61 protein-coding genes and 1 tRNA gene (2 of these 62 cut by a window edge) are annotated in these 54,614 nt (G+C 67.4%); 31 read left to right on the top strand and 31 right to left on the bottom strand.

All coding sequences use genetic code 11. The features are described 5' to 3' along the window. From secF to BLV97_RS12450, 9 genes are all read left to right on the top strand, one after another. Positions 1-360 carry the 3' portion of a protein translocase subunit SecF gene (gene secF / locus BLV97_RS12490; RefSeq protein WP_035846484.1) on the top strand. The gene continues 615 nt to the left of window position 1, outside the view, so the window shows 360 of its 975 coding nt (coding positions 616-975); its start codon lies beyond the left edge, outside the window; it ends in the stop codon at positions 358-360. Beyond that, positions 357-1,112, top strand: a complete 756-nt coding sequence (locus tag BLV97_RS12485; protein ID WP_143037528.1) for a TSUP family transporter — start codon at positions 357-359, stop codon at positions 1,110-1,112. Before secF ends, BLV97_RS12485 begins: the two co-directional genes overlap by 4 nt. 3 nt (positions 1,113-1,115) lie before the next feature. After that, the gene (locus BLV97_RS12480; RefSeq protein WP_035846482.1) at positions 1,116-1,484 is read left to right on the top strand and encodes an Mth938-like domain-containing protein; all 369 of its coding nucleotides are present in this window, start codon (positions 1,116-1,118) and stop codon (positions 1,482-1,484) included. 59 nt (positions 1,485-1,543) lie between these two features. Beyond that, complete coding sequence (ccmA, locus tag BLV97_RS12475; protein WP_035846480.1) at positions 1,544-2,176, top strand: heme ABC exporter ATP-binding protein CcmA; 633 nt, start codon at positions 1,544-1,546, stop codon at positions 2,174-2,176. After that, a complete protein-coding gene (gene ccmB / locus BLV97_RS12470) occupies positions 2,173-2,829 on the top strand; it encodes a heme exporter protein CcmB (protein ID WP_035846478.1) in 657 nt (218 codons plus the stop codon). The genes ccmA and ccmB overlap by 4 nt, the downstream gene beginning before the upstream one ends. A 71-nt stretch (positions 2,830-2,900) precedes the next feature. Then, positions 2,901-3,632 (top strand): heme ABC transporter permease, encoded by a 732-nt coding sequence (locus tag BLV97_RS12465; RefSeq protein WP_035846476.1) that lies wholly within the window; start codon positions 2,901-2,903, stop codon positions 3,630-3,632. Next, positions 3,629-3,787 (top strand): heme exporter protein CcmD, encoded by a 159-nt coding sequence (ccmD, locus tag BLV97_RS12460; RefSeq protein ID WP_373296462.1) that lies wholly within the window; start codon positions 3,629-3,631, stop codon positions 3,785-3,787. The genes BLV97_RS12465 and ccmD overlap by 4 nt, the downstream gene beginning before the upstream one ends. Beyond that, on the top strand, positions 3,780-4,358 hold the full coding sequence (locus tag BLV97_RS12455) for a DsbE family thiol:disulfide interchange protein (RefSeq protein ID WP_035846472.1): 579 nt from the start codon (positions 3,780-3,782) through the stop codon (positions 4,356-4,358). The genes ccmD and BLV97_RS12455 overlap by 8 nt, the downstream gene beginning before the upstream one ends. Before the next feature lie 213 nt (positions 4,359-4,571). Continuing rightward, positions 4,572-5,810: an MFS transporter gene (locus BLV97_RS12450; RefSeq protein WP_035846470.1), complete on the top strand. Its 1,239-nt coding sequence runs from the start codon at positions 4,572-4,574 to the stop codon at positions 5,808-5,810. Between the two features lie 13 nt (positions 5,811-5,823). Here BLV97_RS12450 and BLV97_RS12445 read toward each other — a convergent pair whose 3' ends face one another. Beyond that, on the bottom strand, positions 5,824-7,056 hold the full coding sequence (locus tag BLV97_RS12445) for a glycerate kinase type-2 family protein (protein ID WP_035846521.1): 1,233 nt from the start codon (positions 7,054-7,056) through the stop codon (positions 5,824-5,826). Positions 7,057-7,179: 123 nt separating this feature from the next. Here BLV97_RS12445 and BLV97_RS12440 point away from each other — a divergent pair. Further along, positions 7,180-7,254 (top strand) — tRNA-Gly (locus BLV97_RS12440). A 196-nt stretch (positions 7,255-7,450) separates the two neighbouring features. On the opposite strand, the gene acpP is transcribed toward BLV97_RS12440, so the two are convergent. The 4 genes from acpP to acs all read right to left on the bottom strand — a co-directional run bounded on the left by acpP (position 7,451) and on the right by acs (position 10,938). Then, a complete protein-coding gene (acpP, locus tag BLV97_RS12435) occupies positions 7,451-7,714 on the bottom strand; it encodes an acyl carrier protein (protein WP_035846468.1) in 264 nt (87 codons plus the stop codon). A gap of 55 nt (positions 7,715-7,769) precedes the next feature. Continuing rightward, on the bottom strand, positions 7,770-8,048 hold the full coding sequence (locus BLV97_RS20760) for a hypothetical protein (protein WP_143037527.1): 279 nt from the start codon (positions 8,046-8,048) through the stop codon (positions 7,770-7,772). Positions 8,049-8,275: 227 nt separating this feature from the next. Beyond that, positions 8,276-8,962, bottom strand: a complete 687-nt coding sequence (locus BLV97_RS12430; RefSeq protein WP_035846467.1) for an adenylate kinase — start codon at positions 8,960-8,962, stop codon at positions 8,276-8,278. A gap of 17 nt (positions 8,963-8,979) precedes the next feature. Continuing rightward, a complete protein-coding gene (gene acs, locus BLV97_RS12425; RefSeq protein ID WP_051646309.1) occupies positions 8,980-10,938 on the bottom strand; it encodes an acetate--CoA ligase in 1,959 nt (652 codons plus the stop codon). 447 nt (positions 10,939-11,385) lie between these two features. Between acs and BLV97_RS12420 the strand changes: the two genes are divergently transcribed. Beyond that, entirely contained in the window at positions 11,386-11,889 is a 504-nt protein-coding gene (locus BLV97_RS12420) for a HugZ family pyridoxamine 5'-phosphate oxidase (protein WP_035846466.1), read from the top strand. 78 nt (positions 11,890-11,967) lie between these two features. Here BLV97_RS12420 and BLV97_RS12415 read toward each other — a convergent pair whose 3' ends face one another. The 7 genes from BLV97_RS12415 to BLV97_RS12385 all read right to left on the bottom strand — a co-directional run bounded on the left by BLV97_RS12415 (position 11,968) and on the right by BLV97_RS12385 (position 17,711). Then, positions 11,968-14,262 (bottom strand): glycosyl hydrolase family 28-related protein, encoded by a 2,295-nt coding sequence (locus tag BLV97_RS12415; protein WP_035846463.1) that lies wholly within the window; start codon positions 14,260-14,262, stop codon positions 11,968-11,970. A gap of 131 nt (positions 14,263-14,393) precedes the next feature. Further along, positions 14,394-14,807, bottom strand: coding sequence for a thioesterase family protein (locus BLV97_RS20755; protein WP_143037526.1), 414 nt, complete (start codon positions 14,805-14,807; stop codon positions 14,394-14,396). A 293-nt stretch (positions 14,808-15,100) separates the two neighbouring features. Continuing rightward, on the bottom strand, positions 15,101-15,676 hold the full coding sequence (locus BLV97_RS12405) for a F0F1 ATP synthase subunit B (protein ID WP_035846458.1): 576 nt from the start codon (positions 15,674-15,676) through the stop codon (positions 15,101-15,103). Positions 15,677-15,680: 4 nt separating this feature from the next. Further along, a complete protein-coding gene (locus BLV97_RS12400; protein ID WP_035846457.1) occupies positions 15,681-16,235 on the bottom strand; it encodes a F0F1 ATP synthase subunit B' in 555 nt (184 codons plus the stop codon). Positions 16,236-16,348: 113 nt separating this feature from the next. Further along, positions 16,349-16,585: a F0F1 ATP synthase subunit C gene (locus BLV97_RS12395; RefSeq protein ID WP_035846455.1), complete on the bottom strand. Its 237-nt coding sequence runs from the start codon at positions 16,583-16,585 to the stop codon at positions 16,349-16,351. Positions 16,586-16,629: 44 nt separating this feature from the next. Beyond that, complete coding sequence (locus BLV97_RS12390) at positions 16,630-17,379, bottom strand: F0F1 ATP synthase subunit A (RefSeq protein WP_035846454.1); 750 nt, start codon at positions 17,377-17,379, stop codon at positions 16,630-16,632. 2 nt (positions 17,380-17,381) lie between these two features. After that, the gene (locus BLV97_RS12385; RefSeq protein WP_035846453.1) at positions 17,382-17,711 is read right to left on the bottom strand and encodes an AtpZ/AtpI family protein; all 330 of its coding nucleotides are present in this window, start codon (positions 17,709-17,711) and stop codon (positions 17,382-17,384) included. Positions 17,712-17,940: 229 nt separating this feature from the next. On the opposite strand from BLV97_RS12385, the gene BLV97_RS12380 reads away from it, so the two are divergent. Next, positions 17,941-18,297, top strand: a complete 357-nt coding sequence (locus BLV97_RS12380; protein WP_035846452.1) for an ArsR/SmtB family transcription factor — start codon at positions 17,941-17,943, stop codon at positions 18,295-18,297. Here the strand turns inward: BLV97_RS12380 and BLV97_RS12375 are convergent. After that, positions 18,294-18,944 (bottom strand): ribonuclease T2 family protein, encoded by a 651-nt coding sequence (locus BLV97_RS12375; RefSeq protein WP_035846447.1) that lies wholly within the window; start codon positions 18,942-18,944, stop codon positions 18,294-18,296. The two genes, BLV97_RS12380 and BLV97_RS12375, sit on opposite strands and share 4 nt — an antisense overlap. 124 nt (positions 18,945-19,068) lie before the next feature. Here BLV97_RS12375 and BLV97_RS12370 point away from each other — a divergent pair, with 124 nt between their 5' ends. Then, the gene (locus tag BLV97_RS12370) at positions 19,069-19,836 is read left to right on the top strand and encodes a DUF1013 domain-containing protein (RefSeq protein WP_092164083.1); all 768 of its coding nucleotides are present in this window, start codon (positions 19,069-19,071) and stop codon (positions 19,834-19,836) included. 270 nt (positions 19,837-20,106) lie between these two features. Here BLV97_RS12370 and queE read toward each other — a convergent pair whose 3' ends face one another. The 6 genes from queE to dgcN form a co-directional block, all read right to left on the bottom strand. Further along, the gene (gene queE, locus BLV97_RS12365) at positions 20,107-20,826 is read right to left on the bottom strand and encodes a 7-carboxy-7-deazaguanine synthase QueE (protein WP_035846422.1); all 720 of its coding nucleotides are present in this window, start codon (positions 20,824-20,826) and stop codon (positions 20,107-20,109) included. Then, complete coding sequence (locus tag BLV97_RS21415; RefSeq protein WP_035846420.1) at positions 20,823-21,176, bottom strand: 6-pyruvoyl trahydropterin synthase family protein; 354 nt, start codon at positions 21,174-21,176, stop codon at positions 20,823-20,825. The genes queE and BLV97_RS21415 overlap by 4 nt, the downstream gene beginning before the upstream one ends. Further along, the gene (gene queC, locus BLV97_RS12355; protein ID WP_035846418.1) at positions 21,177-21,878 is read right to left on the bottom strand and encodes a 7-cyano-7-deazaguanine synthase QueC; all 702 of its coding nucleotides are present in this window, start codon (positions 21,876-21,878) and stop codon (positions 21,177-21,179) included. Positions 21,879-22,051: 173 nt separating this feature from the next. After that, on the bottom strand, positions 22,052-22,912 hold the full coding sequence (locus BLV97_RS12350) for a D-amino-acid transaminase (protein WP_035846415.1): 861 nt from the start codon (positions 22,910-22,912) through the stop codon (positions 22,052-22,054). A 29-nt stretch (positions 22,913-22,941) separates the two neighbouring features. Then, positions 22,942-23,904: an N-acetyl-D-Glu racemase DgcA gene (dgcA, locus tag BLV97_RS12345; protein ID WP_035846414.1), complete on the bottom strand. Its 963-nt coding sequence runs from the start codon at positions 23,902-23,904 to the stop codon at positions 22,942-22,944. Between the two features lie 74 nt (positions 23,905-23,978). Continuing rightward, complete coding sequence (gene dgcN, locus BLV97_RS12340) at positions 23,979-24,980, bottom strand: N-acetyltransferase DgcN (RefSeq protein ID WP_035846445.1); 1,002 nt, start codon at positions 24,978-24,980, stop codon at positions 23,979-23,981. A gap of 52 nt (positions 24,981-25,032) precedes the next feature. Here dgcN and BLV97_RS20750 point away from each other — a divergent pair, with 52 nt between their 5' ends. The 3 genes from BLV97_RS20750 (at position 25,033) to BLV97_RS12330 (ending at position 27,486) form a co-directional block, all read left to right on the top strand. Further along, positions 25,033-25,272, top strand: coding sequence for a hypothetical protein (locus BLV97_RS20750; protein ID WP_143037525.1), 240 nt, complete (start codon positions 25,033-25,035; stop codon positions 25,270-25,272). Beyond that, positions 25,269-26,228 carry an L-malyl-CoA/beta-methylmalyl-CoA lyase gene (locus BLV97_RS12335; RefSeq protein ID WP_035846409.1) on the top strand — a complete coding sequence of 320 codons (960 nt, stop codon included), beginning with the start codon at positions 25,269-25,271 and terminating at the stop codon, positions 26,226-26,228. Before BLV97_RS20750 ends, BLV97_RS12335 begins: the two co-directional genes overlap by 4 nt. Before the next feature lie 298 nt (positions 26,229-26,526). Next, complete coding sequence (locus BLV97_RS12330) at positions 26,527-27,486, top strand: acetyl-CoA carboxylase carboxyltransferase subunit alpha (RefSeq protein ID WP_035846401.1); 960 nt, start codon at positions 26,527-26,529, stop codon at positions 27,484-27,486. A 109-nt stretch (positions 27,487-27,595) separates the two neighbouring features. Here the strand turns inward: BLV97_RS12330 and ald are convergent, their stop codons facing one another. Next, positions 27,596-28,726: an alanine dehydrogenase gene (gene ald, locus BLV97_RS12325; protein ID WP_035846393.1), complete on the bottom strand. Its 1,131-nt coding sequence runs from the start codon at positions 28,724-28,726 to the stop codon at positions 27,596-27,598. Positions 28,727-28,867: 141 nt separating this feature from the next. On the opposite strand from ald, the gene BLV97_RS12320 reads away from it, so the two are divergent. Continuing rightward, positions 28,868-29,326 (top strand): Lrp/AsnC family transcriptional regulator, encoded by a 459-nt coding sequence (locus BLV97_RS12320; RefSeq protein ID WP_035846391.1) that lies wholly within the window; start codon positions 28,868-28,870, stop codon positions 29,324-29,326. A gap of 3 nt (positions 29,327-29,329) precedes the next feature. On the opposite strand, the gene BLV97_RS12315 is transcribed toward BLV97_RS12320, so the two are convergent. The 3 genes from BLV97_RS12315 to rpsU form a co-directional block, all read right to left on the bottom strand. Continuing rightward, on the bottom strand, positions 29,330-29,716 hold the full coding sequence (locus BLV97_RS12315) for a hypothetical protein (RefSeq protein WP_035846388.1): 387 nt from the start codon (positions 29,714-29,716) through the stop codon (positions 29,330-29,332). A gap of 3 nt (positions 29,717-29,719) precedes the next feature. Next, complete coding sequence (locus BLV97_RS12310) at positions 29,720-31,105, bottom strand: chloride channel protein (RefSeq protein WP_244521018.1); 1,386 nt, start codon at positions 31,103-31,105, stop codon at positions 29,720-29,722. A 292-nt stretch (positions 31,106-31,397) separates the two neighbouring features. Next, positions 31,398-31,604, bottom strand: coding sequence for a 30S ribosomal protein S21 (gene rpsU, locus BLV97_RS12305; RefSeq protein ID WP_081825198.1), 207 nt, complete (start codon positions 31,602-31,604; stop codon positions 31,398-31,400). 151 nt (positions 31,605-31,755) lie between these two features. Between rpsU and BLV97_RS12300 the strand changes: the two genes are divergently transcribed. The 3 genes from BLV97_RS12300 (at position 31,756) to BLV97_RS12290 (ending at position 33,967) form a co-directional block, all read left to right on the top strand. After that, complete coding sequence (locus BLV97_RS12300) at positions 31,756-32,454, top strand: COQ9 family protein (protein WP_035846440.1); 699 nt, start codon at positions 31,756-31,758, stop codon at positions 32,452-32,454. A 7-nt stretch (positions 32,455-32,461) separates the two neighbouring features. Then, entirely contained in the window at positions 32,462-33,451 is a 990-nt protein-coding gene (locus BLV97_RS12295; RefSeq protein WP_092164082.1) for an NAD(P)H-quinone oxidoreductase, read from the top strand. Positions 33,452-33,517: 66 nt separating this feature from the next. Continuing rightward, positions 33,518-33,967 (top strand): SpoIIAA family protein, encoded by a 450-nt coding sequence (locus BLV97_RS12290; RefSeq protein ID WP_051646307.1) that lies wholly within the window; start codon positions 33,518-33,520, stop codon positions 33,965-33,967. Positions 33,968-34,054: 87 nt separating this feature from the next. On the opposite strand, the gene BLV97_RS12285 is transcribed toward BLV97_RS12290, so the two are convergent. The 4 genes from BLV97_RS12285 to BLV97_RS12270 form a co-directional block, all read right to left on the bottom strand. Next, on the bottom strand, positions 34,055-34,840 hold the full coding sequence (locus BLV97_RS12285) for a DODA-type extradiol aromatic ring-opening family dioxygenase (RefSeq protein WP_176992652.1): 786 nt from the start codon (positions 34,838-34,840) through the stop codon (positions 34,055-34,057). 160 nt (positions 34,841-35,000) lie between these two features. Continuing rightward, a complete protein-coding gene (gene trhA / locus BLV97_RS12280) occupies positions 35,001-35,654 on the bottom strand; it encodes a PAQR family membrane homeostasis protein TrhA (RefSeq protein ID WP_035846382.1) in 654 nt (217 codons plus the stop codon). 97 nt (positions 35,655-35,751) lie between these two features. Further along, on the bottom strand, positions 35,752-36,084 hold the full coding sequence (locus BLV97_RS12275) for a DUF1244 domain-containing protein (RefSeq protein ID WP_373296460.1): 333 nt from the start codon (positions 36,082-36,084) through the stop codon (positions 35,752-35,754). A 29-nt stretch (positions 36,085-36,113) separates the two neighbouring features. After that, positions 36,114-36,854 carry an N-formylglutamate amidohydrolase gene (locus BLV97_RS12270; RefSeq protein ID WP_035846381.1) on the bottom strand — a complete coding sequence of 247 codons (741 nt, stop codon included), beginning with the start codon at positions 36,852-36,854 and terminating at the stop codon, positions 36,114-36,116. Between the two features lie 273 nt (positions 36,855-37,127). Between BLV97_RS12270 and pyk the strand changes: the two genes are divergently transcribed. From pyk to rplT, 4 genes are all read left to right on the top strand, one after another. Then, on the top strand, positions 37,128-38,573 hold the full coding sequence (gene pyk / locus BLV97_RS12265) for a pyruvate kinase (RefSeq protein ID WP_035846380.1): 1,446 nt from the start codon (positions 37,128-37,130) through the stop codon (positions 38,571-38,573). 31 nt (positions 38,574-38,604) lie between these two features. Continuing rightward, entirely contained in the window at positions 38,605-38,838 is a 234-nt protein-coding gene (locus BLV97_RS12260) for a hypothetical protein (protein ID WP_035846379.1), read from the top strand. 177 nt (positions 38,839-39,015) lie between these two features. Beyond that, positions 39,016-39,216: a 50S ribosomal protein L35 gene (gene rpmI, locus BLV97_RS12255; protein WP_035846378.1), complete on the top strand. Its 201-nt coding sequence runs from the start codon at positions 39,016-39,018 to the stop codon at positions 39,214-39,216. 15 nt (positions 39,217-39,231) lie between these two features. Beyond that, entirely contained in the window at positions 39,232-39,597 is a 366-nt protein-coding gene (gene rplT, locus BLV97_RS12250) for a 50S ribosomal protein L20 (RefSeq protein ID WP_035846376.1), read from the top strand. A gap of 78 nt (positions 39,598-39,675) precedes the next feature. Here the strand turns inward: rplT and BLV97_RS12245 are convergent, their stop codons facing one another. Beyond that, complete coding sequence (locus BLV97_RS12245; protein WP_176992650.1) at positions 39,676-41,073, bottom strand: cytochrome P450; 1,398 nt, start codon at positions 41,071-41,073, stop codon at positions 39,676-39,678. Between the two features lie 177 nt (positions 41,074-41,250). On the opposite strand from BLV97_RS12245, the gene pheS reads away from it, so the two are divergent. After that, complete coding sequence (pheS, locus tag BLV97_RS12240) at positions 41,251-42,330, top strand: phenylalanine--tRNA ligase subunit alpha (RefSeq protein ID WP_035846361.1); 1,080 nt, start codon at positions 41,251-41,253, stop codon at positions 42,328-42,330. Continuing rightward, positions 42,327-42,680, top strand: a complete 354-nt coding sequence (locus tag BLV97_RS12235) for a DUF2513 domain-containing protein (RefSeq protein ID WP_035846358.1) — start codon at positions 42,327-42,329, stop codon at positions 42,678-42,680. Before pheS ends, BLV97_RS12235 begins: the two co-directional genes overlap by 4 nt. A gap of 6 nt (positions 42,681-42,686) precedes the next feature. On the opposite strand, the gene BLV97_RS12230 is transcribed toward BLV97_RS12235, so the two are convergent. After that, the gene (locus tag BLV97_RS12230) at positions 42,687-44,366 is read right to left on the bottom strand and encodes a glycosyltransferase family 39 protein (protein ID WP_051646304.1); all 1,680 of its coding nucleotides are present in this window, start codon (positions 44,364-44,366) and stop codon (positions 42,687-42,689) included. A gap of 173 nt (positions 44,367-44,539) precedes the next feature. Then, entirely contained in the window at positions 44,540-44,725 is a 186-nt protein-coding gene (locus tag BLV97_RS12225) for a hypothetical protein (protein ID WP_035846356.1), read from the bottom strand. 252 nt (positions 44,726-44,977) lie between these two features. Here BLV97_RS12225 and BLV97_RS12220 point away from each other — a divergent pair, with 252 nt between their 5' ends. The 5 genes from BLV97_RS12220 to BLV97_RS12200 all read left to right on the top strand — a co-directional run bounded on the left by BLV97_RS12220 (position 44,978) and on the right by BLV97_RS12200 (position 52,122). Beyond that, complete coding sequence (locus BLV97_RS12220) at positions 44,978-46,825, top strand: ABC-F family ATP-binding cassette domain-containing protein (protein WP_035846354.1); 1,848 nt, start codon at positions 44,978-44,980, stop codon at positions 46,823-46,825. A 1-nt stretch (position 46,826) separates the two neighbouring features. Continuing rightward, the gene (locus tag BLV97_RS12215; protein ID WP_035846351.1) at positions 46,827-47,474 is read left to right on the top strand and encodes a MarC family protein; all 648 of its coding nucleotides are present in this window, start codon (positions 46,827-46,829) and stop codon (positions 47,472-47,474) included. A gap of 79 nt (positions 47,475-47,553) precedes the next feature. Next, entirely contained in the window at positions 47,554-48,135 is a 582-nt protein-coding gene (locus BLV97_RS12210; protein WP_035846349.1) for a retropepsin-like aspartic protease family protein, read from the top strand. Positions 48,136-48,411: 276 nt separating this feature from the next. Next, the gene (gene mtnA / locus BLV97_RS12205) at positions 48,412-49,524 is read left to right on the top strand and encodes an S-methyl-5-thioribose-1-phosphate isomerase (protein WP_035846348.1); all 1,113 of its coding nucleotides are present in this window, start codon (positions 48,412-48,414) and stop codon (positions 49,522-49,524) included. Between the two features lie 444 nt (positions 49,525-49,968). Beyond that, positions 49,969-52,122 (top strand): DEAD/DEAH box helicase, encoded by a 2,154-nt coding sequence (locus tag BLV97_RS12200; protein ID WP_051646303.1) that lies wholly within the window; start codon positions 49,969-49,971, stop codon positions 52,120-52,122. Positions 52,123-52,393: 271 nt separating this feature from the next. Here the strand turns inward: BLV97_RS12200 and BLV97_RS12195 are convergent, their stop codons facing one another. Continuing rightward, on the bottom strand, positions 52,394-54,614 hold the 3' portion of the coding sequence (locus BLV97_RS12195; protein WP_051646302.1) for a S8 family peptidase. The gene runs 11 nt beyond the window's last position; the window shows 2,221 of its 2,232 coding nt (coding positions 12-2,232); its start codon lies off the right edge, out of view; the stop codon is at positions 52,394-52,396.

Raw genomic sequence — 54,614 nt, 5'->3', positions numbered from 1 at the left:
CTGACGATCGTAGGCTATTCGATCAACGACACCGTGGTCGTCTTTGACCGGGCCCGCGAGAACCTGATCAAATACAAGAAGATGCCGCTGCGCGACCTGTTGAACCTTTCGGCCAACGAGACGCTCAGCCGGACCGTGATGACCTCGGGGACCACGTTGATCGCGCTGATCGCGCTGCTGGTGCTGGGTGGCGACGTGATCCGCAACTTCGTCTTCGCCATGACCTGGGGCATCGTCGTGGGCACCTATTCCTCGATCTATGTCGCCAAGAACATCGTGCTGATGGTCGGGGTGAAGCGCGACTGGTCCAAGCCCACCGACAAGGGCGCGGGCACCCAGTTCTCCAAGGGCAAGGTGTGAACCTTCCACTGGTCCCGGACCTCGGCGGTCCGGGGCTGGCGCTAATGGTCGCCGCCGCGGCGATCGCCGGCCTTGTTCGCGGCTTCGCGGGCTTCGGCTCGGCCCTGGTGTTCATGCCCTTCGCCGGCATGGTGTTGTCGCCCTTCGCCGCGATCGCCGCTCTGGCCGCCATGGATCTGGTCGGCAGCCTGCCCAACCTGCCGCGCGGCTGGCGCGAGGGCCACCCGCGCGAGATCAGCTTTCTCGCCCTGGGTTTCGCGCTTTTGCTGCCCGTGGGGCTGGCGCTGCTGACCGCGGTGCCGACCGAGGTGTTCCGCATCGGCATTTCCGTGACCGCGCTGACCGCGCTGGCGCTGCTGCTCGCGGGCTGGCGCCATGTCTGGCACCCGCGCGCCGGTGGGCTGGTAGGCGTGGGCGCGCTGTCGGGCTTTCTTTGCGGGGCCACCGGCATCGCCGGGGTGCCGGTGATCCTGGTGCTGATGACCGGGCCGCGCGGGGCCGCGCATGTGCGGGCCACGCTGATCCTCTATCTGGCGCTGGTCGACGCGGGCGTGCTGGCGGCGCTGGCGATCATGGGGCGGCTCGATCTCGGCGGCTTAGTGCTGGGGGCGCTGCTGCTGGTCCCCTTCACCCTGGCCACCGTCGCCGGCGCCGCTATGTTCAGACCCGAGCGCGAGCGGATCTATCGCCGGCTCGCCAATCTGATCATCCTGGGCTCGGCGCTGGCCGGGCTGCCGATCTGGGGGGGCTGAACGATGCGGCTGAACGAGGTGGATTACGGCGCGGGCAGGCCGGTGGACGGCTACGGGCCCGCCTTCTTCCGGATCGGCGGCGCGGTGATCGAGGGCGCGGCATTGGTCACGCCCGAAGGCGCGGGACCTTGGGGCGGGCTGGACGATGCCGCCGCGCTGCTGGCGCTGGCGGGGCGGATCGACGTGATCTTCATCGGCATGGGCGCCGAAATCGCCCCCCTGCCCCACGGCCTGCGCGACCGGCTGGAAGCCCAGGGCCTGGGGGTCGAGATCATGTCCTCTCCCGCCGCCTGCCGCAGCTACAATGTCACCCTGTCCGAAGGCCGCCGCGTCGCCGCCGCCCTGCTGCCGGTGGGGCAGGCATCCTTCTAGTTCGCGTGCGGCGCGGCGCGGGCCTTCCCCGGCGCCCGGCAATCGGCTAGGGCTGTCGCATGGAACTTCGCGTGACCGATCTTGCCTGTGCCCGTGGCGGACTTCCGGTGCTGGAAGGCGTCTCCTTCGCGCTGGCCGCCGGGCGGGCGCTGATCCTGCGGGGGCCGAACGGGGTGGGCAAGACCACCTTGCTGCGTACCCTGGCCGGGTTGCAACCGGCGCTGGAGGGCAGCGTGTCGCATCCGCCCGAAACGATCGCCTATGCCGCCCATGCCGATGGGCTGAAAGCGACGCTGAGCGTGGCCGAGAACCTGGCCTTCTGGGCGCGCATCTTCGGCACCGGCGACATCGCCCCGGCGCTGGACCGGATGCATCTGCGCGATCTGGCCGACCGCCCGGCGCAGAACCTTTCGGCGGGGCAGAAGCGGCGCCTGGGGCTGGCGCGGCTGCTGGTCACCGGCCGGCCGATCTGGATGCTGGACGAACCTACCGTGTCCCTTGACACAGCCTCGGTCGCGCTGTTCGGGGCGGTGGTGCGCGAACATCTGGCGGGCGGAGGACTGGCCTTGATGGCCACCCATATCGACCTGGGGCTGGACGAGGCCGAGGTGCTGGAGCTGTCGCGATTTCGCGCCGATCCGCGCCGCGCCGCCGATGTCTTCGACCACGGATTCGACGAGGCTTTCCTGTGATCGGCCTGCTGTTGCGCGACCTCAGGCTTGCGGTGCGCGCCGGCGGCGGCTTCGGCCTGGGCCTTGCCTTCTTTCTGATCGTGGTGGTGCTGGTGCCGCTGGGGGTGGGCCCCAAGGCCGATCTGCTGGCCCTGATCGCGCCCGGCATCCTGTGGGTCGCGGCGCTGCTGGCCTGCCTGCTGTCGCTCGACCGGATCTTCGCGCTGGATCATGAGGACGGCTCGCTCGACCTGCTGGCCACCGCGCCGATACCGCTGGAGGGCGTCGTCACCATCAAGGCCTTGGCGCATTGGCTGACAACCGGCCTGCCGCTGACGCTGGCCTCGCCGCTGTTCGGGCTGCTGCTGCACCTGCCCGGGCCGGCCTATCCCTGGCTGATGGTCAGCCTCGGGCTGGGAACGCCCGCGCTGTCGGTGATCGGTACCTTCGGGGCGGCGCTGACCGTCGGTCTGAAACGCGGCGGGCTGCTGCTGTCGCTGCTGGTGCTGCCGCTCTATGTTCCGACGCTGATCTTCGGCGCCGAAGCGGTTCGGCGCGGGGCCGAGGGGCTGTCCGCGACGACACCGCTGGTCCTGCTGGCCGCGATCACCCTGGGCTCGATCGCCGCGCTGCCCTTCGGCTCGGCGGCGGCACTGCGGATCAACCTGCGCTGACCCTGCGCCGCTGCGCCGCATCCCGTGCAATTGAGTTGAGCGCCACCGCATTCCGCCCTACACAATGAGCCATGACGTCGATCTGGGAATACGCCAACCCCAAGAAGTTCATGCAGACCTCGGGCCGTTTTCTGCCCTGGATCGCGGGACTTGCGGCCCTGTGCATGGTGGGCGGGCTGATCTGGGGCTTCTTCTTCACCCCCAACGACTACAAGCAGGGATCGACGGTCAAGATCCTGTTTATCCATGTCCCCTCGGCGATGATCGCGATCAACGGCTGGGGCATGATGCTGGTCGCCTCGCTGATCTGGGTGGTGCGGCGCCACCACGTCAGCGCGCTGGCCGCCAAGGCCGCGGCGCCGGTGGGCATGGTGATGACCCTGGTCGCGCTGATCACAGGCGCCATCTGGGGGGAACCGATGTGGGGCACCTGGTGGGCCTGGGACCCTCGGCTGACTTCGTTCCTGATCCTGTTCCTGTTCTACCTGGGCTATATCGCGCTCTGGCAGGCGATCGACAATCCCGACACCGCCGCCGATCTGACCTCGGTGCTGTGCATGGTGGGTTCGGTCTTCGCCTTCCTGTCACGCTTTGCCGTGGATTTCTGGAACCAGGGCCTGCACCAGGGGGCAAGCATTTCGCTGGATGGGCGCGACGACATGGCGAATGTGTTTCTGTTCCCGTTGCTCACCTGCATGCTGGGCTGGGTGCTGTTCTTCCTGACCCTGGTGCTGCTGCGCACCCGGACCGAGATTCGTGCCCGCCGCCTGAAGGCGCTGATCGCGCGCGAGAGGATGGGGTGATGCCGGACCTGGGGAAATATGCGGTCACGGTGCTGTCGGCCTATGGCGCGGCGATCACGTTGATCGTGGCGCTGGTGGTCTGGACGCTGTGGCGTGGCGCACGGATGCGCAGACTGCTGCGCGAGGCCGAGGCGCGGAGGGCGCGGAATGGCTAGGATAAGCGCCCTGGCGATCCTGCCGCCGGTGATCTTCGCGGGCCTCGCGGTGATGTTCTACGTCTCGATGAACCGCGACCAGCAAACCCTGCCGTCGATGATCGTCGGCAAAGAGGCGCCTCCGGTCGTGCTGACCCAGTTGGGCGATTCTCCGCCCTTCACCGATGCCACGCTGCGCAACGGCAAGGCGAAGCTTGTGAACTATTTCGCCAGTTGGTGCGCGCCCTGCCGGGCCGAGGCGCCGACGCTGGCCAAGATCGCGGCCTCGGGCGTGACGATTTACGGGGTGAACTACAAGGACAAGCCCGCCGACGCGCTGGGGTTCCTGGCCCGCTACGGCATGCCCTATACCGCGATGGGGGCCGACGCGCGGGGGCAGATGGCGATCAACTGGGGCGTCTATGGCGTGCCGGAAACCTATGTGATCGACGGCCAAGGCAAGGTGCTGCTGCGCTTCCCGGGCCCGATTACCGAAAGCGTCTGGCACCAGATGATCGAACCCGCCCTGGCCCGTGCCAAGGCGGACGGCACCGCCGCCACCCCGGCGCCGGCGGACGGCACGGCGAACTGAGGCCCGCCCCGCGCCGCCCCCCCCTTCTTGCGGGTCGAAGAGGCCCCGCACCCGGCCGGAACAGGGACTGGCCGAACGCCGCGTCCTGCTTGCGCCAACACTGCCCGCGCGGGGCGGAATTTTTTCCTCACGGCCCACGATCGGGTCTGGGCATTACCCATTTGTGACGCCAGTGTGACCGGCAACGTCCCGTCCAGCCGCCCGAGTCGCGCAATGCGTCTGCTCATCTCCTTCGCCGCCCTCTTCGCCTCGGTGCTGCTGTTGCAGCTTGGCTCTGGCGGGGTGGCGCCGCTTGACGCGGTCTCGGGGCTGGAGCTGCATTTCACCAAGGCCCAGGTCGGCATGCTCGGCTCGGCCCATTTCCTGGGGTTTTTCATCGGCTGCTGGTGGGCGCCGCGGCTGATGGGATCCATCGGTCATTCGCGGGCCTTCGCGGCCTGTGCCTCGGCCGGCGCGATCGGGATGCTGGCGCATATGATGTGGGTGGACCCGATGGCCTGGGCGGGGTTCCGGGTGCTTTCGGGCCTGTCGGTCGCGGGCTGTTACACGGTCATCGAAAGCTGGCTGCAGGGCAAGCTGACGAATGAAACCCGGGGCCGCGCGACCGGCGTCTACCGGGTGGTCGACGTCTCGGGCAGCCTGGTCGCGCAGCTTCTGATCAGCGTGCTGCCGCCGGCAAGCTACATGTCCTACAACCTGCTGGCGATCTTCTGCTGCGCCGCGCTGCTGCCGCTGACCCTGACCCGCGCCGACCAGCCCGCGACCCCGGCGGCGCCGCGGCTGCGGCCCCGCCTGGCGTTCGAATGCTCGCCGCTGGGGTCGATGGGGGTGATCGTCTCGGGGATCACGGGGGCGGCGTTTCGCATGGTCGGGCCGATCTACGGCATCGCCGTGGGCCTGTCGACCGGTGAGATCGCGCTGTTCCTGGCGGCCTATGTCGCCGGCGGCGGGCTGGCGCAGATCCCGGTGGGCTGGCTGGCCGACAAATACGACCGCCGGATGATCCTGGTCTGGCTGTCGATCGGCGCGATCCTGGCCTGTTTCGCCACCATCGCGCTGTCGGGCGCAGGCACGGCGGGGGTGATGATCGGCGCGGGGCTTTTCGGCTTTACCACGATCCCGATCTATTCGGTCGCCTCGGCCCATGGCCACGATTACGCACGCCCCGACCAGCGGGTCGAATTGTCGGCGGCGCAGATGTTCCTGTATGCCGTCGGCGCCATCGCCAGCCCGGTGGTGATGTCGGCGCTGATCGCGGCACAGGGGCCGAAGGCGATGTTCGTGCTGATCATGGCGGTCCATGCGCTGCTGATCGTCTTCGGCCTGACACGGATGCGCGCAAGGCCCTCGGTCGCGCGGACCTCCTATGTCTATGTGCCGCGCACCTCGTTCCTGATCGGGCGGCTTTTGGGCAAGGCGCGCGACCGCGCCCCGGGCGAGGCCGGCGAATAGGCACGCAACCGCGCTAGGGGCGGATCAGAACCTGCAGATCGGCGACATTGGTACCGGTCGCCCCGGTGATCAGCAGATCCCCCGCCGCCTGCAGCGCGGCGTGGCTGTCGTTGCGCGCCAGCAACGCCTCCGGGTCCAGGCCCGCCCCGCGGATGCGCCCCAAAGTGCCCGCGTCGACGATCCCGCCGGCCGCGTCGGTGGGGCCGTCGCGCCCGTCGGTCCCGCCCGAAAGGAACACCCAGCCGGGCGCCCAGCCGCGGTCCCGCGCCAGCAGCGCGACCCGCAGCGCCAGTTCCTGATTGCGCCCGCCGCGTCCCGTGCCGCGCAGGACGACGGTGGTTTCTCCGCCCATCAGCCAGGTGCCCGGGCCAAGCGACGCGATCCGCGCGGCCGCCTCGGCCACGTCGCCCACCAGCGGGGCCTCGATCACCCCAGCTTCAGGCGCCGCCGACGCCATCGCCGCGACGGACCGCGGGTTGGAGCCGATCAGCCGGTTGTCGGCCTCGGGCAGGTCCAGTTGCGCGGCGGGCGCCGTCAGATGGGCGCGCACGCTTTCGGGCAGGTCATCCCAGACCCCCCGCGCCCGCAGCGCCGCAAGCGCCTCGGCCCGGGTGCCGATCGGCGCCACCGTGGGCCCCGAGGCGATCACCCGTAGATCGTCGCCGATCACATCCGACAGGATCAGCGCCGTCACACCCGCCGGCGCCGCCGCACGCAGCAACCCCCCGCCCTTGAGGCGTGAAAGCTGCTGTCGGACCAGGTTCATCTCGGTGATCTCGGCGCCCGAGGCCAGCAGCAGCCGGTTGACCTGGGCCTTGTCCTCCAGCGTCAATCCCTGCACCGGCGCCGGCAGCAGGGCCGAGCCGCCGCCCGAGATCAACGCCAGCACCCGATCGCGCGGCCCCAACTGGCCCAACAGCGCCTCGACCCGGCGCGCGGCAGCCTCGCCCTGCGCGTCGGGCACCGGGTGGCCCGCGGCCAGCACCTCCGCCCCCGGCAGGTCGGCAGCATTTTCGTAATTGGTTACCACCAGAACCGAATCGGGCCGCGCGACTGCCATCGCCGCCCGCGCCATGCCGAGCGCCGCCTTGCCCACCGCGATCACCGCAAGCCGCCCGCCGGGCGGTGCCGCGACCGGCGCCTCTTGCAGTGCCCGGCGCACCGCGCCCGATGGATCGGCGGCGGCCACGCCGGCCATGAACAACTGACGAGCGGTGTCGCGGGGGGATCTGGTGGCATCCATCATGGCGCCAACTTGCCGCCCCGCGCGGGCGCCGTCCAGCGCCATGCGCGATGCAAGATGCCGTGGGGCGAATTTCCTCTTGCAGCGCGGCAACACAGGTATTAGATCACCCCCGAACCAAAGGACGCGGGCGTAGCTCAGGGGTAGAGCATAACCTTGCCAAGGTTAGGGTCGTGAGTTCGAATCTCATCGCCCGCTCCAAATTTCCGCAGGGAAATTAGATGGTTACGAGGCCGCCGCAGGGCGGCCTTCGTCGTATTGCGGCCAGTGCATGGCGCCGGGGACATTTGCGTCGCCGATCCCGGGGTGACTGCGGCGATGGAACCGGCGGGGACCGCGGACATGACCGCGGCTCTGTCTTGCGGTGCGGATCGCACGCCGGTGCGGCCGACCGCGCTCAGGCGTCGGCAAGCACACCCACCGCAGCGTTGTCGCGGTCCCGCAGATAATCCGCGACGGCGGCGACCGTGGTCAGATCAGTCAGATCCTCCTCCGGGATCTCGAGCGCGAAGGTTTCCTCGAAAGCGACCATGAGTTCGACGCAGTCGAGACTGTCGGCGCCCAGATCCTCGGTGAAACGAGAGGAAGGGGTGACCTTCGACGGGTCGAGGTCAAGCATTTTGGCCGTGATATCGATGACTTTTGAAATGAATTTCGACATAATGCCTCCTCTGGGGGAAGGAACAGATCCAGGCCCTTATGGTAGCGGGGCCCGGTCAAATCGCCGCGGGTTTCTTTGCCCGATATTTCCGGCGCTTATCTTGGATGGCGAAATCTCGCGCACGAATCGCTTGCGGTGTCGGCAGAAACACAATCAGGGCGCGCATGTCTTGCAATGATGTCGCCGGGCGCAGGCCTTCGGCGCGGCCGGAAGACGAACGACGGCGCCCCCCCCCGGGCTGTGCGGCAACCGCGCACCGGCAGGGCCGGGGGTGAACGCCGATTGCCATGACGCGGCGCGCGGCCCCCTTCGTCTTGAGGATCACCACGGCCATGTCGGCCACGCCCGATGAAGGCTGCGAAATCATCCCCGACCACGCCGCGATCGCGCAGTGAAGGACCCGCCGTGGCCATTCCCTGGTCGGGTCGTGGCGGTCTTGCGCATTCGGCGGCACCGACCACGCCGGTATCCGCGATCCTGGTCACCGCACGATCTGCGCGGCGGTTGCGCACGCCAGCCAGGAAGGTTTCGCGGTGGGTAGCCGCCCCCGATGTTCGGCCCCTATTCGACCCGTTCGCGCACCAGCCCCGCCAGCGCGGTTCGGATCGCGTCGATTTCGCCCATCGCGTCGATACGCTGCAGCACGCCGCGTTGCGCATAATAAGAGATCAACGGCGCGGTCTGATCGTGATAGGCCGCCAACCGCGCGCCCACCGTCTCGGCCGTATCGTCGGGGCGACGCTTGAACTCGGACCCGCTGCATTTGTCGCAAGTCCCCGCCACCGCGGGCAGCTTGAAGCGGTCGTGATAGCCTTCGCCGCAGGTCGCGCAGCTATAGCGCCCCGCGACCCGCTCGACCATTGCCGCGTCGTCGACCTGCATCGAGATCGCCGCCGTCACCCGCTGCCCGGTCCGGGCCAGCAACGCATCCAGCGCCGAAGCCTGCCCCGCCGTGCGCGGAAAACCATCCAGGATCACGCCGCGCGCCACATCCGGCTCGGCCATGCGATCGCGCAGGATGTTCAACACGATTTCATCCGACACCAGCCCGCCGGCGTCCATCACCGCCTTGGCGGCCAGGCCGGCCGGGGTGCTCGCGGCGACCGCCGCGCGCAACAGATCCCCCGTCGAAAGCTGAACAAGGCCGAAAGCCTCTTCCAGCATACGCGCTTGCGTGCCCTTGCCGGCCCCAGGGGGGCCCAGCAGAATGAAGACGGCAGGTGTCGTGGTCACGGTCATGTCCTCCATGGCGGGGCCTCCGGCAATCAGCCGCGGTTCATCCGGTTCTCGATCAGTTCATCGACGACGGACGGATCGGCCAGGGTCGAGGTATCGCCCAGCGCGCCGTAATCATTCTCGGCGATCTTGCGCAGGATGCGGCGCATGATCTTGCCCGAACGCGTCTTCGGCAGCCCCGGCGCCCATTGGATCAGGTCGGGCTTGGCGATCGGCCCGATCTCGGTGCGCACCCAGCCTTCCAGCTCTGACTTGAGGCTGTCTGAGGGATCGATCCCGTTCATCAGCGTGACATAGGCATAGATGCCCTGCCCCTTGACCGGATGCGGATAGCCCACCACCGCGGCCTCGGCCACCTTGGCATGGGCGACAAGGGCCGATTCCACTTCGGCCGTGCCCATCCGGTGGCCCGAAACATTGATCACGTCGTCCACGCGCCCGGTGATCCAGTAATCGCCATCGGCATCGCGGCGGCAGCCGTCGCCGCTGAAGTAATAGCCCTTGTATTGCTCGAAATAGGTCTTCTGGAAGCGTTCGTGATCGCCCCAGACGGTGCGCATCTGCCCCGGCCAGCTGTCCTTGATCGCCAGCACCCCCTCGGTCGCGGTCTCAGTCAATTCATGCCCGTCGGTCGGGTCCAGAATCACCGGCTGCACACCGAAGAACGGCTTGGTAGCCGATCCCGGCTTGGTCGGGATCGCGCCGGGCAGCGGCGTGATCATGTGGCCGCCGGTCTCGGTCTGCCACCAGGTATCCACGATCGGACAGCGACCACGGCCGACATGTTCGTCATACCAGACCCAGGCCTCGGGATTGATCGGCTCTCCCACGGTGCCCAGCAGCTTCAGCGTGGACAGGTCGTACTTGTCCACCCATTCCGGCCCCTGCCCCATCAGCGCGCGGATCGCGGTGGGGGCGGTGTAGAACTGATTGACCTTGTGCTTGTCGCAAATCGCCCAGAAGCGGCCGGCATCCGGGTAGGTGGGCACGCCCTCGAACATCAGCGTGGTCGCGCCATTGGCCAGCGGCCCGTAGACGATATAGCTGTGCCCCGTCACCCAGCCCACATCGGCCGAGCACCAGAAGACATCCCCGTCATGATAGTCGAACGTGTATTGATGCGTCATCGCGGCAAAGACGAGATACCCGCCCGAGCTGTGCACCACCCCCTTCGGCCTGCCAGTCGAGCCCGAGGTGTAAAGGATGAACAGCGGGTCCTCGGCGTTCATCGGCCGCGCCGGGCAATCGGGGGCGACCGAGGCCATCTGCGCCTTGACGTCGACGTCGCGGCCCTCGATCCAGGTGGTCTGGTCACCGGTATGCTTGACGACAAGGCAGCGCACCTTGTCCGAGCAATGCAGAAGCGCCGCGTCGGCGTTCGATTTCAGCGCCGTCTTGCGGCCGCCACGCGGCGCGGTATCGGCGGTGATCACCACCTTGGCGCCGCAATCGTTGATCCGGTTGGCCAGCGCGTCGGGCGAAAACCCCGCGAAGACGACCGAATGAATCGCCCCGATCCGCGCGCAGGCAAGCATCGCATAGGCGGCCTCGGGGATCATCGGCATGTAGATCACCACGCGGTCGCCGCGCATCACGCCCTGGGCAAGCAGCACGTTCGCGAACCGGCAGACCTTTTCGTGCAGCTCACGGTAGGTGATGTGCTGCGCGGGATCCTCAGGGTTGTCCGGCTCGAAGATGATCGCGGTCTGCTCGGCACGGGTGGCAAGATGACGGTCGATACAGTTGGCCGCGACGTTCAGCACGCCGTCCTCGTACCAGCGGATATCGACCTTGCCGAATTCGAAGGTGGTGTTCTGGACCTTGGTATAAGGCTTGATCCAGTCCAGCCGCTTGCCCTGTTCGCCCCAGAACCCGTCTGGATCGTCGATCGACGCCTGATACATTTCCGCATAACGCGCCGCGTCGACATGCGCACCGGTGGCGAATGCCTCCGGCACGGGGTGAATTGTATGCGCTTGATCCGCCATCGATGCCTCTCCTCTCCTGCCTGCGCCCCGGGGCGCATGGCCTCATTCAGGTGCTTCCGGAACCGGAAGCCTTCATCCCGGCGCCACTCTAGCCAAACGTCAATCTGTTCGTAACCCATTTTCAGATATGGGTTTTTCTGTAAATTTATTCACTTGACCGCTGCAAAGAAAACCGGCGTTTTCACCATTTTCGGCAAAATAGCACGCAGTTTCATTACGTTACCCCCCTCCGAGCCTGCCAAGCGCGTCCCGCCACCCCAGCATTTCATGGGCGGTTCGGTCCGCCCCGTTTCGGCATCCGGCGCGACGGCCGGATCACCATTTCGCGACCCCGATACAGCGCCGCGCCACCGCACCGCGCGATTCGCTCGGCTTTCCCGATGATTGCGGCGCATGCCGACCAATCCTAAGGTGTCGGCGCGCCTGCAAGAAAGTCAAATCCCCGCTATGAGCGTTCCGCCCTCTCCGATCCGCCCCACCGACGACGCTGCCCGCACCCTGGCGCTTTCGCTGCTTCGCGACGCCCGTTTCGCGGCGTTGGCTGTCACCGATCCTTCCGGCGCCGGGCCGATGATCAGCCGCGTCGCGCTGACGCTGACACTCTCCGGGGCGCCGATGACGCTGATCTCGTCGCTGGCGGCCCACAGCGCGGCGTTGCGCGCCGATCCCCGTGCAGCGCTTCTGGTCGGTGAACCGGGGGCCCGGGGCGATCCCCTGACCCATCCCCGGCTGAGCCTTCGGGCCACGGCACGCTTCGTCGACCGCGACAGCGCCGAGCACCAGACGCTGCGCGCCCACTACCTGACGCAGCGCCCCAAGGCTGCGCTTTACGCCGATTTCGCCGATTTCAGCTTTGTGGTCTTTTCGGCCACGGGGGCCGCGCTGAACGGTGGCTTCGGCAAGGCTTTCATCCTGACGCCGGAAGATCTGCAACCGCCACCGGGGCGCTGACGCCGGCGAATCGGCCAGACATGAAAAAGGGGGCCACCACGGCCCCCTTCCCTCATGTCCCGGCGATCGCCCGCGCGGTCAGACCGGCGTATCGACCCGGATCGTGATCTGCACCTTGCCCGCCGAAGGATCGGCCCAGTTCAGGGTCACATCCTGTTTCGAAACCCCCTGCTCGATCCGCGTATAGGGCATGTCGCCGCGCCGCTCGCCCGCCGGCCCCAGGATCATGCCCTCGGCCACCAGCGCCACGACATTGCGCGCTCGCCCGTTGAACGGCAGCAGCCCCGCCGCGCTGATGGTCCACACCGTGGCGGCCGTGTTCTGGCTGTATTCCATCGTCATCGGATTCGAGATCACCTGGTTCACCGAGTTGAAGCTGTTGCCCGTCACCACGATGTTCTTGAACCGCGCATAGTTCAGGTCGGCATGGGTGGTATCCACCATCTCGACCCGGTCGATCGCGCCGTTCAGCGGCTTGAACACATTCCCCTGCATCGAGAAGCCCTGGATGAAATGGTCCGTGCCGTAGGGTTTCACCACGATCCAGCGGAAGGCCGGGTTGACGTTGATCACCGTGAAGATGTTGCCATCCACCGTCAGCCCGCCAAAGGAAAAGCCCGATGTGAAATTGGGATCGGCGTCGTATTCATTGGTCCATTCGATCGAGCAATTGTCGATGTAGTTGCCGTTGATCGTGGTCTTCACATTGGTCGAGGCCAGCACCACGCCGGCCCGGCGCACGCCATTCAGTTCGTTGTCGCCATGGAAGAAATGATTGCCCAAGATCAGGTTTCCCGCCCCGCCCAGAACCGCGAAATGGGCGAACCTGACCACGCGGTTGTGGCGCAGTTTCACGTCGTTGCCATTCGCATTCAGAACAATCGAGGTCCGGTTCTGCGCCGGCGTCGCCTGCTCGTTCGACAGGAATTGGCAATTGTCGACCAGCAGGCCCTGGTCGCCCCGGTCGATCGAGGTGATCACCCGGTCCTTGGGCTTGTTGAAGAAGCAGTCCCCGACCTGAAAGATGATCCCGTCCGGCGCCATCATGATCGCGCTGGCAATGCCCTTCAGGTTGAATTCGATGTCATGCAGCTCGAATTTCGACAGTGCCGAGAACCCCGAGAAATCCAGCACATAGCGAAAGCGGCTGAAGGTAAAGGTGCGAACGCCCGCCGCGCCGTACAGCGGCTGGCTGAGCGTCAGCGTGCCGGCGCCGATATTGCGCGCGGTGACGTAGACCTCGCGCCCCACGCCGGTGCCCTGCACCAGGCTTCCCACCTCGATCTGGGAAACATTGGCGACCGCGGTCAGCGTTCTGGGGGCAGAGGTCGCATAGGTTGCCTGCGAGGTCACCACCGAGCTGTCCCAGGCGGTCGACGTGGTCACGTCGAAGGTGCCGTTGCGCAGCACGCGGCGGATCTCGAAACCCTGGCCTGTCAGCCCCGCCACAGCGGCCACGTCGATCGGCGCATTCACCGCGATCCGGCGGCCCGACAGGTCCAGCGTTGCGTGGTCGGTGAAGGTGAACAGTGCCTGCAACGCCTTCTTGAAACCGGTCAACTCGTTGCCGAAGGCGGCCTCATAAGTTTCCAGGTCGTAATTGCGCGTCAGCGACAGGGTCGCGCTATCGGGCATGATCACGGTCCCCTCGAAGCGCACCTTGCTTTCGAACGTCACCGAACTGCCCAGGTAATAGCTGCCGGCGGACACCAGGACCGAACGTCCCTGCGACGCGGCGTCGGCGGCCTCGAAGGCGGCCGAATCGTCGGTGGTGCCGTCGCCCTTGGCGCCGAAATCGCGCACGTCGACCCAATCCATCAGCTTGCGGGCGAAAACATCCGTTGCGTCCTCGATGACGATATCGTCAATGCGCACGGTGCCGCCGTTCGGCCCGGTCAGATCCAGGCCGAAATGGCCAAAGACCGGCTGGCTGCCCCAGACCATGTCGACGCCCTGGCGGTTGCCCGCGCCGATGATCGCCGAGACCTCGACCACCTCGCCATAGGAGGTGAGCGTGACAGACGGCCCGACCTGCGCCGCCCCGGCCACGTTGTTGCCCGCGCTGTCGCCTGCCCAGGCGGCGACACGCACATCGGGCAGGTTGCCCGACACCGCCTTTATGCGCAGCTTTACCCGCAGGTACAGGCCCGTCACGATCGGCGTGTTGCCCATGTAGCGCAGGCTTTGGGTGTTGGCGGTCTTCACCATCTCGAGGCAGCCGCCGAAATCGGCATCTGCCGAGACCAGCGCGGCATTGGCCTGCCCGGCCCAGGTGGGCGAGCCCGGCGTGCCGTCAGTCCGCGACCAGGTATCCAGCCCGTTGGCAAAAGGCGGCGGCATCAGCACCAGCCCGTCGGTGATCGTGATATCCATTCAGCTTACCCCATGTTCGTTCAGCTAGGCGGGGCCGGGGCAGCCGAACAGGGCACGGTGGATGCTGGCGCACCACCGGAAGGATTCACTCTGTCCGAAAGGGCCAGCCCGACCGTCTGGCTCTCCCATGGCTACCAGAGGCTTGCTAACCGGATCTTAACCCTGCGCGCGCTGGCAGCCGTGTCCGGCACGCGCAAAAGACCTGCGGCACCTTGAGGCGGGGGGGGCTGCCGTTGCAACGCGCCGACCGGCCTACCGCCCCCGCGCCCGGTCGTCATGTTGACATGCAGCAGCATCTGCTCAAGCGTCGCCATCGCTCGCCCGTCCTTGAGGATGTACACGAAGGCATGCAGGCGTTTCTCGTCGGCATGCAACACCTGCAGCGTTTCCAGTAGCCGATCGCCCAGCGTGGCCTCGTCGCGATGCAGGATATGGGTCGTGGCGCTGGAATAGCTGTGATCGCCGGCGACGTAATTCGGCAGCGTCTCAGTTTGAATTCTAGAAACTGGATATGCAGACAGACGCTCGCATAGGAACCGAGTCAATGTGTCGGAGGGCGGCGCAGGTGATGAAGACCTCGCGGATCATGGCAAGCGGCACGGCATCCTCCCTGGGCTCCGGGCCTTTGCGCGCAATCATATCGGCTCCTCCCCTAGCCCATCGCATGATTGCGAAGCCCTTTTGCCAGATCCCGCCGCGCGGGAAAGTCTTTGGAAGACTTTTCTCAAATTCCTTCTGAAGGAATTTGGGCCGCCGCGCCCCGGCATACAGCCCGAAAAACCAAAAACCCGGCCACGGGGGCCGGGTTCTGAGAAACTCCGCGAAGGACCTCCGGACTTCAGTTCAGGCGTGTCTCGACGTCACCGATCGCCTGGTCGATCATCTCGGCCGCGCTTTCCTTGGTCATCTGCTTGGCCAGAACGTCGCCCGCGGCAGCCACCGCCACGGCGATGGCGCGGTCGCGCACTTCCTTCAGCGCCGCCTTCTCGGCCGATTCGATCTGATCTTCCGCCGCCGCGATACGCCGCGCGATCGAGGTTTGCAGATCCGCCTTGGCCTGTTCGGCCGCCGCCTGGGCCTCTTCCCGGGCCTGGGCCACGATCCGCTCGGCCTGGGCCATCACCTCTTTCTGCTTGCGCTCGTAGGAGGCCAGGATGGTCTGGGCTTCCTCGCGCAAAGCACGGGCCTCTTCCAGATCGGTCTTGATCTGGTCGGCGCGCTTGTCGAGCATCCTGGCGATCATCCCCGGCACGCCGGCATAGATCAGGATCCCGCAGAAGATCAGGAAGCCGATCAGGATGATCAGCAGCGGGTTCTGCAGCGAAAAGAACGATGGCGCGGATTGTTCGCTGCCACCCGCGGCCAGCGCCGGACCCGCCAGCAGCATCAGCGAAGGGATCAGTATCTTCTTCATCGCCCTACCCTTTCAGCCGCGCGGTGACCGCCGCGGTCACGCTGCGTGCGTCGGCCTTGCCGCCCAGCGCCGCGACCAGTTCCTTCGCGGTGTCCTTGGCGACGATGGTCACGCTATCGACCGCGCTGGCCCGGATCTCGCCGATCCGCGCCTCGGCCTCGGCGGCCTTCTTGGAGATCTGGGCGTCGGCCTCGGCCGTCGCGGCATCCAGATCGGCCTGGATCTCGGCCTTGGCCTCGGCCACGATCCGCGCCGCTTCGCTGCGGGCATCGGCCAGCGCCTGATTGTAGGCCTTCTCGGCCTCCTGCGCCTTCATCTTCAGCTCTTCGGCGGCCGCGATATCGTTGGTGATCGTGCCCTTGCGTTCGGCAAGGACCGCGCCGATGCGCGGCAACGCGACGCGGTTGAGCATCAGGTAGATGATGATCAGCGCGATCGCGAGCCAGAAGATCTGGTTCGGATAGGTCGAGAAGTCGAGCTGCGGCATCCCCGCGGCTTCCGTGGCCGGGGTCGGATGGTCTGCGGCGACCGCGGTGACCGCTGCTGCTGCTGTTGACATGACGTCCTCCTGTGCCCTGCTGTCCCGGCCGGGCGATCAGCCGCCCGACCCGCCCGCCACCGGTGCGCGGCCCATCTGGGCCCGCGACCGGATGATGGCGGGGTCGCGGGATCTTAGAGGGCGAACATCAACAGAAGCGCGACCAGGAACGAGAAGATCCCGAAGGCTTCCGCGAAGGCGATGCCGATGAACAGCATGGCGGTCTGGCCCGGCGCAGCCGACGGGTTGCGCAGGGCGCCCGACAGGAAGTTGCCGATGATGTTGCCCACGCCGATCGCGGCGCCGCCCATGCCGACGCAAGCCAGGCCGGCGCCGATGTAAAGACCCATTTGAACGATATCGCCAGTCATGTCACTTCTCCTTGGATTGGAATGGCTTGAGATTTCGGGGACCGTCAGTGCTTGGGATGCAGCGCATCTTTCAGGTAGACGACGGTCAGGATGGTGAAGACATAGGCCTGCACGAAGGCGGCCAGCAGTTCGAGCGCATACATCGCCGAGATCCCCAGGATCGACAGCGGCGAGATCAGCGCCACGGCGGCGAAGGCCGCGAAGACCTCGACCACGGCGTGACCGGCCATCATGTTGCCGCCAAGACGAATGGAATGGCTGACCGGGCGCACGAAGTAGGAAATCACCTCGATCAACGCCAGGAAGGGGCGCAGCGGCAGCGGCGCGGCGGTGACCCAGAAAAGCTGCAGAAAGCCAAGGCCATGGCGCACGAAACCGATCATGGTGACCGAGACGAAGACCAGGATCGCAAGCGTCCCGGTCACGGCGAAATGCGCGGTGGTGGCAAAGCCGATCGGCAACAAGCCCAGCGTGTTGGCAAACACCACGAACATGAAGATCGTCATGATGTAGGGGAAGAACTTCAGCCCTTCCTTGCCGGCGATGTCCTCGATCATCTTGTAGACGAAACCATAGGCGACTTCGGCCACCGACTGGGCCCGGGTCGGGATGATCGCCCGCCCCTTCGACCCCACGACCAGCAGCAGATAGACGCACAGGATCGCGATCCCCATCCACAGGGTCTGGTTGGTGGGGGTGTACCAATGGATCGTGTCCCCGCCGAACAGGGGCTTGATCAGGAACTGGTGCATCGGATGGATCGCCAGTTCCGAACCTTGCTGCGCTGCCGCCATGTCTAGCCCTCTTCGCGTTCGGCGGGTTTCTCCGCCTCTTTCTGCATCTCCTTGGCGGTGCGAAGCATGACGTTCACCCCTGCCGCGAAGCCCAACAATATGAACACCACCAGAAACAGCGGCTTGGTGCCCAGCCAGGCGTCCAGCGCGTATCCGATGACGAAGCCGATCCCCAGACCGGCCACAAGTTCCGTCACCATCCGCCAGGCATAGTTCGCCTGGCCAAGATTGGTCTCGATCCGGGGCTTCGGCTTCGGCGTCGCGGCCCGCTTCGCCTCCGCGATCCGTTCTTCCAAGCGCTTCACGCGGTCTTCGTCGGCTGGATCGGCCACCGAAATTCGCCCCCGGGATCGTTCGGGCAGGAACCTACGCAGCGCCAGCCATGGAGTCAATGCTTCACGAAGCCGAGAGATCCAAATTAAATTATTTATTTTCAGAATGTTAAATGGAGGTGCGACAAGGAGGAACCCGCCGGGAAGGTGCCCAAGGCGCGCGCCGCCGCGCCGGGACATATTCAACCATTCGGTTGACGATGGCAGGCACCCGGGGCAAGGATCGCGCATGACATCGGCCCTCGACCAGATCTTCGCCGCCCTCGCCGACCGGACGCGCCGGGCGATCCTGACGATGCTGCTGGAAGACGACATGGCCGTGACCGACGTGGCCGAGCCGTTCGAGATTTCCCTGGCCGCGATTTCGAAGCACCTGGCGATCCTGGCCGCCGCCGGTCTGATCACCCAGGAAAAGCGCGGCCGGGTGAAGTGGTGCAAGCTGGAACCCGACGCATTGCGCGACGCCTCGGTCTGGATGCAGGGCTTCGGGCAGTTCGAACCGGTGAACCTCGACGCTTTTGAGCGCTTCCTGGAGGGCGAGTTGGACCGCCCTTCCGAAGCCGGTGAAGCCCCCCCCGCCCCCTAGCGCATCCCGTCCATCAGCGCATCGCCCAGCCGGCAGTCGCGCACCACGTCGGCGCCACAGGGGCGCGGACGCAGGCTCTTGGTCAGGCAGATGCGGACCTCGTCGATCCGGCCGCGTTCGCAGGTCACGGTGACCATGTCGGGCGACAGGCCCGGATTGGCCTCCAGAAAGGCCTGCTCGACCACTTTCGCGGGCAGCTTCACGTCCTTGTGCAGGCGCTGGAAGACCTGCGGGATGCGGATGCTGTCGTAGGCGCGGCGTGCGGTGGCGAAATAGGCCGCCGCCGACAGGCCGGTGCAGCGGCCATGCTTCTTCCATTCGTGCCAGGCCAGCCCCGGCGTGCCGGTAAGATCGGCCATCGCGGCGGTCTGCGCGCGGCTGGGATCGCGCTGCGCGGTACGGCAATAGCTGGGATAACCACGCGTGTCCTGCGGCCAAAGCCCGTGCAGGGTGAACCCGAACGGCCGCGTCGACCGACATTGCGGTGAGTTGCGCGTATCGCCGGTCAAGGCACACCAGCTGGGCGACCAGGACAGTGACAGGACATAATAGTCGAACTGTCCGGCGCGCTCTCCGACCGCCTGGGCGGGCGAAGCGAACGGCGGGACCGCTCCCAGAACGATCAGCAGGGCCAGGACAAGGCGCATTTTCTCTTCCCTCCGGCGGCCAAGCGGATTATACCGGGCCGGACTTCCCCGGACATCGAGGAAATGCGGCCCCGGGCCGCAGCCGTTTCCCGGCACGGGAGAGATTTGTAAAGGAGTGGCTGAGATGAACAAGCCCCTGATGCCGAAGGCCACCGCTGTCTGGCTGGTGGACAACACGACGCTGAGCTTCAAGCAGATCGCCGATTTCTGCGGCATGCATGAGCTGGAAATCCAGGGCATTGCCGACGGCGACGTGGCGGCGGGCGTGAAGGGCTTCGACCCGATCGCGAACAACCAGCTTGACCAGATCGAGATCGAGCGCGGCAAAAAGGATCCGCAGCACAAGCTGAAGCTGAAGTTCAATCCAGCGTCCGTGGGCGAGGAAAAGCGCCGCGGTCCGCGCTACACGCCGCTGTCGAAGCGCCAGGACCGCCCTGCGGCGATCCTGTGGCTGGTGAAGTTCCACCCCGAGCTTACCGATGGTCAGGTGGGCAAACTGGTCGGTACGACGAAACCCACGATCCAGTCGATCCGCGAACGCACCCATTGGAACATCGCCAACATCCAGCCGATCGACCCTGTCGCGCTGGGTCTGTGCAAGCAGACCGAACTGGACGCAGCCGTCCAGCAGGCTGCGCGCAAGAAGGCGGCCGAGGGCTCGGTCATGACCGATGACGAACGCCGCAAGCTGGTCTCGACCGAACAATCCCTGGGCATGCCGGACGAGCCGAAGATCCCCTCGGCGATCGCCGGGCTCGAAACCTTCACCCTGGGCGGCGTCGACACCGCCGAAGAGGAAGAAAAAAGCCCCGCGGACTTCTCGGATGCGGACAGCTTCTTCAACCTTCCCGGGGGCGACGACGATGAGGACAAGGAAGACGATCAGCACTGATCGCACCACCTACCCCCCCATCCACCCCCCTCGTCCTGCGCCTGCGGCCTCCTGTCGGCCGCCCCTTGCGGCAAGCGCCTCACGCCACGCAGCCCGCACCGTTCGGGGATGCCGCTGGTGCGCTCCGCCGCGCCCCCCCCGGCCTCGCAACGCCATGCCCGCCACCCGCGCGCCAGGAAGACCAGCCAGACGCCCTCCCTGCTTTCATTGTTCCACAAATACGCCGGGGGGTGCGGGGGGCAGCCCCCCCGCCTTCGGCGCCCGCAGCCCTCAGACGCCGCGCCGGTTGCCCCAGATAAGCACATGCAACTGCGGCAGAATACGCGGAACGAACCAGCCCGCGCCCGTGGTCTGCTCAACCAGCCACAGCATCCGGTCGGCCAGGGCCTGGGGATCGACGGACCGCTCCGGATCGACCTCGGGATTGCCCGGCTGCAGATAAAGGGGAAGCTCCGGATGTCGGGCGTGGGCGGCGCGGGCCCAGGCCAGATCGGCCGCGTCGAAGATCACGATCTTCATCACCGTCCTGCCCGCCCCCGCGCCGGCCGCGACGCAATCGGCGAAGGCCTTCCAATCCACCGTCTCCTTGCTGGAGGGCGGCTTGGGCGACAGCACCAGCGTGTCGAGATCGCCGAACCACGGCCGCGCGACCGAGCCTTGGGTTTCGCAGGCAAAGCGGTAGCCCTCGGCCTTTCCGCGCGCGATCACCGGCGCGAAATCCTGGATCGCCGGATTGCCGCCCGAGATCGACACCGTCAGCGGTCGCCCGCCCGAAAGGCGCAGCACCTCGTCCCAGACCGCCTTAGGCGTCATCGGCGCCCAAGTCTCGCGCCAGGCGCTGTCGACGGCGTGCAGACTGTCGCACCAGACGCAGCGGTAATCGCAGCCACCGGCGCGGATGAACACCGTGGCCTCGCCGATCAGCGCGCCCTCGCCCTGGATCGTGGGGCCGAAGATCTCGGCGATGCGCAGCGGGCGCGGGGCGGTCATGGCCGGTACTCGGCCCAGGTCTTGGGCGTTTCGCTGACCCGCACCGCCACCGTTTCCGGCCACCGCGCGCGGCACCAGTCGTGGAAATGGCGGGCCAGGGTCTCGGCCGTCGACGGCCCGTCCAGCACGTCGTTCAGATGGCGGTGGTCGAAGCATTCGTCGATATAGGTCTTGAGCGGCGCGAGGTCATGATAGTCGCGCACGAAGCCGTCGGCGTTCAGCGCCTCTGCCGCCAGTTCCACCACCACCACATAATTGTGCCCGTGCAGGCGCGCGCATTGATGGTCGGGCGGCAGATGGCAAAGCTGGTGCGAGGCCGAGAAGGCGAATTCCTTGGCAATACGGTACATCTAGCGGCCCTCGCGCGCGGCGATCGCCTGCCGCCAGTAATCCGGATCCTCGTAGTCGGTCGGATCCGGGATGCCGGCCAGATGGAAGGCCTCGCGCCGCTCGACGCAGGTGCCGCAGCGGCCGCAATGCCGCGCCCCGCCCTTGTAGCAAGACCAGGTCTCGGCGAAGGGGGTGCCCACGCGCGCGCCCTCGGTCACGATATCGGCCTTGGTGCGATGCACGAACGGGGTGTAAAGGCGGATGTCAGCATAGCCGTCAAGCGCCGCCTTCTGCATCGTCTCGAAAGCCTCGGTGAAGGCAGGGCGGCAATCGGGATAGATGAAATGATCGCCGCCATGGACGGCGGTGGCGACCGCGTCGTCGCCGTTTGCCGCCGCCATGCCGAAGGCCACCGCCAGCATGATCGCGTTGCGGTTGGGCACCACTGTGATGCGCATGGTGTCCTCGGCATAATGGCCGTCGGGCACGTCGATGTCATCGGTCAGCGCCGAGCCGGTCAGCGCCGCGCCGATGCCGCGCATGTCGATGATATCGTGCGGCACCCCAAGCCGCGCGGCGGCACGGGCGGCGAATTCCAGCTCCTTGCGATGACGCTGGCCGTAGTCGAAGGACACCAGGCGGGTCAGATCGTGTTCGGCTGCCACCATTTGGGCCAGCGATACCGAATCCAACCCGCCAGAGCAGATGACGATGGTCTTCATGTTCGATCCCTTGTTTTGATCCCCGGGTGGGCTGCGACCGGGACAGGCGCGCCTAGCAGGCGCCGCGGTGCGCGGGAATATCGCGCGTCTGGGCCGGGGTCAATGCGGTGGATCCGACCCCCGGCACTGCACCGCCAGGGATCGCCACACGCGGCTGTCACCCCCTTTGGCGATCAGATAGCGGCCTTGCGGCTTTCATCCAGATAGATTTCGCGCAGGCGGGCCGCCACCGGGCCCGGCGTGCCGGCGCCCACCTTGGCCCCGTCGACCTCGACCACCGGCATCACGAAAGCCGAGGCCGAGGTAAAGAAGGCCTCGTCCGCCGCCTTCGCCTCTTCGATCGTGAAGGGGCGTTCCTCTACCTCCATCTGTGCCTCGCGGGCGAAGCGCAGCACCGCGGCGCGGGTGATCCCGTGCAGGATATCGGTGCCCAGGTTGCGGGTGATGATCCGGCCGCCCTTCACGATATAGGCGTTGTTCGAGGTGCCTTCGGTCACGAAGCCGTCCTCGACCAGCCAGGCATCGTCGGCGCCGGCCTTCTTGGCCATCATCTTGCCCATCGAAGGGTAAAGCAGCTGCACCGTCTTGATGTCGCGCCGGCCCCAGCGGATGTCGTCGATCGAGATCACCTTGATGCCGACCTTCGCGGCGGGGTTGTCGGCCAGCCCCGGCTTCGCCTGGGTGAACAGCACCAGCGTGGGCTTCACTTCGGGCCCGGGAAAGGCGAAATCGCGATCGCCCGGATTGCCCCGGCTGACCTGCAGATAGATCAACCCCTCGTCCAGATCGTTGCGCGCGATCAGTTCCCGGTGGATCGCCAGCAGCTCGTCCTCGGAACAGGGCGCGGCCATGTCGAGTTCCCTCAGCGAGCGCGCCAGCCGGGTGGCGTGGCCCGCGAAGTCGATCAGCTTGCCGCCCAGAACCGAGGTCACCTCATAGACCGCGTCCGACATCAGAAAGCCGCGATCGAAGATCGATACCTTTGCGTCTTCCTCGGGCAGGTAGTCGCCGTTGACATGGACGATGCGGCTCATGGCTTGGGTCCTTTCGGTTGGCACAGGGCTCAGCCCCAGAGGGCGGCGCGCGGGGGATGCACGCCCCGGCTGTCGTAATGCAGGGGCGCCTCGCGGTCTTCGGCCAGCAGAAGCGGGCCGTCAAGATCCACATAGTCCGCGCCCTGGGCCAGCAGCACCGCGGGCGCCATCGCCAGCGACGACCCGACCATGCAGCCGACCATCACCCGGTAGCCCTGCGCCCGCGCCAGATCGCGCAGCGCCAGCGCCTCGGTCAGCCCGCCGGTCTTGTCCAGCTTGATGTTGACCATGTCGTACTTGCCGGCAAGATCGGCAAGCGTCGCGCGATCGTGACAGCTTTCATCCGCGCAGACCGGGATCGGGCGGGCGATCTCGGCCAATGCCTCATCGGCGCCGGCGGGCAGCGGCTGTTCGACCAGCGCCACGCCGATCTTCTTCAGATGCGGGGCCAGATCGGCGTAGATCTCGGTGGTCCAGCCCTCGTTCGCATCGACGATGATCTTCGCGTCGGGGGCTCCGGCGCGGACCGCCGATAGGCGATGCATGTCGTCGGGCGTGCCCAGCTTGATCTTCAGTAACGGGCGATGGGCGTTCTTCGCGGCCTCGGCCCGCATCCGGTCGGGATCGTCCAGCGACAGCGTATAGGCGGTGACCATTGGCTGCGGCGCGGGCAGGCCGGCCTGATCCCACACTCGCTTGCCTGCGCGCTTTGCCTCCAGGTCCCAAAGCGCGCAATCGACGGCATTACGGGCCGCGCCGGCGGGAAGCGCCTCTTGCAACTCGCGGCGCGAGATACCTTCGGGCAGGCCCTCGATCTGGGTGGTGACGCTGTCTAGGCTTTCGCCATAGCGCGCATAGGGCACGCATTCGCCTAGGCCGGTTACGCCATCGCGCGTGATCCGGACGGTCAGCACCTTGGCCTCGGAGCGCGACCCGCGCGCGATGGTGAAGGTCTGCGCCAGACGGAAGGTTTCGGGCGTGACGGTGATCATGGGGTCTCTCCGTGGTCTTGCCGGGCGCCGCCCCCTCGGGAACCGAGAACGGCAGGCGGCGCCCGTTGGGCGGTTCAGATCGCGGCCAGCGCGTCAACCAGCAACTCCGCACCATGCCGGAACGGATCGACGGCGGGAAGCCCCATCCGCGCCTCGGTCGCGGCCAGGTAGGCGTCGGCCTCCTGCGCGCTCATGTGCTGGGTATTGACCGAAATCCCCACCACCTGACAGGCGGGGTTTGCCACCCGGGCCAACTGCAGCGCGGTGTCGCGCAGCGCCTCCAGGCTGGGCAGTTCATAGCCCGGCAGGCCACGCATGTGGTCGCGGGTGGGTTCGTGGCACAGGATCAGCGCATCGGGCTGGCCGCCATGCACCAGCGCCATCGTCACCCCCGAATAGGAGACGTGGAACAGGCTGCCCTGCCCCTCGATCAGATCCCAGTGGTCGGGGTCGTTGTCGGGCGTCAGCCATTCGATCGAACCGGCCATGAAATCGGCGATCACCGCGTCCAGGGGCACGCCTTCGCCAGTGATCAGGATGCCGGTCTGGCCGGTGGCGCGAAAGGTCGACTTCATCCCCCGCGCGCGCATCACCTTGTCCATCGCCAGTGCCGTGTACATCTTGCCGACCGAGCAATCCGTCCCCACCGCAAGGCAGCGCTTGCCGGTCCGCTTCACGCCGCTGGCGATCGGGTATTGCACGCTCGGCACCCGCACGTCGTGCAGCTTGCGGCCATGGCGCCGCGCGGTTTCGGCCAGGTCATGTTCGTCGCGCAGCAGGTTATGCAGGCCCGAGGCAATATCGAAGCCTTGTTCCAGCGCCCTGTTCAACACATCCTTCCAGCGCTCCGAAATCACCCCGCCCCGGTTCGCGACGCCGATCACCAGCGTGCGCGCGCCCGCCTCATATGCATCGGCAAGGGTCATGTCGGGCAGCTTCATATCGGCCTTGCAGCCCTCCATCCGGTATTGCCCGATCGCAAATTCCGGACGCCAGTCCTTGATGCCCTGGGCCACCTTGGCCGACAGGGCATCCGGCGCGTCGCCGAGGAAAAGAAGATAGGGGGTCTCGATCATCATGGCCTCCGCTCACATTCGCGCAAGAATGCGCGCAACTTCGGAGAATGTCTTGGATTTGTCAGCCATCCTGACCCTTTTCGCCGGAAAGATTTTGCGCAAATTCGGCCTCCTGCCGAAGAAACGTGCACCACAAAACCAACATACGCCGATCCGGCGCGGCCGGGCCCAGGATTCGCGAATTGCTGCGGATGCGATGCTGCGGCGCGAAATCGCACCTTGCGCAGGGGTGCGCAACATTCTATCACGCGAATTATACAATACGCAATTTCGTTACCGTGAGGCCCCATGAGTTTCCGCATCCAGCCCCAGCCCCCCGCCCGACCGAACCGTTGCCAGCTGTTCGGCCCGGGTTCGCGCCCGGCGATCTTCGAGAAGATGGCGGGTTCGGCGGCGGATGTGATCAATCTCGACCTAGAGGATTCGGTCTCGCCCGCCGACAAGGACACGGCGCGCGCCAACGTGATCGCGGCCACGCGCGACATCGACTGGGGCACCAAGACCTTGAGCGTGCGCATCAACGGGCTCGACACGCCCTATTGGTACCGCGACGTGATCGACCTGCTGGAGCAGGCGGACGAGCGGCTTGATCTGATCATGATCCCCAAGGTCGGCTGCGCGGCCGACCTTTACGCCGTCGACGCCCTGGTGACGGCGGTCGAGCACGCCAAGGGGCGCGAAAAGCGCCTGGGCTTCGAGGTGATCATCGAATCGGCCGCCGGCATCGCCCATGTCGAGGAAATCGCCGCGGCCTCGCCCCGGCTGCAGGCGATGAGCTTGGGCGCCGCGGATTTCGCGGCAAGCATGGGAATGCAGACCACCGGCATCGGCGGCACGCAGGAAAATTACTATATGCTACACGAAGGCACGAAACACTGGTCGGACCCCTGGCACTGGGCCCAGGCGGCGATCGTCGCGGCCTGTCGCACCCATGGGGTGCTGCCGGTCGACGGGCCGTTCGGCGATTTCTCGGATGACGAAGGCTTTCGCGCCCAGGCGCTGCGCTCGGCCACGCTGGGCATGGTCGGCAAATGGGCGATCCACCCCAAGCAGGTGGCACTGGCCAACGAGGTCTTCACCCCGTCCCAGGCCGCCGTGGCCGAGGCGCGCGAGATCCTCGCCGCGATGGCTGACGCCAAGGCACGCGGAGAGGGCGCGACCGTCTACAAGGGCCGGCTTGTGGATATCGCCAGCATCAAGCAGGCCGAGGTGATCGTGCGCCAATCCGAGATGATCGCCGGAGGTTGAACGAAATGGAGAGATTTTCGCATCCCGGCAGCATTCCCGATCGAACGGCATATTGACGCAAGGGCAGGAAATCGCGCAGGGTCGAGCAGATGCGTGCGCCAGAATGACGCATCTTTCGAATCCCGGTCCGGCCGGAGAGGAGGCCGACGGACCAGCGGGAGGAGAGCACGCCCCGGATCATTCCGGGGCGTCGCTCGTTTACGGGCCGCGTTTCGGGGCTGGGTCCGGGGACCGGGACGCGGGCGTTGCAAATCACGCGCGCGGGCGCCATATAGCCCCCACTCGGATGGAGCCACGCATGAACTACCTCGAATTCGAAAAACCCCTGGCCGAAATCGAAGGCAAGGCCGAGGAGCTTCGGGCCATGGCCCGGACCAACGACGGGATGGATGTCGAGAAAGAAGCGGCCGCGCTGGACAAGAAGGCCGCGCAGATGCTGGGCGACATCTACAAGGCGCTGACGCCCTGGCAGAAATGTCAGGTGGCGCGGCATCCCGACCGACCCCATTGCAAGGATTACGTCGACGCGCTGTTCACGGAATTCACGCCGCTGGCGGGGGATCGCAACTTTGCCGACGACCTTGCGGTGATCGGTGGCCTGGCGCGATTCGACGATCAGCCGGTGGTGGTGATCGGCCATGAGAAGGGCAACGACACCAAGACCCGGATCGAGCGCAATTTCGGAATGGCGCGCCCCGAGGGCTATCGCAAGGCGATCCGCCTGATGGATCTGGCGCACCGCTTCGGGCTGCCGGTGGTGACGCTGGTGGACACGCCCGGCGCCTATCCCGGAAAGGGCGCCGAGGAGCGCGGCCAGTCCGAGGCGATCGCGCGTTCGACGGCGAAATGCCTGGAGATCGGCGTTCCACTGATTTCCGTGGTGATCGGCGAGGGCGGATCGGGCGGCGCGGTGGCCTTTGCCACGGCGAACCGCGTGGCCATGCTGGAACATTCGATCTATTCGGTGATCTCGCCCGAGGGCTGCGCCTCGATCCTGTGGAAGGACGCCGAGAAGATGCGCGAGGCCGCCGAGGCGCTGCGCTTGACCGCGCAGGATCTTCTGAAGCTGAGCGTGATCGACCAGATCATCCCCGAACCGAAGGGCGGCGCCCAGCGCGACCGCGCCGCGACGATCGAGGCCGTCGGCAAGGCGATCGGCGCGATGCTGAAGGACTTGAAGGGCAAGAAGCCGGAGAAGCTGGTCAAGGACCGGCGGCAGAAATTCCTGGACATGGGTTCCAAGGGCCTCGCGGCCTGAGCCGCTCGTTCGTGCCGGAAGCTCGAAGGCGGGGGCGGGCCGAACCGTCTGAAATGCAAAAGCCCCCGGAACCAGGTTCCGGGGGCCTTTTTCTTGTCGGCTGCGGGCCTTAGGCTGCGCGCAGGTCGGCCAGCAGCGCGGCGGGGTCCACCACCGGCAGGTTCAGCGCCCGGCCCACGGCCTCGTAGGTCAGCTTGCCCTCATGGACATTCAAACCCGCCATCAGATGCCGATCCTCGGCGCAGGCCTTGCGCCAGCCCTTGTTCGCCAGCGCCATCATGAAGGGCATCGTGGCGTTGCCCAGCGCGATGGTCGAGGTCCGCGCCACCGCGCCCGGCATGTTGGCCACGCAGTAATGCATGATCCCGTCGACCTCGTAGATCGGGTCCTGATGGGTGGTGGCGTGGCTGGTCTCGAAGCAACCGCCCTGGTCGATCGCCACGTCCACGATCGCCGCGCCCGGCTTCATCGTGCCCAGCATCGCGCGGGTCACCAGTTTCGGCGCCGCGGCGCCGGGGATCAGCACCGCCCCGATCACCAGATCCGATTCCGCCACCAGCTCGGCCACGTTTCCGGCGCTGGCGAAACGGTTGCGGAACTGGCCGCCGAAGACATCATCAAGATAGCGAAGCCGTGGCAGGGACCGGTCAAGCACCGTCACATCCGCGCCCATCCCCGCGGCGATCTTCGCCGCATGGGTGCCGACGACGCCGCCGCCGATGACCGCAACCTTGGCGGGGCCCACGCCGGGCACGCCGCCCAGCAGCACACCGCGCCCGCCATTGGCCTTCTGCAGCGTCCAGGCGCCGACCTGCGGCGCCAGACGGCCCGCGACCTCGGACATCGGCGCAAGCAACGGCAGACCGCCGCGATCGTCGGTGACCGTTTCATAGGCAATCGCGGTGACGCCGCTGTCCAGCAGGTCCTTCGTCTGCTCCGGATCCGGCGCCAGGTGCAGATAGGTGAACAGCAGCTGCCCGGCGCGCAGGCGCTTGCGCTCGATCGCCTGGGGCTCTTTCACCTTCACGATCATCTCGGCCGCGGCGAAGACCTCTTCGGCGGTGGGCACGATCTTGGCGCCGACGGCGATGTAATCGGCATCGGCAAACCCCGCGCCAACGCCGGCCTGGGTCTCGATCAGGACCTCGTGGCCCGCCGATACCGCCTCATGCGCGGCGTGGGGCGTCATGCCGACGCGGAATTCCTGTGGCTTGATCTCTTTCGGGCAACCGATTTTCATGGTGACCTCCCATTCATGTGTCTGTCTGACATCATGCGCTTCCGCGCGAACAATTGCTTTGAAAAGAACGGTGGCGAAAGCACAGGTTTCGCGTAGAATAAACTGCGATATGGCAGTTCCTTAGAAGAAACGTGCGCAATAATGGAAATCGACGCGACCGACCGGCGAATCTTAACCTCGCTCCAGAAGGACGGGCGGATGACCAATGCCGAGTTGAGCGAGCAGGTGAACCTATCGCCCTCGGCCTGTCACCGTCGGGTGCAGCGGTTGGAGGCGGCGGGAGTGATCCGCGGCTATGTCGCCCTTCTGGACGAGCGCAAGATGAGCCGCCCCACCACCGTCTTCGTCGAGATCACCCTGTCGGGCCAGGCAGACGAGGTGCTTGACGCCTTCGAGCGTCAGGTGGCGCGGATCCCCGATCTTCTGGAATGTCATCTGATGGCAGGAACGGCCGATTATCTGCTGAAGATCCTGGCCCGGGACACCGAGGATTTCGCCCGCATCCACCGCCAGTATCTGTCGCGATTGCCGGGGGTGGCGCAGATGCACACCTCGTTCGCGCTGCGCACCGTGTTCCGCACGACGGCGATCCCGGTCTGAGGGCTAAAGCAGCCCCCGCAACCCGCCGATCAGCGCCAGCGCGGCCATAGCCACCGACGTGACGACCGCGGCCCAGCGCCAGCCGCCCGCTTGCGGCGCGCGCCGCGCGACGATCAGGACCGACCGGCTGACCAACGCCCAGTAAAGCCCCAAGACCGCCGTGAGCCCCGAAAAGACGGGCATGGATGCCGCCGGGTCCGCCCCTTTCGACAACATCGCCAGCACCACCATCACCGGCACCGCCACCAGAAGCGGGCCCAATAGACCGAGCCAGAAGGTATCGGGCAGGTTCAGCCGTGCCGCAAACAGACGGGCGAACCAGCGTGGGGTGAAATACTGGGCCCGCTCCTTGCGCGTCCGCTCCAATATGCGCTGAAATTCGGGATCCATCTCTCAGGCTCCGGGGCCCGAGGTAGGCCGGGCCGGCTCGGCCTGGCTGGGGCCGGGCTGGCCCGAACCTCCCGGGGCAGAGGCGGCGTCCGCAGCGGGCGGGTCAGCCTGCTCCATCGCGCGGCGCTTGCGCAGCGCGTCCGCGATCCATAGCCGCGACAGCGCATGATAGAGCGGCTGCGGCAAGATCATCCGCGACACGCCATAGCCGATCATCGCCGCCGCCATTACCGGCACCACGTTGTCATGATTGCCGGTCATCTCGACGATGATGACGAAGGCGGTCATCGGCGCCTGCACCACGCCGGCGAAATAGCCTGCCATGCCCAGTACCGCCGCAAGGCTGGCGTTGGCCCCAAAGATCACCCCCAGGGTCGATCCGACCCCGGCGCCCACCGCAAGCGAGGGCGCGAAAAGCCCGCCGGGAATGCCCGACACCGTCGAGGCCACGGTGGCCACGAACTTGGCCAGGAAAAAGGTCGGATCCAGCGAATGCCCCTCGACCGCCATGCGCGCCTGGGCATAGCCGGTGCCGAAGGTCTCGCCGTGGTACATGACCCCGGTGATGGCCAAGGTCAGCCCGGCAAGAAAGGCCACGACGATCACCCGCCGGCCCTGGCCGATGCTGCGCCAGCGCCGGATGCGGTTGGTCAGCGACAGCACCGTCTTCGAGAAGGCGCCGCCCATGAGCCCACCGAACAGGCCGCAGGCGATCACCAGCGGCCAGTCGCCCGGAAAGCGCGCCACCGCGTCGGTGAAGCCGAAATAGGTATAGTTCCCCACGATCGCGAGCGAGGCGATACCGGCAAGGATCACCGTCGACAGCACCACGCCGTTGGTACGCGCCTGATACGAGCGGCTCATTTCCTCGATGGCGAAGACCACCCCGGCCAGCGGCGTGTTGAACGCCGCGGCGATCCCGGCGGCGGATCCGGCCAGGATCAGCCCCCGCGCCTTGGCCAACCCGCCGACCCGGCCCGCCATCAGCATCAGCGCGGCGCCAACCTGCACCGTCGGCCCCTCGCGCCCGATCGAGGCGCCAGAGGCCAGGCCGACCAGCGTCAGCCCCATCTTGCCCAGAACCGTGCGCATGGTCAGATAGCCGGAACTGTCGCGGTCGTCGCGCATGTGGCGGATGGCGATCGCCTGCGGAATGCCCGAACCTTGCGAACCGGGAAAGTAGCGGTCCGCCATCCAGGCGCAGAAGACAAAGCCCAGAGGCGTCAGCACCAGCGGCAACCAGGTCCAGCCCGCGCCGCCGGTCATGGCCAGGAAGACCTCTTGCGCCTGGTCGGAAAGCTTGGCGAAGATCGCGCTCATCGCGCCGATCGCCAGCGCACCGATCCAGAAGACCAGCCGCGATTTCCATTGCTTGCGCGAAGTCATCATCGCCCGGGATCTGCGTACCCACCCGATCCGCGAAGCCCTGCGCGCTTTCATTCCCTGACCCCTTGCCCTGATCTATTGCGGATGCCTCCTTTGACTGCTTCGCGCAAGCCCCGCTCACGCGCGGGTGATGGCAAGCGCTGCAGCGACGGGCCAGGAAGGCCAAACCGCGACATTCCGCCGCGCAAAACCGGTCGCAATTGCCGCGCGTTGAAATGAAAAAACCCCCGTGGCCAAGGCCTCGGGGGTCGAATTCGGACGGGTGGACCCGGCCGAATCGTCTAAGGCAACGGCCTCAGAGCATACCTTCACGCTGCGCCTTCTTGCGCGCGAGTTTACGCGCACGGCGGATCGCTTCGGCTTGCTCGCGGGCGCGCTTGACGGACGGCTTCTCGAAATGTTGCTTCAGCTTCATTTCACGGAAGACACCCTCGCGCTGGAGCTTCTTCTTCAGGGCCCGGAGGGCCTGATCGACGTTATTGTCGCGAACGCTCACCTGCATGTGGTTTTCACCACCTTTCTAAGTTTGAGTTGCATGGAAATATGCAGGAGGTGGCGCTATAGCAAAGCTGCCCTAGTTTGTCTACTCTCGCAGGGTGACGGAGGATGAGATGCAGGACAGCCAGACCACGAGCGCCGACCGGCAGCCCGAAATTGGCCCCCGGACTGGCGCCGGCCCCGAAGCCGAGGCGATCCTCGACGCGGCGCTGAACCACGTTCCGTTCGACGGCTGGTCCGAGGCAACCCTGCGCGCCGCCACGCGCGACGCGGGGGTCGATCTGGCGCTGGCACGGGCGCTATATCCGCGCGGCGGGGTCGATCTGGCGCTGGCCTTCCACCGGCGCGGCGATGCGCGGATGGTCGAACGGCTGGCCGCCACCGACCTGTCCACGATGCGCTTTCGCGACCGCATCGCCGCGGCGATGCGTTACCGATTGGAGGCGGTCGAGGACCGCGAACTGGTGCGCCGCGGCTCGGCGCTGTTCGCGCTGCCGCAACATGCCGCCGACGGCGCCCGCGCGATCTGGGGCACCGCCGATCTGATCTGGCGCAGCCTTGGCGACAGCTCCGACGATATCAACTGGTACACCAAACGCGCGACGCTGTCGGGCGTCTACGGCTCGGTCGTGCTGTATTGGCTGGGCGACACGTCCGAGGGGCAACAGGCCACCTGGGATTTCCTTGACCGCCGGATCGAGGACGTGATGCGCATCGAGAAGGTCAAGGCGCAGGTACGCGAGAACCCGGTGCTCAGCCGCGTTCTGGCCGGGCCGATGCGCCTGCTTGGCCATATTCATGCCCCCAAGGGCACCCCGGCGGATCTGCCGGGCCAATTCACCCACGGAAAATAGGTTCCCCATGACCCTGCCCCAGACCATGCGCGCGGTGGAAATCGCGCGCCCCGGCGGCCCCGAAGTGCTAACGCCTTGCGAAAAACCCGTACCGCAGCCGGGCCCGGGCCAGATCCTGATCGCGCTGGACTATGCCGGGGTGAACCGGCCCGACGCGCTGCAACGCGCGGGCAATTACGCGCCCCCGCCCTCGGCCTCTCCGTTGCCGGGGCTGGAGGGCGCGGGCCGTGTGGCCGCCGTGGGCGAAGGCGTCAGCCGCTGGGCGGTGGGCGATGAGGTCTGCGCGCTGCTGCCCGGTGGCGGCTACGCCGAATACGCGGTCACCAATGCCGCCCATGCCCTGCCGGTGCCCACCGGCATGGTCCTGCGCGAGGCCGCCTGCCTGCCCGAGACCTTCTTTACCGTGTTCTCGAACGTCTTCCAGCGCGGCGGCCTGCTGGCGGGAGAGCGTTTCCTGGTGCATGGCGGCAGCTCGGGCATCGGCACCACGGCGATCCAGCTGGCGCGGGCCTTCGGCGCGCGGGTCTTCGCCACCGCCGGCTCGGCCGAGAAATGCGCCGCCTGCACCCGGCTGGGGGCCGAGCGCGCGATCAACTACCGCGAAGAGGATTTCGTCGAGGTGATGCGCGCCGAGGGCGGCGCCGACCTGATCCTTGATATGGTCGGCGGCGACTATATCCCGCGCAATGTGAAGGCGCTGGCAGATGACGGGCGGCTGGTGCAGATCGCGTTCCTGGCCGGTCCGCAGGCCGAATTGAACTTTGCCCAGGTGATGGTCCGCCGGCTGACGATCACCGGCTCGACCCTGCGGCCGCAATCGGATCTTGCGAAGGCCCGCATCGCCGAGGCGCTGGAGGCCCAGGTATGGCCGCTTCTGTCCTCGGGCGCGGTGGCGCCGGTGATGGATTCAGAATTTCCATTGGACCAGGCGTCGAAAGCCCATACGCGGATGGAAGGCTCTGGCCATGTCGGCAAGATCGTCCTGAAGGTGCGCTAGGGGCTGCATCGGGCGCCTTGGGGCCCCATATCTATGGGAGACGCGCGGTGACCAAGGAGCGAACGAATGACCAAGGTTGGCAATTTCGAGGTTCTCGGGGGGATGCCCGAGGACGTTCTGGCGATCGAGGCCAAGGGCAAGATCACGCGCGCCGATTACGAGGATTTCCTGATCCCCGAAGTGAGCCGCCGGATCGCCAAGCAGGGCAAGGTGAAGCTGCTTTACGTCCTGGGCGACGACTTCGCGGGCTATACCGCGGGCGCGGCCTGGGATGACGCCAAGCTGGGCCTGCTGCACCTAGGCGATTTCGCCCGCGTCGCCCTGGTGACCGATATCGAATGGATCCGGATGGGGGTGAAGATGTTCGCGCCGATGCTGCGCGCGCCGGTGCATCTTTACCACCTCGGCGCGCTGGACGAGGCCAGGGCCTGGATCACCTCGGACAATGACGACCCGCCGCATGAGCCCCAGGTGGCGGCGGACCACAAGCTGCCCACGCTGGAAGACAAGATGTAGAAGTGCGCGGCGGGCTGCCGGCGCCGCTCGCGTATTTCGGGAACGATGAGATTCCGGGCCTCAGCCGCTTGGCGCCGGCCGCGGCGGTCAGCCGAAGCGGAAGTTGCTGGCGGTGATGGTGCCCATCATCGTGGTCTCGTGATAGGTGCGCGTGGCGGGGTCTTCCTCGGCGGCACCCAGCGCCACGAAAAGCGGCACCAGGTGGTCTTCTTGCGGGTGGCAGATGCGCGCGGCGGGGGCGGTTTCCCAATCCAGCATCGCCTGCACCCGCTCGGCGGGCGGCAGTTGCAGCGCCGCATTCAGCCAGGCATCGAACGCGGCCGAGGGTTCGCGCGCCTCGGGCCCCATCAGGCGCAGGTTGTGATAGCTAAGCCCCGACCCCACGATCAGCACCCCCTCGTCGCGCAAGGGCGCCAGCGCCCGGCCCAGATCGACATGTCTGCGCGGGTCGTAATCCGTGCCGATCGACAGTTGATAAAGCGGCATGTCGGGCTGCGGGTACATCACCTGCATCGGCGCGAAGGTACCGTGATCGTAGCCCCTTGTGTCGTCCAGCGTCACCTCGATCCCCGCCGCGGCGATCAGCTGCGCGGTGCGTTCGGCCAATGCCGGCGCGCCAGGGGCCTGGTACCGGATCTCGTAGGTATGGGCCGGAAAACCGTGGTAGTCATAGATCATCGGAGGCCGCGCAGCATGCATCACGCGCGGCGTTTGCGTTTCCCAATGCCCCGAGACCATCAGCACCGCCTTGGGCGGCTCGGGCAGCGCGCCGGGCATCGCCGCCAGGGCGGTCTCTAGGGTCTGCATGCGCGCGCGCATCTGCGGCACCCAGGGCCAGGGCCCACCGCCATGCGAGATGAAATAGCTGGGCATACGGGTCAATTCCTGGCTCCTTCCCACCGGATCCGCGGCACGCCGGGGCGTAGTTGCCGCGGCCCTGTCTATGCCGGTCCGGCCAAGATAGATCCCCGCGAGAACGCTTGAAAGACGGATCGGCAAACAGCATCGGTTCGCCGGCGCACATCCAGTCGGGTCAGGCGGTGACCTGGACGACCAGGGTCGTCACCGCGGCGTAGAAGACCGCCGTCGCCGCCAACACGAAGACATGCCAGAGCGTATAGTGGAAGGGTATCCGGTCCATCAGGTAGAAGACCACGCCGCCGGTGTAGATCAGCCCGCCGATCACGATCAGCGCGATTACCGCGGGCGAAAGCGCGACCAGCAATCCGCCGCCCGCGACGATCCCCGCCCAGCCCATGCCAAGATAGAGCATCAGCGCCAGTCCCCGCAGCCGCGCGGGAGAGATCATCTTCAGCCCCACCCCGGCAAGCGCCGCGGTCCAAAGCCCGGTCAGCAGCCAGCCGCTTTGGCTGCCCGCGACCAGAGCGAAAGGCGTATAGGTGCCGGCGATCTTGGCATAGATGGCGGAATGGTCGAGCCGGCGCAGCAGCCCCCGCCAGCGGTGTCGGCCCAGGGTGTTGTACAGCGCCGAGAAGCCCAGCATGGCGATCAGCGTGGCGCCGTAGACCGCCACCCCCGCCACCAATGCCTCGCCCGCCCCGCGCGCCACCGTCAGCGCGATCAGCACCGGTACCGCGACCAGCATCAGCCCGACGCCCGAAAGGTGGACAATAAGGTCGCTGACCTCTTCGGCACGGGAATAGCGGATGCGCGGGGCGCGGGCCATGGCGGTCGTCCTAGCGAAGCTTGGCCCTAACATAGCGCATCGCGCTTGGCCGTCGCGCCCCGACCCCTGCGCGATGATGCCGCAGCGGGCCGCGTGGTCAGTCCTTGTCGGGCTTGCCTTCGACGTTCCGGGCGAAGGCGCGGGTGAATTCATGCTGCTTCTCGGCCGAGGCCGGCGCCTGATGGTCGGCCTTCCAGGCCTCGTAGGACATCCCGTAAAAGGCGGTGCGGGCCGCTTCCTTCGACATCTCGATGCCACGCTCCTGCGCGGCCTCCTGGTACCAGCGGCTCAGGCAGTTGCGGCAGAAACCGGCCAGGTTCATCAGGTCGATGTTCTGCACATCCGGGCGGGCCTCCATCAGGTGGTGGCGCAGGGCGCGGAAGGCGGCGGCTTCCAATTCGGTCCGGGTCCGGGGGTCGATCTTGTCCATGGCGGGATCCTCTTGCACGGGGCTGCCCATCAGAACTGGCCCTGGCTGCGCACCTCGTCAAGCAGGCGGGCCAGGCGCCGACCCCAGGCGCGCTGCTCGGCTTCGGTTCCGATCAGGTCGTTGCGCAGTTCGATCAGGGTGTTGTGACGGCCCGGCCGCAGCGCGTGGCGGTCGATGGAATCGCCCGGAAGGTGGCCCAGATAAGGCTGGTTCTCGCCCACGCACAGATCGGGTTCCGCACGCAGCCGGGCGATCAGCGGGGCCGAGAAGCGGGCGTCCTGCGGCGCGTATAGTACGCCCACGTGCCAGGGCCGCGGCGCGCGGCCGCGCAGTTGCGGGGTGAAGCTGTGGATCGCCACGATCAGCGTGCCGGGGCGCCCGGCGAGGCGCTCGTAGGCCTGGTGATAGGGGCGATACAGGCGGTCGAGCCGCTCGGCCACCTGCGCGTCGGTGACGCCGCGGTTGGCCGGGATGATGGTGCCGTCGTAAAGCTGCATCACCAGGGTCGGGTCGTCCTCGCCCCGGTTCGGGTCGATCACCAGGCGCGAGAAGTCCGAAAGGATAGCGGGCGCATCCAGTGCCTTCGCGATCGCCCGCGTCACCCCAGCAGCGCCGACATCATAGGCGATGTGGCGCCCCATGTCCTCGTCCGCGATCCCAAGGCCGCCGCCGCCGACAAAACCGGGCACATGATTGGTGGCGTGATCGCAAGTGATCAGCCAGCGGCCGGGGCGGTCCTCGCCCTCGATCTGGAAGGGGGTGTGCTCCATGTCGGTTCCGATATTGTTGCGCGGCCCCCTTTACGGAATGCGCGCGGCAGAGACCAGAGCGACCGCGTTGTTCCGGGCCTGCGGGCCGCGCGGGCCGGGCGCGCGGCCCCCCTGTTCCCGACGTTGCGGCCGAGACATGACTTGATTTTATGGTAGCGGTAACATACGCGGTATCCGGGGCCGGTGCCACGGCGGTCTTGGTTGCCGCGATGCGGCGCTTGCGCCATACAGGACCCGCCGACGAGCAGACACGGACAGCAGGGAAGAACCAGCATGAGACGCCTCCGCAACGTGAAGATCGTGGCCACGCTCGGCCCCGCCTCCGACGATTACGACACGATCCGTGCCCTGTTCGAGGCCGGCGCCGACGTATTCCGCCTGAACATGAGCCACGGTACCCAGGACGACATCGCCGCGCGCCACCGCATCATCCGCCAGATCGAGGCCGATCTGGAGCGCCCGATCGCGATTCTGGCCGATCTGCAGGGGCCGAAGCTGCGCGTCGGCACCTTCACGGAAGGCACGGTCGAATTGCACGAAGGGCAGTCCTTCCGCCTTGATCTGGACGAGACGCCCGGAGACGCGACCCGGGTGCAGCTGCCGCACGTAGAGATCTTCGCGGCGCTGGAGCCGGGCGCGACGCTGCTGGTCAACGACGGCAAGATCCGCCTGAAGGTCGAGGCCTGCGGACCCGATTTCGCCGATTGCCTGGTGACGGTGGGCGGCACGATCTCGAACCGCAAGGGTGTGAACGTGCCCGACGTGGTGCTGCCGCTGGCGGCGCTGTCGGAAAAGGACCGGGCCGATCTGGAATTCGCCTGCGAGCTGGGCGTCGACTGGCTGGCGCTCAGCTTCGTGCAGCGCGCCGAGGACGTGGAAGAGGCGCGCGTGCTGACCAAGGGCCGCGCCGCGCTGATGTCGAAGATCGAGAAGCCCGCCGCGGTGCGCAGCTTCAAGGAGATCCTCGATGCCTCGGACGGGATCATGGTGGCGCGGGGCGATCTGGGGGTGGAACTGCCGGTGCAGAACGTGCCCCCGATCCAGAAGCGGCTGGTGCGGCAGGCGCGCGCCGATGCCAAGCCGGTGATCGTGGCCACCCAGATGCTGGAAAGCATGATCGAATCGCCAATGCCGACGCGGGCCGAGGTATCGGACGTCGCGACCGCGATCTACGAGGGCGCCGATGCGGTGATGCTGTCGGCCGAATCCGCCGCCGGCGCCTACCCGGTCGAGGCGGTGCGGACCATGAACGCCGTCGCGATGGAGGTGGAAAGCGACCCCACCTATCGCGAGATCCTGGAAAGCTCGCGCAAGGTGAAACGTACCAGCATCGCCGATGGCATCGTCTCGGCCGCGCGCGACATCGCCGAAACCACCGACATCCGCGCGATCTGCTGCTTCACCCAGTCGGGCACCACCGCGCAGATCACCGCCCGCGAACGCCCGCCGGTGCCGATCATCGCGCTGACGCCCCTGATCACCACCGCCCGGCGGCTGTGCCTGAGCTGGGGCACGCATTGCGTGCTGACCGATGAGCAGGAGCGCTTCAAGGGCGCGGTCATCTCGGCGGTGCGGGCGGCGCTGAAATACAACTTCGCCACCTCGAAGGATCAGGTTCTCGTGGTCGCGGGCGTGCCGTTCAATGTGCCGGGCACCACCAACATCCTGCGCGTCGCGCCCTGCGAGGAACGCTTGATTTATCGGTCGGAACCGGAATAATTGGCGCCTTCGCATTTCGCGAGGGGGCCGCATGAATACCGACCTGATCTTTGTCGCGGGCCTGACGGTCGGCGCCCTTGCGATCCTGTCGTTCCTCTCCGCGCTGACCGACGGCAGACGGCCCTATGTGGCCGTCCTGGCGTTGCTGATCGGGGCCGGCATGGTGGCACTGGCCGCGCTGAAAAGCCCCGGGGTCTACAGCGTCGCCACCACCCCCGACGCCGTTTACCGCGTGATCGCCGCGGCGGCCGACATCGGCAGCTAGGCGCAGCGAACCAGACGGGCCACGCTCCGCGCAGCCAAGCCCCCCCACCCCGGGCCGTCGCGCGGATTTTTCGCTTGCCATGCAGGCCCGCGCCGCCTATACGGCGCGCTCCAACCGCACGGCCGGCCAACGGCATGCCGAGTCGTGCGTTCATCGCCTATCACTTAGGAGACCGAAATGCCCAAGATGAAGACCAAAGCCAGCGCCAAGAAGCGCTTCTCGACGACGGCGACGGGCAAGATCAAGTCGGCCGCGGCCGGCAAACGCCACGGGATGATCAAACGCACCCCGAAATTCATTCGCGACGCGCGCGGTACCATGGTCCTTTCGGACGCGGATACCAAGATCGTCAAGAAATACATGCCCTACGCACGCTGATCAGGAGGCTGGACAATGGCTCGCGTCAAATCCGGGAAAGTCACCCACGCCGCCCACCGCAAGGTGATCAAGAAGGCGAAAGGCTACTACGCTGCCCGCAGCACGAACTTCCGCACCGCCACCCAGGCCGTGGACAAGGCGAACCAATACGCCACCCGCGACCGCAAGGCCCGCAAGCGCAACTTCCGCGCCCTGTGGATCCAGCGCATCAACGCCGCCGTGCGCGCCGCCGATGCCGAGATGACCTATTCGCGCTTCGTCAACGGCCTGGCCAAGGCCGGGATCGAGGTCGACCGCAAGGTTCTTGCCGATCTGGCCGTGCATGAGCCCGAGGCCTTCGGCGCCATCGTCGAGCAGGCCAAATCGGCCGCCGCCGCGTAAATCCGATTTCAGGGACAGTGAGATCGGCCCCGCGTGCCTTCCGGCGCGCGGGGTTTTTCATGGCATCCGCCCCGCGCGTCAGATCGGCGTAACCCCCAGCGTCATCCCGCCACGGGGCCATAGCGTCACCCGCGCCAGCGGTTCGGGCGGCAGCCCGCCGGGCCAGTCGAACCGGGCGCCGCGCAAGAGCGTCGCCAGCATCGCCACCCCCTCGACCCGGCTGAAGGTGGCGCCGATGCAGATGCGCGGGCCAAAGCCGAAGGGCATGAACTGGGTCCGCCGGATCGTCTTGCGCGCCGCCGGCGCGAAGCGTTCGGGGCGGAATTGCTCGGGCTCGGGCCACAGCGCGCGGTGCCGGTGCACCGCCCAGATCGGGATGAAGATCACCGACCCCGCCGCCAGCCGCACGCCGCCAAGATCGCAATCCTCGGTCGCCAAGCGGGTCAGCACCGGCGCCGGCGCGTAAAGCCGCATCGCCTCTTCGAAGACCTGCCGGGTCAGCACCAGATCCTCGATATGGCGCCCCTCGACCGGGCCGTCGCCGACGACACTGCACGCCTCGTCGCGCAGCCGTTGCTGCCATTCGGGTTCCTTGGCCAGGACGTAAAGCGTCCAGATCAGCGCCTTGGCCGTGGTCTCGTGCCCGGCATTGAGGAAGGTCAGCAGGTTGTTCAGCACACGCTCGCGCGAAATCCCGCCCCCCTCGCGGCCCGGTTCCTCGGCCGCCAGGAGCCGGGCGAAGAGGTGGTCGCCCCCAGTCGCGCGCCCCGTCGCGCCCTGCGCCTGCCAGCGGTCCAGCATCCGGGTGATTGCCGCCCGCATCGCGCGGCTCGACCGTTTCATCGGCCCGCGGCCCGGGTGCCAGCCCCAGGCGGGCATCCCCGCCAGCGCCGCCGCGATCTCCCAGCTGGTGGCATTCAGATAGCCATCTACGGCAGCCTGGATCGCCTCGGCTTCTGGCATCGCAGCACCGCCGAACAGCGTGCGCGAGATCGCCGCATAGGTGGCCTGAGTGATATCGCGGTGGATCGGCCGTGGCGTCCGGCCGCCCCCGTTGCGCCAGCCGTCCAGCAGCGCCGCGGCCGCCTGTGCCATGTCGGGCACATAGGACAGGATATCGTCGTGCCGGAACAGCCCCGCGACCGCGCCGCGCTGCCAGCGCCAATCCTCGCCCTGCGAGGTCAGGATGCTCTGCCCCAGCGGGTCCGAGAAGACGCGCTGTTCCAGGGGCGGCTTGGGAAACTGCGCGTGCCGGCCCAGAAAGACGGTCTCGGTCAATTCCGGGTCGGTCACCCAGGCGGTACGGAAGCGGCCGATCCTGTGGGGCACGATCGGCTCTTCATAGACGGCGCGGGGCAGGCAGCGTAGCGGATTGCGCACGAAGTGATACAGGAACAGCGGGGCCGGATAGGGCGTGTCACGCGGCTTGATCGCCGTCCAGTCCCGCGGCGCGGCGATCGGCGTTTGATCCAACATATGCGGCCATTCCCCCCAGCATCGCCCGCCCCATCCCCCGGGCGGGTGTAGAGCGGAATTCATGCACAGATACGCATGTGTTTCAATCCCCACCCCGGGACGCGCGACCGTCGGCGCCCGCTTGCATTCGCGCGGCCCGGCGGATAGCAAGCCCTCGGACTTTGCCGGAGGCTCGTGATGGACGGACTCGACACCCTCAAGGCGGGCTATCTGTCCCGCATCGCCGCCGCCTCGGACGAGGCGGCGCTGGAGGAGTTGCGCCTTGCCGCGCTGGGCAAGAAGGGCGAGATCAGCCTGAAGATGCGCGAACTGGGCAAGATGAGCCCCGAAGAGCGCAAGTCCGCGGGCCCCGCCCTGAACGCGCTGAAGGACGAGATCGACGCCGCGCTGCGCGCCAAGAAGGCCGCACTTGCCGATGCCGCGCTGGATGAGCGCCTGAAGGCCGAATGGCTGGATGTCACCCTGCCGGGGCGCCCCCGCCCCGCTGGCACGATCCATCCCGTCAGCCAGGTCACGGCCGAGCTGACCGCGATCTTCGCCGACATGGGCTTTCAGGTCGCGGAAGGGCCGCAGATCGAAACCGACTGGTACAATTTCGATGCGCTCAACATCCCGCCCGAGCACCCCGCCCGGCAGGAACACGACACCTTCTTCATGGCCCGCGCCGAGGGCGACAACCGCCCGCCGCATGTGTTGCGCACCCATACCTCGCCGGTGCAGATCCGGGCGATGGCCCAGCAGGGCGCGCCGATCCGCGTGATCGCCCCGGGCCGCGTCTACCGGATGGACATGGACCAGACCCATGCACCGATGTTCCATCAGGTCGAGGGCCTGGCGATCGACCGCAACTTGTCGATGGCAAACCTGAAATGGGTGCTCGAGGAATTCTTCTCGGCCTTCTTCGGGGTCAAGGTGGCCACGCGCTTCCGCGCCTCGCATTTCCCGTTCACCGAACCCTCGGCCGAGGTCGATATCCAGTGTTCCTGGATCGACGGCCAGCTGCGCATCGGCGAGGGCGACGGCTGGATGGAGGTACTGGGTTCGGGCATGGTGCACCCCAAGGTGCTGACCGCCGCGGGCGTCGATCCAGACGAATGGCAGGGCTTCGCCTTCGGCATGGGGATCGACCGGATCGCGATGCTGAAATACGGCATCCCCGACCTGCGCGCCTTCTTCGACAGCGACCTGCGCTGGCTGCGCCACTACGGCTTCTCGGCGCTCGACGTGCCCACCCTGCACGGCGGGCTGAATAGGTGAATCGGGATGATGAATTCCTAAGAAGCCTTCTGATGGAGTTTGAGGCTGCTGAAGATTGGCTAATTGTTCAATCTTGGGGTCTCGAGGCGGACGTAGAGCAACGCAAACGTCAGTACCATATTCTCCTGCTCTGCGACGCGGGTCTAATGACCCAAGTAGCGAAAAGCGCTTTCCGTCTGACAAGCTCTGGTCACGATTATCTTCAAGCGATCCGCAACGAAGGCGTGTGGGCTGAAACTAAGAAGATTGTCGCTGACACCGGCGGCAACGCGACGCTGGAAATCCTGAAAGCGCTGGCGATTGGTTTCTTGAAGAAGCAAATTTCTGACCGCACCGGATTCGACATCTAGGCGCCGCTACTTCCGGCCCGGCCCGAAGACCGCCAGATCGACGGGCCGGCCGGTTCCCAGATCCAGCCCGGTCACCGTACCCAGGCGCTTTGCCCCCAGCATGGCCGTCGCTTTCGCATCCGGCACCACGGCGGCGGAACAGCGGTCCTTCGCCAGCTTCGCCGCCGCTTGCGCCGGCGCAAGGCTGACCACCGGGCCGGGCGCGAGGAACACCAGCGAAGGCTCTCCATAGCCGCTCTCGTAAAGGGTGATCCGCCTGCAGGATGGCTCGACAGGCAGAAGCGCCACGATCGCTTTCGCGGGCCACAGCGCGGGGGTGGCGGCGACGCTTGAAAGAATTCCGCCGGTCACGCCCGCGCCCGTCAGCCACAGCCCGACCAGCGCCGCCAGCGGCAGCCCGGCGCGCAGCGCGGCATGGGCAAGCCCCAGTCCGGCCGCGACCGCGGCCAGGCCCAGGACCAGCGGCAGCACCGGTCGGCCGCCCATCGAGATCACATATCCCCCCGCCACCGCCAGCATCAGCACGGGCAATACCGCAAGCACATAGAACCAGACCCGGCGCGCGCCTGCCAGCGGCCGCGCCGCGCTTTCGGCCCAAACCAGCGCCATAGCCAACGCCAGGGCCGGATAGAAGGGCAGCACATAATGCACCAGCTTGGTCGAGGCCGCCTCGAAGATCAGCCAGCCCGGGATGGCCCAGGCCATCGCGAAGGTCACACCGGGACGGCGCCGCGCCGCCCAGATCGCCGGCAGCGTCAGCCCCAGCGCGATCGCCGCAGGCTGGAAGGTCAACCACAGCGCGGCCAGGTAGGATCCGGGCGGCGCGCCATGGCTTTCCTGCGCCTCGGCGACCTTGCCCAGAAGATCATGGCCCACCGCCGCCTGCCAGAACCCAAGCCCGGATCGCCAGGTGATCGCAAGAAACCAGGGCAGCACCAGCGCCGCGAAAAGCACCAGCCCCGCCTTCGGCCGCAACGCGCCCAGCCAGCGCCATCGGCGGTGACCCAGCGCCAGGGCCAGCACCGTCAGCGCCACCACGCCGGGCCCGATCGGCCCCTTGACCAGCGTCCCGAACGCAACCGCGCCCCAAAACAGCGCCACCCGTCCCCAACCCAGGGGCGGCGGCGGCGCAAACCCCTGTTCTCGGGCCACGCGGTATAGCGGCGCCAACACCCATTGCGCGGCCAGCACCGTCAGCAGCAGCACCGCGTCGGTGGTCGCCAGATGCGCCTCGACCCCCAGCAGGAACATCCCGGCCATCGGTATCCCCGCGGCCAGCCCAGCGGTCGCGCCGCCGAATCCCGCCGCGATCGACGCCGTCAGCACCGCCGCGAGCACCGCCGCCAGCAACGAGGGCAGCCGGTAGTGCCAGATCTGGAGCGTCTGCAGCCCGCCAGAGGCCTCGACGGCAGCGCTTTGCAGCCAGTAGATGCCGACCGGCTTCTTGTAGCGCGGGCGATCCTGAAAGCGGATATCGACCAGGTCGCCGGTCTCGGCCATCTGCTTCGAGGCCTGGGCAAAACGCGCCTCGTCGCGGTCGACCGGGGGCAGCGAGGTGAAGGCCGGCAGGAAGGCCGCCAGCGCCAGAAGTGCCACCAGCAACCCCACCCCCAACCCGGCCGAGCGCGGCCGCGACGCGGCCAGGCGCGCAAGGGCCAGGTTCAACCGGCGGGCAAACGAGGTCATGCGGTCCCTCCGGACGTGACGATTGCTGCGATGGTTACATCCAGCCGCGTGCAGAGAAAAGACCCCCGCCCGGTCACCGATCCATCACTGCCCCATCACTGCCCGCGGATCATCGCCACGGGCGCGCGCCGAACCCGTCGCCGGCAGCGCCTCAGGCCGGTCGGCCGGCGGGATCACTTGATGGCAATCAGGATGGTGGTGGCGGGAACAAAGGCCGTCGGCTGCATTTCCTGCCGCGGGGTCCGCGGCGGCGTGCCGAAGGCATTCAGCACGATCAGCGCCGTCACCGCCATCAGCGCACACAGCAGCGTCTGCTTTTGCGGCTTACGGCCCCGGGGGATGATCAGAAGTTGGTCCATAATGTGTCTTATACATGAAGAAAAGCCGCTAAATAAGGCAAAAACAGGGCAATTGTGACAACTAAGTGTTTCCGGAAAAGAAATCCAAAAGCGGTTCCATACAGGGGCCACATTCATGCCCGACAAGAAGAAAGGCGCGCTCGTAGCCCTCTGGCGGTTGGTGGAACCCGGTCCCCGATCACCACCCTTTCCGTCCTGGGACCCGCCCGGACGGCAATTGACGCGGCACCCACTTTCGGGCAAGCCCCGACCATGCTTACGATTTCGGACATCACCTATTCCGTCGAAGGCCGCCCCCTGTTCGAGGGCGCCTCGGCGCGTATCCCCGCCGGCCACAAGGTCGGCCTCGTCGGCCGCAACGGCGCGGGCAAGACCACGCTGTTTCGCCTGATCCGCGGGGAACTCGCCCTTGAAGGCGGCGCGATCAGCCTGCCGTCGCGCGCCCGCATCGGCGGCGTCGCGCAAGAGGTACCCTCTTCCGCCACCTCTCTGATCGACACGGTGCTCGCCGCCGACGCCGAACGCGCCGCCTTGATGGCCGAATCCGAAACCGCGGCCGATGCCCATCGCATCGCCGAGATCCAGGCCCGCCTGGCCGACATCGACGCCTGGTCCGCCGAGGGCCGGGCCTCGGCGATCCTGCGCGGCCTGGGCTTCACGGCCGAGGAACAGCTGCGCCCCTGTTCGGATTTCTCCGGCGGCTGGCGGATGCGGGTGGCGCTGGCGGGCGTGCTGTTTTCGCAGCCCGACCTGTTGCTGTTGGACGAACCCACCAACTACCTCGACCTCGAGGGCGCGCTGTGGCTGGAGAACTACCTTCAGAAATACCCCCACACCGTGATCATCATCAGCCACGACCGCGAATTGCTGAACCGCTCGGTCGGGGCGATCCTGCATCTCGAGGACCGCAAGCTGACGCTTTGGCAGGGGCCCTACGACACCTTCGCCAAAAGCCGCGCCGAACAGCGCATGGTGCAGGCCGCCGAGGCCAAGAAGCAGGACGCGCGGCGCGCCCATCTGCAAAGCTTCGTCGACCGCTTCAAGGCCAAGGCATCAAAAGCGCGGCAGGCGCAGTCGCGCGTGAAGATGCTGGAGAAGATGACCCCGATCACCGCGCCCCAAGACGCGGCAAAACATGTCTTCACCTTCCCCACGCCCGAGGAACTGTCGCCGCCGATCATCAACCTCGAAGGCGCGGCGGTGGGCTACGGGGGCCCGCCGGTGCTGCGCCGGCTGAGCCTGCGCATCGACCAGGACGATCGCATCGCCCTGCTGGGCCGCAACGGCGAGGGCAAGTCCACGCTGTCGAAGCTGCTGGCCGGCAAGCTGGAGACCTGCGAGGGCCGGATCACGCGCTCGTCGAAGCTGCGGATCGGCTATTTCGCCCAGCATCAGGTGGACGAACTGCATATCGACGAGACGCCCCTGCAGCATGTCATGCGGCTGCGCCCGAACGAGGGCCAGCCACGCCTGCGCGCCCGGCTGGCCAGCTTCGGCCTGGGCGCAGACCAGGCGGAAACCGAGGTCGGGCGCCTTTCGGGCGGGCAGAAGGCGCGGCTTTCGCTGCTGCTGGCCACGATCGACGCGCCGCATCTGCTGATCCTGGACGAGCCGACCAACCACCTTGACATCGAAAGCCGCGAGGCCCTGGTCGAGGCACTGACGGGCTATGCGGGCGCGGTGGTGCTGGTCAGCCACGACATGCATCTTCTCAGCCTGGTGGCCGACCGGCTTTGGCTGGTGTCCAAGGGCACCGTCACGCCCTATGAGGAAGATCTGCAGGCCTATCGCCGCTTCCTTCTGCAAGGCGACGAAGGGGCGAAGGCCGACAAGCCCAAGCCCGAGAAGAAGCGCGCCAGCCGCGACGAGATCCAGTCCCTGCGCGGCGAGGTACGCAAATGCGAGGAACGCGTCGCCAAGATCGAGGAGATGCGCACCCGGCTGGCCAAGAAGCTGGCAGACCCCGAGCTGTATGAGCCCGGCAAGGCCGGCGAGATCGAGGTCTGGCAGAAGAAATACGCCGAGGTGATGGACGGCCTCGACCGGGCCGAGGCGCTATGGCTGAAGGCGCAGGAAAAGCTGGAGGCGGCCGAAACGTGACATGAGCCAGGCCGACATCATCACAGCCTTCGTGACGCTGTTCGTGATCATCGACCCGATCGGGCTTGCGCCGCTGTTCGTCGCGCTGACCCAGGGCATGAGCGCGGCACAGCGGCGCGCGGTGGGCCTGCGGGCCTCGGTGGTGGCGCTGGTATTGCTGACGCTGTTCGGGCTGGCCGGGCAGAAGCTGCTGGATTTCATCGGCATCTCTATGCCCGCCTTCCGCATCGCGGGCGGGCTTTTGCTGTTCGTCACCGCCTTCGACATGCTGTTCGAGCGCCGGACCGAACGGCGCGAGAACAAGGTCAGCGACGAAGAGGCCCTGCCCGATCACGATCCATCGGTGTTTCCGCTTGCCACGCCGCTGATCGCGGGTCCCGGCGCGCTGGCGACGATGGTGCTTCTGGTCGGACGCGCGGGGCCGGGCTGGCAGGGCGTGCTGACCGTGCATCTGGTGATGGCCGCGGTGGTGGCCTGCGCTTATGGCATGTTCCTGATCTCGGGTCCGATCGGACGGGCGCTGGGACGCACGGGCACCAATGTGGTGACCCGGCTTCTGGGGATGCTGCTGGCGGCGCTGTCGGTGCAATTCGTGATCGACGGCATCCAGGGCGTGCTGCATGGCGCGGGGCTTGTGGCGCCTGCGTGATCACGCCTGTCTCGGCAGATCCGCGTCGGGGGGTGACAAGCGCCTCTGGCCTGCCCAAATAGGGGCAAAGGAGATCCGAATGGACGGCGACACCCTTGCCCGCGTGACCTATCTGGTACTGATCGCCGTGGCCGTCGGTGGCGCCCTGATCGCCCAGGGGCGCGGAAACTGGAGCAAACTTTCCCAGCAAGCCGCGATCTGGGGGTTGATCTTCGTGGGCGTGATCGCGGGCTATGGGCTGTGGTCTGACATCGGGCCGCAACTGCTGCCCCGGCAAGAGGTGGTATCGGACACCGGCCAGATCGTGTTGCCACGTGGGCCGAACGGGCATTTCTACGCGACCGTCAAGATCGACGGCACCCCGGTGCAATTCGTCGTCGATACCGGCGCCACCTCGATCGTGCTGACCAAGGCCGATGCCCGCCGGCTGGGGCTGCATCCCGAATCCTTGCAATATATCGGCGTGGCCGACACCGCGAACGGCTTGGTGCGCACCGCCCAGGTCACCTTGCGCGATGTGCAGTTGGGCGGGCTGACCGTGCCCTCGATGCGGGCCTCGGTCAACGACGGCCGCATGGAGATGTCGCTTTTGGGCATGACCTTCCTCAAACGGTTCTCGAAGCTCGAGATCGCCGGAAACAAGATGATCCTGACGCCCTGACCGGCAGGCCGCCACCATATTGCCTGGGGCGGCCCGCCCCGGCGGACCGGCAAGGCGTGGCTGTGCGGCCGCTGAAACCGATCATCCCACCCCCACACGGAACGAAGAAGCGCCGTCGCGGCAACCTTGTTCGCCCTGCCTGGCCCGAAGGCACAGCCCTCACCGGTGGCGATTGACAATTCCCCGGCACCCCGAAATTCTGCCCCGGACGGGCGGGATGCCCCGGCCCTTTCCAGCCGCATGCCCCCAAAGACGCCACCGCAAGCAGGAACCCCGATGAAGATCGACGGCAAACCCTACCGTTCCATCTGGCGCGCACCATCGGGCGAGGTACGCATCATCGATCAGCGCTGGCTGCCGCATGAGTTGCGGATCGCGACCCTGGCGACGCGCGAGGATTTCGCCGCCGCGATACAGGAGATGTGGGTGCGCGGCGCGCCGCTGATCGGGGCGACCGCGGCCTATGGCGTTGCCGTGCAGATGGCCCACGATCCGTCGGACGCGGCGCTGCGCGAAACCTGGCATATCCTGCACGCGACCCGCCCCACCGCGATCAACCTGAAATGGGCGCTCGATGATATGGCGCGGGTTCTGGCCCCGCTTGCGCCGGCGGAACGCGCCGACGCGGCCTTCGCCCGCGCCGCCGAGATCTGCGACCAGGATGTCGAGATCAACCGCCGGATCGGCCTGCACGGGCTGAAGATCATCCGCGAGATCGCGCGGCGCAAGGCTGGCCGCCGGGTCAATGTGCTGACTCATTGCAACGCCGGCTGGCCCGCGACGGTGGATTGGGGCACCGCGACCGCGCCGATCTATCACGCGGTGGAAGCGGGGATCAACGTGCATGTCTTCGTCGACGAGACCCGCCCCCGCAACCAAGGCGCGCATCTCACCAGTTGGGAGCTCAACAGCCATGGCGTCAGCCACGAGTTGATCGTCGACAACGCCGGCGGCCATCTGATGCAGCATGGCGAGGTGGATCTGGTCATCGTCGGCACCGACCGCACCACCGCCCGGGGCGACGTCTGCAACAAGATCGGCACCTATCTCAAGGCATTGGCGGCACGGGCGAACGGGATCCCCTTCTATGTCGCCCTGCCCTCCCCGACGATCGACTGGACGGTTTCCGACGGCCTGCGCGACATCCCGATCGAGGAACGCGGTGGCGCCGAGGTGACCCATGTCCAGGGCCGCGACGCCGAGGGCCGGATCGTCTCGGTCCAGATTTCCCCCGACGGCACGCCGGCGCGGAACCCGGCCTTCGACGTGACCCCGGCAGAACTGGTGACCGCGCTGATCACCGAACGCGGGGTTTGCGCCGCCGACGAAACCGCGATGGCGGCGATGTTTCCCGATCTGGCCACGCCGCGCGCCTCTTCCCGCCCGTGACCGGGCAAAGCCGGTTTCCATGCCGGCGGCGCCTTCGGGGAAGGCCCCGCGGCCGCAGGATGCGCCCGGACCGGCAGGGGCCGCAAGACCATCGCGCCCCCTGGGATGTGCGGCCTCCAACCCGCGCGCGGCCGGGCCGGGACGCGCGCCTCGGCCGGCAAAGCTGACGCGGGAAGCGGACGCGGGTTGAGCGAAGCATCCGGGTGCTGAACCGCACGTCTCTGCCCCTCGGCCCCCTGGGGGTGGCGGGTCCGGCGCGGGCCCTGCCGCGGCAGAACCTCGCCAAGTCAACGCCTCGCCACGGCAGAGCCTTGAATTGTTGTGCGCAACCCGATATCTGCCGCGCCTCAGGCTCCGGGTTTCCGATGCTGCCCGTGTGGCGGGAAGGGGAAAGGGTGGGCTGTCATCCGGGGCCACGAAGCCCCGCCTCTTTGAAAGACCGACATGACCTCTTTGACCGGCATCGCGCCGCCGCTTGCCGCCGCGCTTGCGGATCGCGGATATGAAACCCTTACCTCCGTGCAGCTGGCCGTCCTGGAGGACGGCGTCGCCGGGCGTGATCTGCTGGTCTCGGCCCAGACCGGATCGGGCAAGACAGTGGCCTTCGGCATCGCCATGGCGCCCGATCTGCTGGCCGGCGCCGAGCGGCTGGGACCGGCCGAGGCGCCGATGGCTCTGGTCGTCGCGCCGACGCGCGAATTGGCACTGCAAGTCCGGCACGAATTCGAATGGCTCTATGCCGGCACCGATGCGCGCATCGCCTCCTGCGTCGGCGGCATGGATTACCGCACCGAACGGCGGGCGCTTGCCCAGGGGGCGCATATCGTCGTCGGCACCCCCGGCCGCCTGCGTGACCATATCGAACGCGGCGGGCTGGACCTGTCGGCGCTGCGGGTGGCGGTGCTGGACGAGGCCGACGAGATGCTTGATCTGGGCTTCAGCGAGGATCTGGAATTCATTCTTGGCGCGGCCCCGTCAGAGCGCAGGGTATTGATGTTCTCGGCCACCGTGCCGCCGGCGATCGAGTCGCTGGCCGCCACCTTCCAGCGCGACGCGCTGCGCCTGCGCACCGCGGGCGAATCGCGCCAGCACACCGATATCGACTATCAATGCCTCAACGTGGCGCAGGGTGACCGCGAACATGCGATCATCAACCTCCTGCGCTTTCATGAGGCCGAGCGGGCGATCGTCTTCTGCAAGACCCGCGCCGAGGTCTCGCACCTGCTGGGCCGGTTCCACAACCGAGGCTTCCAGGCGGTGGCGTTGTCAGGCGAGCTGTCGCAGACCGAGCGCACCCATGCGCTGCAGGCGGTGCGCGACGGCCGCGCGCGGGTCTGCGTCGCGACCGACGTGGCCGCGCGCGGGATCGACCTGCCGGGGCTGGAACTGGTGATCCATGCCGACCTGCCGCAAAACCCCGAGGCGCTACTGCACCGTTCGGGCCGCACCGGGCGGGCCGGGCGCCGGGGGATCTCGGCGCTGATCGTCACGCCGCGCGATTACAAGAAGGCGCAGCGGTTGCTGCAGGCCGCCAAGCTGCAGGCCAGCTGGGGCCCCGCGCCCTCGGCCGAGGCGGTGCTGGAACGCGACGAGGCCCGGCTTCTGGCGGCACCACAGCTGTCCCAGCCGGTGGCCGACGACGAGGCCGGAGCGGTCGCGGCGCTGACCGGACAGTTCGGCCCCGAGGCCCTGGCCGCTGCGGTGCTGCGGCTGTGGCGCGCGGGGCGGTCCGCGCCTGAAGAGATCGCGGCGCCGAATGCACCCGGTGCCGCCGCCCCTGCCGCCAAGCGCGATCTGCAGGCCTTTGGCGCCTCGGTCTGGTATGCGCTGTCGGTGGGGCACGAGGGCCGTGCCGAGGCCCGTTGGATCCTGCCCAAGTTGTGCAACACCGGCCGCATCACCCGCGCCGAGATCGGCGCGATCCGGGTCGGGCGGACCGAGACCTTCGTGCAGATCGCCGCCGCCGCCGCGCCGGGCTTCGAGGCCGCGCTTGGCGCCGGCCTGCAGATCGAGCCGGGGCTGACGCTGACCCGGCAGCCTGGCGCGCCGGACCTGGGCCGGCCCGAGCCTTCGGCGCGCCCGCCGCGCCCGCCCCGCCCCGACCGGCCGGCGAAGACCCAGCGTCCGGGGCCTGTCGCCGAGGCAAAGCGCCCCGCCGCTCAGCAGCCGCCCCCTGCCGAGCCCTCGGTTGCACGTGACGCGGAACCGGTCGAGCCCCCCGCGAAATCGCCGGCGCCGAAGAAGCCCCGCTGGAGCCCCGAAAAGAAGGCTGCGCGCGACCCCTCGGTCTCGCTTCACCGCAAGCGGCCGGCAACGGCCGGGAGTGTCACCACGACGGAGACCAAGGAAAGCCGCGGGCCCCGGGATGGAACCGCCCCCGGCAAGAGGGGCGGCACGGCGCCGTTCGGCAGAAGCCCGGCGGGAAAAGGTGCGCCGGGCAAGGGCGCTGCTGGCAAGGGGCCGAAACCGAAAGGCAAGCCCCCCCAAGGCCGCGGCGCGGGCCCTGCCCGGCAGGGCAAGCCGGGAGACGAGCGCCCGACCCGTCGCTTCGTCCAAGGCAGGCCCTCGAAGGCGGGATCCGGCCCCCGGCGCGGCTAGGCTTCGGCGCGGGGGCCCCGTGGCTCCGACGACAGCGGCGCCTTCGCGGATCATGGGCTTGCCGGGACATCAATGATCGCGGTGCCTGGTCGGCACGGCTGGACCCGCCCGGCCATCGCGCCGCCGATCGTGGATCTTCACGCGTTAGTCGCGCCGATGCGCCGTCCCGGGGCGCGGCTTTCGTTCCCACGCCCCGCGTCGCGGCCGGGACCGCGCGGCTGTCTTCACCCTCGGTCCGTGGCAAGCGCGGGCGTGGGTTGGATGCTTCGGGCTAGAAGGTGGCGCGCAGGGCCAGGACCGCAGTCGTTCCGGCCCGGCCGGCGACGTTGCCGGAGTTGATCCGATAGGCCGCGCCGGCGGTCAGGCCCAGCCCGGCGCCCAGCGGCGCGGTATAATCAAACCCCAGGTCCAGTTCGCGCCGCCGGGGGCTGAGGTCCACGCCGGTGTCGGTAAAGCCCGGCCCCGCGCTGGAATAGGACGTCGGCAGGCTCAGCACCGCGCGACCGCTGGTGATCGAGATCGGCTGGCGCAGGAAAAGGCTCAGCACATCGCCCTGGCGCAGCGCGTTGGCGCGGTCGACAGCGATCCCAAGGCTGTTGTAGGCCACCGGCGTGAAGCCCTGGATGATCCCGGCGCCGTTGCCCTGCGCCACCCCGAAAGAGGCGCTGATCCGCAGCCCCGTGCCCGGCCCCAGCTTGCGCGCCAGTCCAAGCGAGACGGAGCGCGCCCAGGCCTGTATGTCTGGCCCGTAGCCCGGCGCGGTGACGCCCAGAAGAGAGCCCTGGCTGCGAAACGCCGTCGCGCCGATTTCCAGCGCGGCTTCGCCCAGCGGGATGGCACGCGACACCGACAGCCCGGCGAAATCGCCCTGCTGGCGCAGCACCGCCAGGGACGTGCGGTCGCCAACGCGCATGCGGGTTTCCTCCAGCCCCGATACCTGCGCCGCGTCGGGTGCGCTCATCAGGTCGGGGCCGATCAGCGCGGCCGCATCGACCCCGCCGGTCAGCGCGGCATGTTGCGCCGCGCGCTGGCCGCCGATCTGTCCCGACACCGCCCGCCCGAAGGCGACCGCCGCCGCGAAACTGCGCGCGGTCCCGCCCAGCATCGACGCCGACGAGGTAAAGGCCCCGCCCATGCTGTCGACCGAGACCACCCTGGCCTTGCCCAGCGCCTGGGCGATCGCGTCGCCCGAGGCCGAGCCGCCGGCGATCGCGACCTGGCCCAGCGGGATCTGCCCGCCCGCGGCCATCGGCACGCCCACGGTGCCGATCGGCAGCAGCGCGGCCCTGAGGTTCAGAAAGCCCGCGCCAAATTCGTTGTTGAACTTGTGCGTCACCGCCCCGCCCGCGAAGGTCAGCGTGCCGTCGTAATGGCTGAAGAAGCTGTTGTCGGCGGTCACCAGCAGTCGCGCGCGCAACTGCTGCGGGCTGAGGTCGGGGAAGGCCTCGGCCAGCAGCGCGATCGACCCCGCCACCTGCGGCGCGGCAAAGGACGCGCCCTCGCCGATCAGATAGCCGGTGGGGTTGGTGTTGTCGGCCACAATCGACTGTCCGTCGGCGGCAAGGCAATAGCGCGCGGCCTCCGCGCAGGGGGCCGAGATCCGGTCGGCGCTGACGATCTGGCCGTTCTGGAAATGGGGAATGGCATTGATCACCGCCAGCCAGCCGGGCTTGAGCGCCGGATAGGCGCTGGGCAGGCCCGCCATCGCGTCGATCGAGGTGGCGTTGTAATCGTTCTGCGCGGCGAAGACGACGACACCTTTCTGCTGATAGCTTTGCAGGGCGCTGATGTAGCTTGCCCCGGCGCCGGAGCCGAAGATCGCGCCGTAATTGGTATTGGCCACCGTTTCGCCGGCCAGCCCCCAGGAATTGTTCAGCGCGATCGCGTTGGCGGCTTTCGCGGCCAGCACTTCCTGCGCCATGGTCGACCAGTTCACCGGCTTCGAATAATCCAGATAACCCGCGAACAGATCCGCGCCCGGGGCGAAACCGGTCATCTGCCCGCGGGTGCCCGCCCCCACCATGACCGAGGCCACCGCCGTGCCGTGGAAATCGCTGCCCGCGCCGCCGTCCAGGGTGATGGTCTTGCCGTTGAACTGCTCATGCGCGGTGTTGACGTGGCTGTCGATCATCGCCAGCACCTGGCCCTTGCCCGTCAGCCCGGTCGAGAAGGCATAGTTCAGCCCGGCTTCCTTCTGGGCGTTGGTGGTGATGACCTTGCCGGAATTGTAGGTTGGACTGCCGTTCACCTGCTTAGGGTAAGTGATCGTGCTATTGATGAAGACCTGGCGCGCATCCTGCGCCGCCACCTTGGCGGCGCTGTAGGCCATGACGAAATAGCGATTCCAGGGATAGGGAAGCGATCCGGTCGTGGGGCCCGTGGTCTGGCTCGTGCCGGTCGTACCCGAACTGCCACTTCCCGACGACCCGCCGCTGTCGCTGCTGCCGCCGCCGCAGCCCACCAGCGCCAGGAGGCTGCAGCACAGAAAGAGG

Source organism: Allgaiera indica (assembly GCF_900106675.1).
GTDB classification, from domain to species: Bacteria; Pseudomonadota; Alphaproteobacteria; order Rhodobacterales; family Rhodobacteraceae; genus Acidimangrovimonas; species Acidimangrovimonas indica.
The sequence above is the reverse complement of the archived record's forward strand: the minus strand, read 5'-3'. Positions and strand labels throughout refer to the sequence as shown.

Coding starts and splice junctions, on each gene's coding strand:
- BLV97_RS12260 (WP_035846379.1), top strand. CDS start 38,605: ATGAATACCGACCTGATCTTTGTCGCGGGCCTGACGGTCGGCGCCCTT.
- BLV97_RS12380 (WP_035846452.1), top strand. CDS start 17,941: ATGACATCGGCCCTCGACCAGATCTTCGCCGCCCTCGCCGACCGGACG.
- BLV97_RS12430 (WP_035846467.1), bottom strand. CDS start 8,962: ATGGAGGACATGACCGTGACCACGACACCTGCCGTCTTCATTCTGCTG.
- BLV97_RS12320 (WP_035846391.1), top strand. CDS start 28,868: ATGGAAATCGACGCGACCGACCGGCGAATCTTAACCTCGCTCCAGAAG.
- BLV97_RS12415 (WP_035846463.1), bottom strand. CDS start 14,262: ATGGATATCACGATCACCGACGGGCTGGTGCTGATGCCGCCGCCTTTT.
- BLV97_RS12295 (WP_092164082.1), top strand. CDS start 32,462: ATGACCCTGCCCCAGACCATGCGCGCGGTGGAAATCGCGCGCCCCGGC.
- BLV97_RS12405 (WP_035846458.1), bottom strand. CDS start 15,676: ATGAAGAAGATACTGATCCCTTCGCTGATGCTGCTGGCGGGTCCGGCG.
- BLV97_RS12275 (WP_373296460.1), bottom strand. CDS start 36,084: ATGGACAAGATCGACCCCCGGACCCGGACCGAATTGGAAGCCGCCGCC.
- pyk (WP_035846380.1), top strand. CDS start 37,128: ATGAGACGCCTCCGCAACGTGAAGATCGTGGCCACGCTCGGCCCCGCC.
- BLV97_RS12390 (WP_035846454.1), bottom strand. CDS start 17,379: ATGGCGGCAGCGCAGCAAGGTTCGGAACTGGCGATCCATCCGATGCAC.
- BLV97_RS12445 (WP_035846521.1), bottom strand. CDS start 7,056: ATGATGGATGCCACCAGATCCCCCCGCGACACCGCTCGTCAGTTGTTC.
- trhA (WP_035846382.1), bottom strand. CDS start 35,654: ATGGCCCGCGCCCCGCGCATCCGCTATTCCCGTGCCGAAGAGGTCAGC.
- BLV97_RS12220 (WP_035846354.1), top strand. CDS start 44,978: ATGCTTACGATTTCGGACATCACCTATTCCGTCGAAGGCCGCCCCCTG.
- dgcA (WP_035846414.1), bottom strand. CDS start 23,904: ATGATCACCGTCACGCCCGAAACCTTCCGTCTGGCGCAGACCTTCACC.
- BLV97_RS12400 (WP_035846457.1), bottom strand. CDS start 16,235: ATGTCAACAGCAGCAGCAGCGGTCACCGCGGTCGCCGCAGACCATCCG.
- BLV97_RS12395 (WP_035846455.1), bottom strand. CDS start 16,585: ATGACTGGCGATATCGTTCAAATGGGTCTTTACATCGGCGCCGGCCTG.
- BLV97_RS12225 (WP_035846356.1), bottom strand. CDS start 44,725: ATGGACCAACTTCTGATCATCCCCCGGGGCCGTAAGCCGCAAAAGCAG.
- queE (WP_035846422.1), bottom strand. CDS start 20,826: ATGACCGCCCCGCGCCCGCTGCGCATCGCCGAGATCTTCGGCCCCACG.
- rplT (WP_035846376.1), top strand. CDS start 39,232: ATGGCTCGCGTCAAATCCGGGAAAGTCACCCACGCCGCCCACCGCAAG.
- BLV97_RS12335 (WP_035846409.1), top strand. CDS start 25,269: ATGAGTTTCCGCATCCAGCCCCAGCCCCCCGCCCGACCGAACCGTTGC.
- BLV97_RS21415 (WP_035846420.1), bottom strand. CDS start 21,176: ATGTACCGTATTGCCAAGGAATTCGCCTTCTCGGCCTCGCACCAGCTT.
- BLV97_RS12330 (WP_035846401.1), top strand. CDS start 26,527: ATGAACTACCTCGAATTCGAAAAACCCCTGGCCGAAATCGAAGGCAAG.
- dgcN (WP_035846445.1), bottom strand. CDS start 24,980: ATGATCGAGACCCCCTATCTTCTTTTCCTCGGCGACGCGCCGGATGCC.
- BLV97_RS12480 (WP_035846482.1), top strand. CDS start 1,116: ATGCGGCTGAACGAGGTGGATTACGGCGCGGGCAGGCCGGTGGACGGC.
- BLV97_RS12350 (WP_035846415.1), bottom strand. CDS start 22,912: ATGAGCCGCATCGTCCATGTCAACGGCGACTACCTGCCCGAGGAAGAC.
- acpP (WP_035846468.1), bottom strand. CDS start 7,714: ATGTCGAAATTCATTTCAAAAGTCATCGATATCACGGCCAAAATGCTT.
- rpsU (WP_081825198.1), bottom strand. CDS start 31,604: ATGCAGGTGAGCGTTCGCGACAATAACGTCGATCAGGCCCTCCGGGCC.
- BLV97_RS12245 (WP_176992650.1), bottom strand. CDS start 41,073: ATGTTGGATCAAACGCCGATCGCCGCGCCGCGGGACTGGACGGCGATC.
- ccmA (WP_035846480.1), top strand. CDS start 1,544: ATGGAACTTCGCGTGACCGATCTTGCCTGTGCCCGTGGCGGACTTCCG.
- BLV97_RS20760 (WP_143037527.1), bottom strand. CDS start 8,048: ATGGCCGTGGTGATCCTCAAGACGAAGGGGGCCGCGCGCCGCGTCATG.
- BLV97_RS12455 (WP_035846472.1), top strand. CDS start 3,780: ATGGCTAGGATAAGCGCCCTGGCGATCCTGCCGCCGGTGATCTTCGCG.
- BLV97_RS12290 (WP_051646307.1), top strand. CDS start 33,518: ATGACCAAGGTTGGCAATTTCGAGGTTCTCGGGGGGATGCCCGAGGAC.
- BLV97_RS12310 (WP_244521018.1), bottom strand. CDS start 31,105: ATGATGACTTCGCGCAAGCAATGGAAATCGCGGCTGGTCTTCTGGATC.
- BLV97_RS12210 (WP_035846349.1), top strand. CDS start 47,554: ATGGACGGCGACACCCTTGCCCGCGTGACCTATCTGGTACTGATCGCC.
- queC (WP_035846418.1), bottom strand. CDS start 21,878: ATGAAGACCATCGTCATCTGCTCTGGCGGGTTGGATTCGGTATCGCTG.
- BLV97_RS12315 (WP_035846388.1), bottom strand. CDS start 29,716: ATGGATCCCGAATTTCAGCGCATATTGGAGCGGACGCGCAAGGAGCGG.
- BLV97_RS12450 (WP_035846470.1), top strand. CDS start 4,572: ATGCGTCTGCTCATCTCCTTCGCCGCCCTCTTCGCCTCGGTGCTGCTG.
- BLV97_RS12420 (WP_035846466.1), top strand. CDS start 11,386: ATGAGCGTTCCGCCCTCTCCGATCCGCCCCACCGACGACGCTGCCCGC.
- BLV97_RS12285 (WP_176992652.1), bottom strand. CDS start 34,840: ATGCCCAGCTATTTCATCTCGCATGGCGGTGGGCCCTGGCCCTGGGTG.
- BLV97_RS12370 (WP_092164083.1), top strand. CDS start 19,069: ATGAACAAGCCCCTGATGCCGAAGGCCACCGCTGTCTGGCTGGTGGAC.
- pheS (WP_035846361.1), top strand. CDS start 41,251: ATGGACGGACTCGACACCCTCAAGGCGGGCTATCTGTCCCGCATCGCC.
- acs (WP_051646309.1), bottom strand. CDS start 10,938: ATGGCGGATCAAGCGCATACAATTCACCCCGTGCCGGAGGCATTCGCC.
- ald (WP_035846393.1), bottom strand. CDS start 28,726: ATGAAAATCGGTTGCCCGAAAGAGATCAAGCCACAGGAATTCCGCGTC.
- mtnA (WP_035846348.1), top strand. CDS start 48,412: ATGAAGATCGACGGCAAACCCTACCGTTCCATCTGGCGCGCACCATCG.
- BLV97_RS12230 (WP_051646304.1), bottom strand. CDS start 44,366: ATGACCTCGTTTGCCCGCCGGTTGAACCTGGCCCTTGCGCGCCTGGCC.
- rpmI (WP_035846378.1), top strand. CDS start 39,016: ATGCCCAAGATGAAGACCAAAGCCAGCGCCAAGAAGCGCTTCTCGACG.
- BLV97_RS12200 (WP_051646303.1), top strand. CDS start 49,969: ATGACCTCTTTGACCGGCATCGCGCCGCCGCTTGCCGCCGCGCTTGCG.
- BLV97_RS12270 (WP_035846381.1), bottom strand. CDS start 36,854: ATGGAGCACACCCCCTTCCAGATCGAGGGCGAGGACCGCCCCGGCCGC.
- BLV97_RS12375 (WP_035846447.1), bottom strand. CDS start 18,944: ATGCGCCTTGTCCTGGCCCTGCTGATCGTTCTGGGAGCGGTCCCGCCG.
- BLV97_RS12465 (WP_035846476.1), top strand. CDS start 2,901: ATGACGTCGATCTGGGAATACGCCAACCCCAAGAAGTTCATGCAGACC.
- BLV97_RS12215 (WP_035846351.1), top strand. CDS start 46,827: ATGAGCCAGGCCGACATCATCACAGCCTTCGTGACGCTGTTCGTGATC.